Below are 56271 nucleotides of genomic sequence, written 5' to 3' on the forward strand. Positions count from 1 at the left end.
CGCCTCCGCGGCGCGGGACGCTGCCGCGTCCGATCGGCCCGAGGCGAGCAGGGCCCCCGCAAGGGTGTGCGAGACACGCATGACCAAGCCGGGCCGCGCCTCGGGGCCGATCAGGATCCGCACCCGCTCCAACGCCTCGACGCTCAGGGCCGCGCTGCGCTTCTGGGCGGAACCCTCCAGCGTCTCGATCTCGCTCATCAGGCCCGTGCCGATCCTGAAGAGCGTGTTGATGTCGTCGGCCGCGGCGCGGGTGACCAGATGCAGTCCGTAGTCGTACTCCGCCTCGCTGCCGGATTTGAGCTGCTTCAACTTGCCGAAGCCGTGGGTCCGTTCGAGAGCAGGTTCGGCCGCGAAGGCCACGTCGTAGGCCCGGATGGCCCCCTCCCTGTCGCCCGCTTCGAAACAGGCTTTGACGGCCCGCTCCAGGGCCCTCGCTTCGCGGACTTTGTCCTGCACGATTTGGCGCCGATGGGCTTCGGCCTCGGCCGGCAAATCCCAGCGTCCCTCAACCACCGCCGCGAGTGGCTCGTCGATTTCCAGCGGGTGACCGATCCAGGCGATCCGGCCCGCGCCATTGACGATGAAGGCGGCCGGCACGCCCGGCTGGTAGGAGGCATCGCACCACGCGGCCCGCATCCACGTCCGCTGCGTGCCCTCGGCCGGCGCCCGATCGACGGCGATCCGGTAGCCGATCGCCGCGCCCTGTTCATCGACGAAGGCCCGCACTTCCTCGAGATCCGTCCATCCCACGGCGACGCCGATGAACGGCACGGCCTCATAGCGCTTCTGGAGTTCGGTGAGGTGCGGGATGCTGGCCTTGCAGGGTCCGCACCACGTCGCCCAGAACTCGACGACATGGACTTTGCCCGGAGTGAACACCGTGATCGGCTCCCCCTTCAGGAAGGTTTCGATCTCGATCGCCGGGGCCGCGCCGCCGACCAGCAGTTCCGAATGGGACATGAGCGTGAACCTCTTGGGAGCCCGCGCCGGATTGCGGCGGGGCCGAACGAATGTCGGTTGGCCCCGGCGTCGGGGCGTGCGCATCCGGCCTGACAGCGGTGAAGTGACGGGGTCGATGGGTTACTTGCGCGGTCCGCGCACAGTCCGAGGCGGATTGGCCGGGACCGGTTCAGCCGGGACGGGTTCGGCAAGCACCGCCCCGCCCTCCGGGGCGAGGGGCGCGCCGTCCGGCCCCACTACCAGCGCGGCACCGTAGGGTCCGGTGAGGGGCTGGAACACCTCGTTGATCGGAGCGATGGCCGCGTCGAAGGCGTGGAGCCCCTCGGTGATCGGGGCGACGATCACCCCGATCGGCGCGAAGATCGCGGAGGCGATGTCCGGTCCGATCGCCTTCTCCGGCCGCGGGGGCCTCTGGCCCGGCGGAACGCCGTTGCCGGGCGCGAGGTCCGCCGGGGGCTTGGCTCCGGGCCCCATGAGGGCGCTGCGCGCCTCCGCCGACATCGGGCTCTCGGACGGCCGCCGCGGGTCGCCACCCTCCACCGGCATGCCGGGAGCGAGGGGAGCGCCCAATCCCTGCGGCGATCCCTGTGGTATTGGCTGCGCCAAGGCCGCGCCCGGAAGGGCGAGGATCAATCCCAGGCTCGTCACGACGATCGATCTCATATTCCGCCCCTCCCAGTGGTCTCGTTCGCGCCGGAGTCGGTCCCGAGTCGCGCGGTGTGCGCGTTGGGCCCAATCGCCCGGTCTTCGCCTAACAGTCCCGCCGGATCGCCGGCTGCCGCGACGAGCAGCTGGCCGTCGCCGAGAAGGCGTTCAGCGGCCCGTGCGGCATCCGCCGGCGTCACCACCGCGATCTGTCGGTTGCGTTCGTCGAGCCAGCTCGGCTCGCGGCCATCGAGTTGCAGCCCGAGCAGCACGGCGGCGAGCGCCGAAGAGGTGTCGAGGCGCAGCTTGTACGAGCCGAGCAGGTAGCCCTTGGCCCGGTCGACCTCCTCCGCAGCGAGTCCCTCGCGGGAGAGCCGGCGAATCTCGTCCTCGATCACGCCCAGGGCTTCGGCGGCGCGGTCGTTGCTCGTCGCGGTGGTGCCGACGAAGGTGCAGGCACCATCCGCGACTTGCAGCATCGAGCGGACCGAGTAGCAGAGGCCCCGCTTCTCCCGAACCTCGCGGAACAGCCGCGAAGACAGGTCGCCGCCACCGAGGCACTGGTTCACAACCATTGCGGCGGCGAAATCCGGGTCCGTGCGGGCGATGCCGGGCCGTCCGAACCGGATCGTGGATTGCGGCAGGCCGAGCCGCGTCACCACCCGCTGGCCGAGGCCGCCGAGGGTCGTGGCGGGTGTCGGTTCCACGGCCTCGGCCGGAAGCGCGGCGAAGGCGCGGTCGAGGACGGCACAGAGCGCCTCCGGCCCGATCGCGCCGACAACGGCGACGCGAAGGTTGCCGCGGGCCAGCATCCGCGCCTGCAGGGCGACCAGATCCGCGCGCTCGATGCATTCGAGACTGGCGAGGTCACCGCTGGCCGGGCGGGCGTAGGGATGTCCGGAAAAGCCGCGGGCGGCGAAGGCCCGGCCGACCGTAACATCGGGCCGGCCGAGACCGGCGCGCACCTCGGAGGCCATCGCTCCCCGGATGCGGGCCATGTCGTCCGGCGCCAGGAGCGGGGCCTGCACCGCGAGACCGAGGAGTTCGAAGGCCCGCTCGACGTTGCGCGACAGGGTCTTGAGCTCGCCCCGGAGGCTGTCGCTCCAGATCGAGAAGGACAGCCGGATCGCCTGATCGCCGAGCGCGCGCCGGAAGGCGCCGCCTTCGAGCGGACCGGCGCCTTCGCTCAGCAGGTCGGCGAGCATCTGTGCCGTGCCGGCCCGATCGGCCGGATCGAGGACGGGACCGCCGCGGAACCCGAACTGGGCCGACAGGATCGGCAGGGTGTGGTCCTCGATCAGCCAAGCCTCGATGCCGCCGGGGCTGCGCGGGTGCAGCACCCGGTCGGCGATGGCCGTGGCGGGAGGGGCAACATGGATCGTCATGACCGGCGCCTCCCTTCAGGCCGCTTCGGGGCGAACGAGGTGACCGGAGACCCCGCCCGGCCGATCCAACAGGGACAGGGCCGCGGCCAACGCCTCGGGCGTGACCGCTTCGATACGGGCCTGCCACGTCGCCAGTTGGTCGAGGCTCAGGCCGCAGCACAGCGCCATGCCGTACCAGTTGGCGAGACTGACTTGGCTGTCGCGGGTATAGAGCGCCTCGGCCACGAGCTGCGTCTTGGCGCGTTCGACGGCGCCGGCCTCGAAGCCGGTCCGGCGCAACTCGCCGAGCAGCGCATCGACGGCGCGGTCGAGATCCTCCGGCGTGGTGCCGGGGGTGGGAAGGCCGTGGATGTAGAAGCGCGAGCGGCCGGCGAAGTAGGAACTCCAGTAGGAGGCCTTCATCCCGATCGCGCAGGCCTGCTCGACCACGAGGCGCGTATGCAGAAGCGACGTGTCATCGCCGCCGAGCAGGAAGGCGAGCAGTTCCAGCGCCTCGGCCTCGCCGGCCGCCGCCGTGCGGGGCGAGGGCACGGTGTGCAGCCGCATCAGTTGCGGTTCGCTCACGGTCGCGTCCGCCAGCGTCACCTGCCGGTGCGCGCGGATCGGCGGGTCTTGGGGATGGCTCCGCGCCGGAGGCGAATCCGAGGCGGGAATCGACCCGTAGATCTTCGCTGCGAGGTCCAGCACCGCCTGCGGCTCGGCATCGCCCGCGACCAGGAGGATGGCGTTCTCGGGCGTGTAGAAACGCCGGTAATAGGCGAGGGCGTCCGCGCGGGTCAGGCCCTCGATCTCATGGCGCCAGCCGATGATGGGGCGGCCGGCGGGATGAGCGGGGATCGCGGCGGCCGTAAGGGCCTCGCCGAGCAGCCCGGACGGGTTGGCGTCGGCGACCATGGAGCGCTCTTCCAGCACGACCGCGCGCTCGGTCGCCACCACGGCCTCATCGAGCAGGAGGCCGCGCATCCGGTCGGCCTCGTAGGCCATGCAGGTGGCCAGGTGCTCTCTGGGCACGCGCTGGTGGTAGGCCGTGAAGTCCCAGCCCGTGAACGCGTTCTCTTCGCCGCCCACGGAGGCCAGGAGGGCGCTGAACGTACCGGCCGGATGCGCGTCCGTGCCCTTGAACATCAGGTGTTCGAGGAAGTGGGCGATGCCCGACTTGCCCGGCGGATCGTCGGCCGAACCGTTGCGGTACCACACCATATGCGTGACGATCGGGCTGCGGCGGTCCGGGATGACGACGACCTGCATCCCGTTATCGAGCCGGAAGCTCGAGGCGGGCACGGCCGCCACGGCGGCGGCGTGCAGGCTCGAAGGGGAGGACGAATTCGGAAGCATCGGTCTCGGTTTCTTGCCAGCTCGGTTTCTTGCCCGGACTCTTGCCGGTTGCCGCCCCCCGGCACCGGGAGGCTTTCGTGGTCTCAGCGCCGGTTGAAGTTCAGCGGGATGGTCTGCGTCAGCGGCTGGCCGCCGGGCGGCGGCGGGAAGGGGGCGGCCCGGTACATCACCGCGACCGCCTCGGCATCGAGGGCTGCGTTGCCGGACGAGGCGACGAGGCGCACGCCCGTCACGCTGCCGGTGCCCGTGAACGTCACGCTGACCACCGCTAGACCGGTCGAGCCCATTGCTCCGGGCGGAAACCGCTTGGAGCGCACGATGCGGGCCCGCATCTCGTTCTGCCAGGTTGCCCGAGAGGCCTGACTGACCGCCGAACCGGCGGCGGAGGCGGCGGTCCGATTCGCGGTCTGCTGGTCCGATCGTGGGCCGCCGCTGCGGGAGGCCGGCTTCGACCGCTCCTTCTTCGGGACGGTTTTCTCGGGCTTCTTCTTCTCGACCGGCTTCTTTTCCAGCTTCTTCTCGGGCGGCTTCTTGTCGGGCTTAGGTGGAGTCGGCGGCAGCACGGCCTGCGGCTTCACCTCGGGGGGCGGAGGCGGCGCTTCGACGACCGGCTCCACGTCCGGCGGCGGCGGGGCCTCATCGACCGGCTCCGATTCCGGCGTTTCTTCGAAATCCGCGGCCGGCGGTCCCTCCGCCGCGTTATCCGTCTCGGACTTCGCCACGGTGGGCTCGGGCGACATGTCGATCATCACCGCCGCCGGCATTTCCACGGGCGCGGGCGGCGTCTCGACCCGATGGGTCAGGGCGAGGTAGAGGCCGACATGCACGCCGAGCGTCAGCAGGCCCGCCGCCGCCCAGGCCAGGGTCCGGAGCGCCGTCGAGGATTCACGACTCTCCAGATGCGTGCGGCCCAGTTCGGTGGCCCGCACGAAGGCTTCGGGCGGCGGATGGATCACGGCTGACCTCCCCCGGATACGTCTTCGAGACCGACGAGACCGACCTTGAGGTAGCCGGCGTTGCGCAGCAGGTTCATCACCCCCATCAGCTCGCCGTAGGGCACGCCCTTGTCGGCACGCAGGAAAATGCGCTCGTCCTTGTTGCTCTTCGTGGCCGTGTCGAGGGCGGCTCCCAGGGCCGGCCGCGCCACCATGTCCTCACCCAGCGCGACGCCGAGATCGGCCTTCACGCTGACGAAGATCGGCTTTTCCGGGCGCGGCTGCTGCGGCGCGGCGGAGACCGGCAGTTCGACGGGCACGTCGACGGTCGAGAGGGGCGCGGCCACCATGAAGATGATCAGCAGCACCAGGATCACGTCGATGAACGGCGTGATGTTGATGTCGGCATTCTCCGTGAGATCGCCGCCGTCGCTGGATCCGAGATTGACCGCCATGTCCTTACTCCGCCGCGACGCGAATGCCGGACTTGGCGCCGTAGGTGGCGATCTCGCGTCGATCGAGGTCACGCGAGAGGTGGCGCATGATGAGCGCCACGGCATCGCCCGTCATGGCCCGGTAGCCGGTGATGGAGCGGGTCAGCGCGTTGTAGATCACCACGGCGGGGATCGCCGCCACGAGGCCGATGCCGGTGGCGAGCAGTGCCTCGGCGATGCCGGGGGCGACCACCGCGAGGTTGGTCGTGTTCGAGTTGGCGATGCCGATGAAGCTGCCCATGATGCCCCAGACCGTGCCGAACAGGCCGACGAAGGGGCCGATCGAGCCGATCGTCGCCAGGATGCCGGTGCCGGAGGCCATGCGCTTGCCGACCATCGTCTCGATCCGGCCCAGGGCGATCGCCGTCCGTTCCTTGACGCCCTCGCTCGGCAGGCCCCGGGACAGGGTGAGTTCCTCCTCGGCCTCGACCAGAAGCAGAGCGCCGACACCGCGGCGCACCCGCTGACCGGCTTCCGCCAAGGTCGCCGAGGACCGGATCTCCTTAAGGCTGTTCCGCATCCCCCGCTTGGCCATGGCGAGGCTCAGCATTTTCACCAGCAGGATGGTCCAGGTCACCACCGAGGCTGAGGCGAGGACGACCATCACGGCCTGCACCACCGGGCCGGCGGCCAGGAACATGCCCATCGGCGAAAGGTCGTGTGACGGGGCCGGCTTCTGCGGCGTGGCCGGAAGCTGTGCGGGCGCTGCGGCAACCGGAGCGGCTTCGGCGGCGGGCGCCGCCGGTTGCGTCTCCGTGGCCGCGGGGACCGGCGGCGCATCCTGCGCGACGGCGGGCGCCGCCACGGCGAGGCTGCCGAACAGGAGCGCGGCCGCTACGGTTCGAGCCAAGCGCCGCCCGAGACCCGGAACGGAGATCGACCCCTGCAAGTCTTTCGTTGCTGTCATCGCGCTTCCACCTTCATTGCGGTGACCGTCGGGTTTCGAAAGGTCTGTGCAACGAGGCCGGCAAACTGACACGGCATCGGCTCGCTTTTTTCGGATTACCGATCAGATCTCGGCTCTGTCTCACCTCCTGCCGGAAGCGCTTGAGGGGTGGAGCGCAGGTCGAATCGTGTCGCGCGGCATGGTCTGGAAGCATCCCGAAACGGTGATCCCGAACCGCGAAAACGAGCGCCCAGCGCCTCGCCCGGGATGTTGGTTCCGAGACGACGCGCCGGGCGCTCGTTGATGACATTGCTGAAAATCGGCGGCTTGCGCGCTGGGTGGAACGCGAGCCGCTACACCAGGGCGCTCAGGCGAAGCTGGTGTGCGCCGCGGCTTCGCCCCAAGCGCAATCGTCAGCCAGCGTCTGGACGAAGCGGGCATCGATCCGGGCGCGCTCGGCCTCGACCAGGGGGCCCTCGACGGCCACGGGCCGGCAGCGGCCCGAGAGGCCCGGAGGCACGAAGTCGGGGTTGTGCAGGGCGAAGTCGGAAGCGCCCTCGAAGAACGGCCGGCAGCCGAAATCGAGGAAGCTCTCGGCCGGAAGACCTTCGGCGAGCAGGATGTCGTGCGCATCCAGCTCGACGTGCCAGTAGACGACGCTGGCCGCATCGGTGCGGGCGACGGTGGTGCCGTTGATCAGGCACATGACCGGCACGAGCGCACCGCCCTGGCCGTCGGCATCGGCACCGACGAGGACCGGATGACCGGGCGACAGAGAGAGGTCGCGGGCGGGCAGGCCGTGCCCGAACGCCCCGGCGCGGATGCGGACGGGGGCCTGGTCGGCGGGCATCGGCTGGCTGTCGCTGCCGAGATGGCGCTGGCCGATCCATGTGATCGGGCGATGCNAACGCCCCGGCGCGGATGCGGACGGGGGCCTGGTCGGCGGGCATCGGCTGGCTGTCGCTGCCGAGATGGCGCTGGCCGATCCATGTGATCGGGCGATGCCGGCCGGAGGCAGTGACCGCGGTGTCGCCGATCTGCAGATCCTCCACGGCGATCGAACCGCGCGTCGTCAGGATCTGCGTGCCCGACACGAAACAGAGAGCGAAAGGCTCCGTCGAGAACGTGATCGGCGTGTTCGGTTCGAGAACTTGGTTCGAATACAAAAAGTATACGTACTCCCCACGCGCCGACGAGAAAGTTCTTGCTACGACGCCGCCATCATCCGCGAGCTTGCCGACATACTCCCTGTTGTTGAACGGCGTTTCCGTCCCGTCGATATTCTGAACAACACGCATATTGTCGTTCGGGGTATCGCCCAGGACATTGATGTCGTCGGATCCGGTCGCTGCCGGCAGATCCGATAGGGTGTAGATGCCTTGTCTTCCGCCGATCGGACTCGCGGAGATGACTTGGTCCGGACCAGATCCGCCTGACGGCGAACTCAAAGAGTAGAATCGAGAGAAGGACTGCGTCGGTGCCGGTGTCGATGCCATAGCTCGCCCCTTTTATCGGTTGGTACAATCGATACTGTCTTGCGTCGGCCTAGCGGCTGGGCCGACGCGCATCTGGAAACGGACCGGCTTCGCGAACTCGACTGCCGTCGGCCCTAAGCGGCGGCCAGGGCGACGTCGTCGGTCCAGGCGCAATCGTCGGCCAGCGTCTGGACGAAGAGGGCGTCGATCCGGGCGCGCTCGGCTTCGACGAGGGGACCCTCGACGGCCACGGGCCGGCAGCGGCCCGAGAGGCCCGGAGGCACGAAGTCGGGGTTGTGCAGGGCGAAGTCGGAGGCGCCTTCGAAGAACGGCCGGCAGCCGAAATCAAGGAAGCTCTCGGCCGGAAGGCCTTCGGCGAGCAGGATGTCGTGCGCATCCAGTTCGACGTGCCAGTAGACGACGCTGGCCGCATCGGTGCGGGCGATGGTGGTGCCGTTGATCAGGCACATGACCGGCACGAGCGCACCGCCCTGGCCGTCGGCATCGGCGCCCACGAGGACCGGATGGCCGGGCGACAGAGAGAGGTCGCGGGCGGGCAGGCCGTGCCCGAACGCCCCGGCGCGGATGCGGACGGGGGCCTGGTCGGCGGGCATCGGCTGGCTGTCNGCCGGGCGACAGAGAGAGGTCGCGGGCGGGCAGGCCGTGCCCGAACGCCCCGGCGCGGATGCGGACGGGGGCCTGGTCGGCGGGCATCGGCTGGCTGTCGCTGCCGAGATGGCGCTGGCCGATCCATGTGATCGGGCGATGGCGACCGGAGGCAGTGACCGCGGTGTCGCCGATTTGCAGATCCTCCACGGCGATCGAGCCGCGCGTCGTCAGGATCTGCGTACCCGACACGAAACAGAGAACGAGCGACTGCTGCGCAAAGCTGGAACTTGGGACGGTATCGAATTGTCTAAGGGTCGTTCCATTCGTGAACATGGCATAACTAAACCCGTCCGGTGTCCTGGTAGACGGAAATCGAAGAATTGCTCCGTCATCTGCGGATTTGCCCCAATAGGTGTAATCTCTCGGCGTGCTGAAGAAGTCTGGGGGATTAGACGTGATAGTCGCGAGTTCATTGGGCGTATCGCCCAAAACACCATTGCCGGCGCCATCTTCGGAGATCGAAAAGCTGAAATCTCGATTGATATTACCAACACGGAAGCTGCTGGCGGCAGCATCGGTAGGGTTCAGCTCGACGAAAGTGTTGTATGTAGCAGAAGGAGCGGATCCAGACGACATTTTTAAGCCTCCACTTGCACGGCATGACAGCATCTTATGCCGTCAAATTGGGTTAATTGGTTTTTTACTTATCAAAACAAGAAATAAATCCCGATTTAAAGGGTTATTTCGTTTGATTCAGCACATCGAATGTACGCAGACTTTCATTCGAGGTTGCGCTCGACGGCTCCCGGCCAATGGACTGAAGCTCTCGTTCGGCACAGGAACGTCGGCGCGTCGCGGCACTTCCCTTCTGCTAAGCTTCTGAAAGCCCTGTGTGGCGACCGAAAAAAGTTCACACGCGATTCCACGATTTTTTGAGCGCGGGTCTTCGCCGGGGCAGAGCGCTCCTCGATCCTTGGATCCGGTTCCGTGATTTAGGGGGCTCGACCAAGTTGGCTTGGCGATCCGGAAAGCGGAGTCGGGCGGAGGCTCTTGGTATGAGGCGAGATCAGATGCGGGACTTCGTAAAGTTCCGAGCGTGGCTGTCGCCTTCCCGTATCCCAGCGGAGTCTCTCGCGGGCGAGGCCGAAGAAGGTCGCGACGACACGGTTCGACTTGGAAGCGTGTACTCTCCCGAAACCTGCGAGCCCGCCGTTTGGAGTCAAACAACCTGGGGGTGGTGTCGGTCGCCCAGGGTGAACGCTACGCTTTGAGCTGCATTGATGTGCTGTCGCTCGAGGATGGTGCGGGGACGACGATGGGCCAGGGACAGATCACCGCCGACCTCCCCCATTTCGGCCTGCGGTCGTTCAATGGGCCGTCACAGGAGTGGGGCCGAGCCTCGCCACGTCGAAAACGAAGCTTGTGGTGGACTTGGCAAACAGGCGCTGCCAGTTTCCGGGCTGCGATCACCCTTTGACCGGTGGACCGTTCGGCAGGGCCTCGATGTCGGCAACGGGTTCCACGCGGTCATCCGCAGCGACGACATCACGATCCGGAACGGGGCGGTATGCCGAGATTCGTCGCCCGGATGACCGAACGACGATCGGTTGTTGGTGCTCAGTTCGGCATTCTCGCCATTAACTAAGACTTGAAATCTGAATTCGAAAATTTCGCCAACCTAGGCTATCGCAGAGTTCAATCTAACCAAGCTTCACGAACTTAGCTTTGCCCTGAAATGACCACGGCCCTTTCACGCCGAACTCGGCGCAGAAGGCGTCCACGGCGCGCGTCACGCCGGGAAAGCTGCCTCCGAGACGGTCGTAATCGTCGGCGATGAACAGGCCGCCGGGGCGCAAAACGGGCCACCAGGCCCGGAGGTCGGCGGCGACGGATGCTTCTTCGTGGCCGGCATCGAGATGGATCACGTCGGCGGTGACACCGCGCAAGCGCATCAGTTCGGCCGCGTTCACCGAGTCGAGCGGCAGCGGAACCACCCGATCGGCGAGGCCTTGGTGCAGAACATTGGCCAGGAAGGTGCGGTAGAGACTGGGAAAACCGTGCTCGGTGGCGAGTTCAGTGAAAAGGCTCTCGTCCATCCAGTGATCGACGGCGCCGAGCCACGTATCGACCGCGATGACGGTGCCGTCGATCCCGTGCTCGGCCATCGTGCGAGCGAGGTAGAGCGCGCTCGCGCCCTTCCAGGTTCCGATCTCGACGACCACACCGGGGCGGTGCTGGACCACCGCCTCCTCCAGATACGGGTGAACGCTGCGCCAGCCCTGCAGATCGAGGGGCCTGAGGGTATCCGGGGGATCGGCGAAGGGATCGCGGCCATGCCAGAGGGCGGCGATGATGTCCTGTCGGGTCATGTCTTCGGCTCGGAGAGGAGACGGGGATCGATGGCAAGCGGAGTCAGCCGGCACGGGCCCCTGCGTAGAGGGCCTCGCAGCGGTCGAGCCAAAGATCACGGGTGAACAAGCGGTGGACGCGTGCTTGCGGCACCGCGCGTGGAATCGTGAGCGCCGTTCCGATCGCCTGCGCGAGGGCCGCGTCGTCCCCCGGCGGAACGAGACAGCCGGCCTTACCGACGACCTCCGCCGCCGCGCCCATGGCGAAGCCGGCCACCGGAAGGCCGCAGGCCATGGCCTCGACGGCCACCAGCCCGAACGGCTCGTCCCAGCACGGCGTGAACAGGAAGACGGAGGCGCGGCCGATCTCCCGCGCCAACGCCGGGCCGCCGAGATGGCCGCCGTAACGGATCGGTCCGCCGATGAGCGGGGCGACCTGCGTCTCCCAATATTCACGCTCCTCGATCGGACCGAACAGGGTGAGGGGCAGGCCGGCCCGCCGCGCCGCGCGAATCGCGAGATGCGTGCCCTTGATCGGCGCGATGCGCCCGCACCAGACGGCGCTGCCGTCGCCGTGCGCCTGAAAGGGCCATGCGGCGGGATCGATCCCATTGTGCAGCACCGAGACTTCGGGCGGCGCCCCATCCGGCCACCACGCCTGCGCCTGCGCCCGCGACGTCACGGTGATGCGGTGGCGGGGGGTGACACTGGCGTGCACGCACCAGCGCAAGGCATCGTAGGGCGGTACGTGCAGCGAGGTCACCGTCGGCACGGCTTCCGTGCGGCGGCGCTCGAGCGGCAGACGGCTGAGGCTGTTGTTGTGTAGCACGTCGAAGCCGCCGGCCGCGATCCGGTCGCAGGCGGCGGCGTAGCCCGCATCGACATGCGCCTTCAGCCCCGGATCGCCCCGATGCTCCAGCCCCTGAAAGCTCCGCTCGTGATGGACCGGGATGACCGGATCGATCGAAAAGCGCGGGTCGCTGTCGCCGGCGGCGAAGAGCACGACCTCGTGGCCGCGCGCCATCAGCCCCTCGGCGAGGTGCCAGGTATAGGCTTCCAGCCCACCGGCGAAGGGCGGGGCGATCGGGTGGCGCAGATGGGCGAGGAGCGCGATCCTCACGCCGTCACCGGCACGGAGGCCGGTTGCATGCCCCGTTCGCGTGCGCGCGCTTCCAGATGCCGGATGACGGAAGCCGAGTTGGTGTAGGGCTGATGGCTCTGCTGCCCGGTCAGCGCGAGATCCTCGGCGTCGGGGCGGCGCAGGATGCGGATCGGCTGTTCCGGCGTGTCGTCGATCAGGCCCATCACTTTGAAGGCGTAGAGCCAGTGGCCCATGGTGCGGTAGCCCCATTTGGCCTCGAACAATTCGGCGTTGCGCACCACGCTGTCGAGGTGGTGGATCGGCGGCATGTGGTGCGGGTGGTACTGGTGATAGGCCAGCGCGCCCTTCATCCAGGCGATGGGCAGGCCGCACTCGTCGAGGATCTTGCCGAAATCGGTATCCTCGCCGCCATAGCCGGTATAGCGCTCGTCGAAGCCGCCGACCGCCTGGAATGTCGCCCGCCGGATCGCGAAATTGAGCGACCAGAAGCAGCGGTAATCGTTGCAGATCTCGATGCCCGCCGCCGGCGGACCGCGGCGGTCGGAATGCTTTTCCGCCACCGCTGCAAGGTCGTCATATCGCCAGTCGCCCGCGGTGGCGTGTTCGGGCAGGTGCAGCACCTCGCCCATCAGCAGACCATCGAGTTCGGACAGCGCCTGGGCGTAGTCGGCCACGAGGTCGGGCGCCGGGATGCAATCGACGTCGAGGAAAACGATGTTCTCGCCGCTTGCCGCGGCGACGCCGCGGTTGCGCGCGGCCGCGAGCGGCAGTTCGGTGCCCGATACCAGGATCTGGCGGACCGGGAAGGCGACCTCGGGCAGGTCGTAGGGCGCGTCCTGCATGACGGCGATGATGAATTCGGCCGGCGGCCGCGTCTGGCGTTCCAACCCGAGGAGGACGTTGCGCAGATGGGCGGGCCGTCCTTTGGCCAGCGTGACGACGGAAACGGTGGGCATGCGGGGGGACAGGCTCCGGCAATCGGGGACGAGGATCGAGACGGGTCGCTCAGCCGGCGACGACACGCAGCGGCGCGGCGTCGGGCTCGTGCGCGGCCGATCCGCCCTGCCAGAGCGCGTCGGTCAGCCCTTCAAGCCAGCCAGCCGCGCGCAGGGCTGCGTTCGGTGCGTAGAGGCTGTGCAGAATGGACCCGTCGAGGCGGCGGGCGCGGTCGAGGAGATCGCGCCAGCCCTGGAAGTCGCCGGGCCATTGGGGCGCCTGCACGGCGGCGCCGAGGCGGACCAGTGCCTCGGCTTTGCGGGTCTGCTCGCCGAAGTAGCGCCATTCCGGCATGACGATGAGGCGCCCGCCGACGCGGGCGACTTCGTGCACCGTGTTGTCGCCCGCCGAGGCGACCACGATGTCGGCCGCGGCGAGGTAGTCGGTGACCGACGGCACCCAGCCGAGTTCGCGCAGGTTGGCAAAGTCGGTCTCGTGGCCCTCGCGGTGCGTCGGCCCCAGCGTCAGCCAGAGTGCGTCGGGCGCGGCGCGGGCGGCGACCGTCAGCGGCGCGTAGGGCGTGCCGCTTCCCCCGCCGCCGGTGACCGCGACGACGATCTCGCGCTGCGGGTCGAGGCCGAGCCGGGCCCGCGCCTCGGCGCGGTCGGGCACGCAATCGACGCTGGTGCAGAGGCCGCCGCTGTAGAAGGTCTTTGCGCGCAGTTGCGCCGGGTAGTCGGCTTGCTCCAGCCGCTCGTCGAAGGGGGCGAGCATTCCGACGCAGGCCTCGTAGGCGCCGATATGGGCGATGTCGTTGCGGTCGCCATGCATGCGGATCTGGACGGCCGGGATGCTGGCGATGCGCGCGAGCAGCGCGATCTCCGCCGAGACATCGACCACGAACAGCCCGACGTCCCGCGCGTCGAGATGGTCGAGAATCTGGCGCATGGTGCAGCGCATTTCGGCGAGGCCCAACGGCACGCAATGCATCACCGGCGGGGTCGGCTCCGCGTAGAGGCGCGGGGTCGGCACCGCGGCGCCGATCATGTTCGGCAGCGTGACGATCTCGATGTCGCGGGAGAATCCGTCGAACAGGTGCGGGCCGGCGGTCAGCACCGAGACCGGACGGTCGCGGGCGAACTCGGCGGCCACCGCCATGGTGCGGTTGGCATGGCCCCGGCCCTGGTGATGGACAAAGAACGCGATGGGTTTCTTCATGAGGCGCGGTTTCGGGGCTCGGATCGGGAGGAGATCGGGAAGGCGTCGGGACGACTAGGAGAAGAGCGCTTGCGGCCGGAGGGCGGCGGCGATCTCGGGCGCGCTCGGCTGGCGCAGGACGCGGATGGCCGGTGCCTCGGCGTCCCACGCGATCAAGCCGGCCGCGCGGAACTGTTCGAGCCAGTAGGTCATGCACCAGCGCCCGTGCCGCGCGCGGAAGCGCGTCGCGTTGGCGAGGATCGGTACAAAGTGCTGGAGCGGCGGCACGTGGACGGCGTGGTGCTGGTGATAGGCCCGCGCGCCCGCGACCCAGAAGGTCGGCAGCCCGGACCCCGCGAGGCGGGCGGCGAGATCCGTCTCCTCGCCGCCATAGCCGACGTAAGACTCATCCATGCCGCCGACCGCGCGCCACGCTTCGACGGGCAGGGCGAAGGACAGGCCCCAGAGCTGCCCCGCATCGGGCTCACGCCGTAGCCCGGTCTCGGGCAGGGGAGGCCGGGCCGGGTGGACGCGGCCGAGCCGGTCGAGCGCGGCGGGATCGGGAGCGGTGCCGCCCGCAATCGCATCGGGGGGCAGGTAGAGAACCTCGCCGAGGAACAGTCCGCGCTCCGTGGCGGCCGCGTCCGCATAGGCGGCGACCAGGGTCGGCCCCGGGATGCAATCCACGTCCAGGAAGACGAGAAGGTCTCCGCTGGCCGCGGCCGCCGCCCGGTTGCGGGCGGCGGCGAGCGGCATCGGCTCGCCGGGCACGTGGAGGTGGCGCACCGGGCAGCCGGGATCGGGCAGGTCCGACTCCGGCTCCGGCTGCATCCAGGCGATCACCAGTTCGCGCGGGCGCAGGGTCTGGCGAGCGAGCCCGCGCATCAGGTTGCGCAGGCGGTCGGCCCGGCCGCGGACCAGGGTGAGCACGCTCGCCGGGGGAGGGGGAACTGCGATGCCGCTCACGGGGACGCGCCGAAGCGGGGCTTACGACGCATAGGCCAGGGCCCGGCGGAAATGTAGGACGCCCTCGATGATGCCGCGGGCATGCGAGCTGCGGGCGACGTAGGAGTGCTTGAGCGCGGCGTTGCTGGCGAGACCGTCCGAATAGTTGGCGACGATGATCGCCTGTGTCCGGGCGCGCAGCATCTCGACATCGTTGCCGGAATCGCCGGCCACGAACACCGCCTGCTCCGGCAGCCCGTAGAGGGCGCGGACGTGATCGACCGCCGTCCCCTTCGAGGCCGTCGCGGGCAGGACATCGAGGTAGCGGTCGTGGCTGTGGATCACGTTCGCCGGGAGGCCCGCCTGCACGAGACCATCGCGCACCCGATGCGCCGTCGCCTCGTCGCCAAAGAAGCTCAGCTTGTGCGACCGCTGCTCCAGGGGGCCCTGCGGGACGAGACCGTCGAGACGGCTCAGCGCCAGACTGACCGCCCCCCGGTCCCAGTCGTTCGAGACCGCTTCGCGCCACGCGGTGTCGGCCGTGTAGGTCACGCCGTTGGTATCGAGATGGTAGATCTCCGAGCCGACCGAGGTGATCATCACCTGCGGTCGCGGGCTCGCCTGCTGCTCCAGCACCGCCATCGCGCTGTGAAAGGAGCGGCCGGTGGCGACGCCGAAGGCCAGCCCCGTCTGCCGGCTGCGCCAGCGCCGGAACGTCGCCAGGGCGGATTCACATCCCACGAGCGTGTTGTCGATATCGCAGATCAGGAGCTGGCGCGGCGTCCGCAGGGGCGGATTCCGCGCGAGCAGCGCACCGAGCAGATCGTGATAGCGGGCGGCGTGCCGGTCCCAATCATAGGCGGCGGCCGCGCGGGCGCCGCCGGCGACGCAGCGGGCGCGGAACGCGGCATCCGTGAGAATGTGCAGGCAGGCGGCAGCGATCGTCGCGGGGGCACGCGGATCGACGAGCAGCCCGTTGCCGCAGGTCTCGACGATGTCGTTGGGGCCGCCGCTATCGGTGGCCACCAGCGGCAAGCCGGCGGCGGACGCTTCCAGAAGCGTCAGGCCGAACGGCTCGTTGAGCGCCGGATTGACGAAGACGCCGCCGCGCTCTCGCGCATAGGCATAGATCGCCGGCACGTCCTCCGGGCGATGCGTCTTCGGATAGGCGACGCGGCCATAGAGGTCGTAGCGGTCGATGAGCACGAGGAGGTCGCGCATGGTCGCGGCCATGTCGCCGTCGAGCCGGTCGATGTCGTCGCGGGTGCCGGCGACGATCACGAGGTTGGCGCAGGCCTGAAGCTCCGGGCTCTCGCCATAGGCCTGCACGAGGGCCGCCAGATTCTTGCGCGCCACCGGCCGGGCCAACGCCAGCACGGCCGGCTTGGCTGGATCGTGCAGGAACCGGTCGATCGCCGCGTCGATCCGGGGATGCGGGCGGCTCTGCGCGAAGCGGGCGAGATCGCTGCCCGGCGGCAGGACGCGGGCGCGACCGGGATCGTAGGCGGCATAGCCGGCATACTGCACCTCGGCCTCGTCGCGCGACGAGGCGATGACGAGGCTCGCCCGCGCCAGGGCCGTCTCCTCGGTCGCGATCCGGCGCGAGAGTTCGAGGTCGCGCTCGGCACCGCCGCCGACCATCGCCGCCTTCACCCGCCCGAGCGAATGGGCCGTGAACAGGAAGGGGATGCCGAGCCGGTCCTCGACGATCCCCGCAACCGCCGCCGCATCCGCGTAATGCGCATGGATGATGTCGGGCGCGCGGGGCTGCCGGCCGATCCAGGCGATGAGATTGTCGGCGTAGCTCTCGACCTCGCCGTGCATCGACTCCTTCGAGCGGTAGCCCGGCGACGCGCTCGCGAGCCGCACCAGCGCAACCTTGTCGGAGATCCGCTCTTCGGGCACGGCGTAATCCGGGCCGGGCGGACCTTCGAACCGACGCGTCGCCATCACGATCCGCGCGATACGGGGATCCTGAGCCGAGGCGCTGACGAGATCGAGCAGATATCGGATATGCCCGCCGGTGTCCGAGGTGAGGCCGTACACGACATCACGGCCGCGCAGGCAGCCTTGTAGAGCAATGTGCAGAACGAACATCAGGCGTTCGTCGTGACGCGACGATCCGGACCGGATGTATTGAGTAAGGTGCAACACGTGATCCGCGTCGCCCAAGTCGCTCCGAACATTTTCCCCGTTCCCCCCGAACACCATGGCGGCACCGAGAGGATCGTGCACGATCTGTCCGTGGCGCTGCGAAGCTTAGGTATAGACGTAACGCTGTTCGCCTCATCGGACAGTGCGACAGACTTGCCGCGCGTCGGCGATCATCCGAGCCTCGCGGCTCTGCAACATCGGAACCGGCAGGTCCCCCCCGGGGTTCCGGCGGCCCTCGATGCGTTGCAACTGGAAGCTTTGCGCCAGCGGCTCGACCGGTTCGATATCGTGCATTGCCATGGCGAGTTCGCCCATGCGGCGCTGCTGGGCCCGCGCCGGCGCCAGAGCCTGACGACGGTGCATTGGCGCGTGGACGAACTCGACCGGGCGCTGTTCTTCGCCGGCTTCCCCGATCTGCCGGTCGCGGCGATCTCGGCGGCGCAGGAAGCCGGCATTCCGGCCTCGAACCGGGCGGGTGTCGTGCATCACGGGATCGCCAGGGACCGCTACACGTTCCGGCCGGAGCCCGGCACGCATGTCGCCTTCGTCGGCCGGATGACCGACCAGAAACGCCCGGACACCGCGATCCGCGTCGCCCGCGCCGCCGGCCTGCCGATCCGGCTCGGCGGCACGATCGATGTCGGCAATCCGGACTATTTCGAGCGGCATGTGCGCCCCTTGCTCGGGCCCGATGCGACCTATCTCGGGCCCATTGATGATCGGGCGAAAGGCGAACTGCTCGGCGGCGCACAAGCGCTGCTGTTCCCGATCGATTGGCCCGAGCCCTTCGGCCTCGTGATGATCGAGGCCATGGCCTGCGGCACGCCGGTGATCGCCTGGAATCGCGGCTCGGTCCCCGAGATCGTCGAGGAGGGGGTAACGGGCTTCGTTGTCGCCTCGGAGGCCGAAGCCGTCGCGGCCCTGGCCCGGATCGGGCAGCTCGACCGCGCTCTGGTGCGCCGCCGGTTCGAGGAGCGGTTCACCGCCGAGCGCATGGCGCGCGACTACATCGCCCTCTATCGCCGCTTGCTCGCCGCCTGATGCGCACCGCGCTTTTGGCCTGGGACTACCCGCCGGCGCCGAGCGGCCTGTCGACGGCGGCGCGGGAGATCGCCGAGAGCCTCGCTGGGGCCGGCGCCGAGGTGACCGTCTTCACCCTCGACCGAACCGGCCGCGAGCGGGTCGGCCGCGTCAGGGTCGAAGGGCTCGCCCTGCCGCCCGGCGGTCGCTTGGCACGCCTGCGCCTATTGGGCTCGGCCGGGCATCTGGCCGCGCCGCTCGCGTTCCGGCGGGCGGTGCTGGCCGCCCATGCCCGCGCCCCCTTTGACGTGATCGAGGCGACGAACTGGTACGCGCCCGCCGTGCTGCTCGCCCGCCGTAGCGACCTGCCCCTGGTGACGCGCAGCTCGACCCCGGCCGCGTTCACCCGTGGGACCGGCGCCAGCCTGCGCGATCGCCTCGACGGCCGCACGGCCGATGCGCTGGAGCGTGCCCAGGCGCGGGGCAGCGCCGGCCTCATCGCCAACACGGCCGAGCACGGGGCGGTGATCGCGCGGGCCTACCGGCTTTCGGGGCGGCAACCCTCCGCCGTGATCGGCCTCAGCCTGCCGCCGGAGATTCTTTCGAGCGCCCGCACCGCCGCCTATCCGGAGACGGATGTGCCCGTGCGCTTGCTCTTCGTCGGGCGGGCGGAGGCGCGCAAAGGGTTCGACGCCCTGCTCGCCGCGGTCACGATCCTTGCCGCGGAGCAGGCGGCAGGCGCCCTGCCGCCCTTCCGGCTCGACCTCGTCGGGGTGCCGCCGGACGACCTGCCGCCGGATCTGCCCGACGCGGCGCAGCCCTACATCCGCGCCCGCGGCCGTGTCGATGCGGACGCGCTGGCGCGGGCCTATGCGGACGCCCATGCGGTGCTTGCACCGTCCCGCTACGAGAGCTTCGGCCTCGTCTACCAGGAGGCCATGGCCTATGGCCGGCCGGTGGTGGCCTGCGCGGAGGATGCAAGCGCCCGCGCCTTCGTCGGCGCCTCCGGGGCGGGCTCCCTGGCACAGGCGGCCACCGGGCCGGCGCTCGCGGATGCCCTGCGCCCGCTCCTCCGCGATCCCGGCCTGCGCCGCGCCTACCGTGCGCGGGCTCTGGCGGCGGCGGGGCGGTTCGACAGGGCGAGCCTCGGGCGCGAGACCCTGGCGCTCTACGAGGCGGCGGCCGCGGCGGCGCGACACGGGTGATCCGACGGTGACTGCGCCGACGAAATCTCAATCGCGGTACGGCAGCAGCAGCGCATCCTCCTCTTCCGGCCGGCCACGGCCGGGATCCAGCGCCTCGTAGCGGCGCGAGCGGGCCGCGACATGGGCACGGCTCAGGCGATGCTCGATCCCGCCGTGGAGGCTGATGAAGCTCTCGGGCCAGCCGCCCGCGAGCTGCGGCCGCTCATGCACCCGGCCGGCATAGCGGACGTCGCTGCGGTTCAACCGGTACTGGACGTCCGGGTAGACATCCGAGAGGACGCCATCGACGCGGTTGAACCGCGCCAGCCCGATCGAGCGGACGGCGCCCGCCTCGGCAAGGGCTGCGAGCGCGGGCAGAAGGCGACCGGTGGCCGGATCGAGCGTCTCGTCGGCGTCGAGCTGCACCATCCAGGCATGGCGAGCCAGCGCCTGGAGCGCGTTGCGTTGCGCGGCGAAGTCGCCAGCCAGCGGCCGGGCGACGACGCGCACCGCCCCTGCGGGAAACCCGGCGACCGCCACCGCACAGGGCGGGGTGATGTCGGCATCGAGCAGGATCGCGATGTCGTCGGTCCAGCTCGCCTGCGTCGGCAGGCTCGCGAGCACAGCATCGACCTCGGACGGACGGCAGAGCAGACCGAGCGAGACGGGGCGTTCCTCGCACGCCTCAAGGGCGAAGAGGTCGGCTCGCGCGGCGTGCTCGTCATGGGGATTGCGCAAAGCGGCGTGGCCCTCGGCGTCGAGCGGGCGGATGCCGCGTCCGAGCCGGGTGGCGGCAATGCGGAGGGTGTAGAGGTCGAGCCCGTAGGGCGCGTCGGGATCGGACGCGAAGATCGATCCAGCAAGAGCCTCGGCGAGTTGCGCGCGGCAGCGGGATGCGTCCGCTCCGCGTTCGAGCAGGACGCCGCATGAGGCGCAGGCGAGCGGAAACAACCGCCGATGTCCATCGGGGTAGGTCAGATGCCGCTCGCTCGGCGCGAGCATGTCGGCCGCGCAGACGAAGCATCGGCGCATGGTCATCACTCCGGCACCCTCGCATCCCGGCAAAGCTCTGGTTGCGGCGCGCCGGCGCCTTACCTTCGCTGTTCCGCACGCTTCAAACCCCGAGCCCCAGCCGCCAGTGCCCGCCGATTTCGATCTTCCCGAAACAGACCGCTTGGCTTTACCGCCCGCGGCGTCCCTGGCCATCGTCGGCAATGCGCCGGAAATCGGCGCTGCGGCGCGTGGGATCGATGAAGCGGATTGCGTGGTGCGCTTCAACAACGCGGCGGGCTTTGGTGGCCGCACCGGCGGGCGCGTCACGCATCTCGCGCTGGTAAACCGCGGCGGCCAGATGCGGGAATGGTTGGCGGACCCTCACTTTCTCGAGCGCCCGGTGATCCGGGCGGCGCAAGCCTTCATCCTGCCCTTCCCGATGCTGCCGGCGGAGGCGAACGGCCCCGAGCCGATCTGCTGGACCCGGGAAGCCTTGGCGCTGCTCCGCCCCACGGGCCGGCCGATCCACATCCTCTCCGAGGATCTTCACGACCAAGCGCGGGGCGTCCTCGCGCCCCGGACGGACGGGCGCCCGAACCCGAGCACCGGCTTCCTCGTCACGTTTGCGCTCCTCAACGACCGCCCCCGCAATGCCGATCCGGCGCAGGCCTACGGGTTCGGGTTTGACGGCTGGCCCGGACATCCCTGGGCCGCCGAGCGCGCGTGGTTCGCGGAAGCCCAGGCGGCCGGGCGCCTGCACCTGCACCCTCTCGAAGATTGATCCGCCCGACATGTCCACGCTGATCACCGTGCTGAAGAGCGGCGGGCGCTACGATGCGAGCTGGGTCGAGCGGCTGGCCCGCGGCCTGCGCCGCCATGCGCCGGCCTTCGAGCGGATCTTGTGCCTCACCGACCTGCCGCTCGTCGTCGAGGGCGTCGAGCGTGTGCCCCTGCGCCACGACTGGCCGGCTTGGTGGGCGAAGATGGAGGCGTTCCGCCCCGGTCTCACCGAGGGCACGACGTTGCTCTGCGACCTCGACACCGTCTTCACCGGCCCGGCCGATACCCTGGCCGAGCCCGGCCTCGCGGCAATGGAGGACTACTTTCACAAGGGCCGACTCTCCAGCGCCCTTCTGCGCTGGTCCGGAGACGAACTTGCCGGGCTCTACGAGCGCTTCGCGGCCGAGCCTGAGCGCTGGATGACGGCCGGATCCTGCGGCCCGGTCCCCAACGCCGTGCACGGCGATCAGGTCGTCATCGACCATCTGCTGCGCGCGGAGGGCGTGCGTCCGCGCTTCTTCCAAGACATCGCGCCGGACCTGCTCGACTTCTACGATCCCCGACGCGCCGCGCACGGCCCTGTCGTGATCTTCATCGGTGAGTCCAAGCCGGACACCGTCCGCGGACCGGTCCACGAGGCCTGGACCGGCGCTTGAGGCGCGCTGCTTGACCCGAACGGCGTTCCGACCGCGGATGGGCGTGAATCTGCCTTGCCGTGTTCATCGTCAGCGTCGTCGTTTCGCTTGTCCTGATTTTCGGGTGATCCCTTCCGCCGCGTGGGCGTTGACCGGTTCCTTGTGATGTGGCGGGAGGATACGAGCCATGACGAAGCTTTTCATCGCGCGGGTGCGCGGCACGGACGGCGAGCGCCCCCTTGTGACCGTGCGGGCGGCGGCCGAGGGGGAAGCGCGCCTGTTCGTCGAGGCGGCCTACCCCGAGGACGAGATCGTCGAGATCGCCGAGCCGGGCGAGTGGGTGAGCGACAGCGACACGGGAACGAAGAACGGCGATGTGCGCGAGCATCCGGGCACCGCGTGGCAAGCGCCGACGAGCCGGGCGTAGCGCGCGGCCATGTCCTGCCTGCCCGAGGATGTGCGCGCCCTCGCGCTGATGCTGCCGGAGGCGGTCGAGGGCGCGCATCAGGGCCATCCCGATTACCGAATCGGCGGGCGGATCTTCGCCACCCTCTGGACCGACGAGGCGCGGGTGGTCGTGCGGCTGACGCCCGAGGCGCAAGCCCTGTGGCTGGAGGCCGAGCCGGATGCGTGCGAGCCCGTGCCGGGCGCCTGGGGCGCGCGCGGCTGGACGAGCCTCGAACTCGACCTCGTCGAAGAGGAGACCTTGCGCGACGTGCTTCTGACCGCTTGGCGGATCGTCGCGCCGCCCGGTCTCGTCGCCCGCTACGAAGGTCTCGCGCTCGATCCGTGAGGGCGAGTCAGCTTCGCAGCCCCGGCGCTTCCTGCCCGGTGCTGGCCACATATTCCGAGTAGCCCCCGCCATACTGGCGGATGCCGTCCCCGGTGACTTCGAGCACCCGGTTCGACAGGGCGGCCAGGAAGTGCCGGTCGTGGCTCACGAACAGCATCGTGCCCTCGAAGCCTGTCAGGGCGTTGATCAGCATTTCCTTGGTGGCGATGTCGAGGTGGTTGGTCGGCTCGTCGAGGACGAGGAAGTTCGGCGGGTCGTAGAGCATCTTGGCCATCACCAGCCGGGCCTTCTCACCGCCGGACAGCACGCGGCAGGGCTTCTCCACGTCGTCCCCGGAGAAGCCGAAGCAGCCGGCGAGCGCCCGCAGCGAGCCCTGGCCGGCCTGCGGGAAGGTGCTTTCCAGATCCTCGAACACGGTCAGGTCGCCGTCGAGCAGGTCCATGGCGTGCTGGGCGAAGTAGCCGAGCTTGACGCTGCCGCCGACGGCCACCGTGCCGGCATCGGGCTCCGCCGTGCCGGTGATGAGCTTCAGCAGCGTCGATTTCCCGGCGCCGTTGATGCCCATGACGCACCAGCGCTCCTTGCGCCGGATCGAGAAGTCGAGCCCCTCGTAGATGATGCGGCTGCCGTAGCGCTTGTGCACGCCCTTGAGCATCGCGACGTCGTCACCCGAGCGCGGTGCCGGCTGGAATTCGAAGGCGACGGTCTGACGGCGGCGCGGCGGCTCGACCCGCTCGATCTTGTCGAGCTTCTTCACCCGGCTCTGGACCTGCGCGGCATGGCTGGCGCGGGCCTTGAAGCGCTCGATGAACTTGATCTCCTTGGCGAGCATCGCCTGCTGGCGCTCGAACTGCGCCTGCTGATGCTGCTCGTTCAGCGCCCGCTGCTGCTCGTAGAAGCCGTAATCACCGGAATAGGTGGTGAGCGTGCCGCCATCGATCTCGATGACCTTGGAGACGATGCGGTTCATGAACTCGCGGTCGTGCGAGGTCATCAGCAGCGCGCCGTCATAGCCCTTGAGGAAGGCTTCGAGCCAGATCAGGCTCTCCAGATCGAGGTGGTTGCTCGGCTCGTCGAGCAGCATCACGTCGGGGCGCATCAGCAGGATGCGGGCGAGCGCGACGCGCATCTTCCAGCCGCCCGAAAGCCGGCCGACATCGCCGTCCATCATCTCCTGCGAGAAGCCGAGACCGGCCAGAACCTCGTAGGCGCGGCCCTCGAGGGCGTAACCGTCGAGCTCCTCGAAGCGGGCCTGGACCTCGCCGTAGCGCTCGATCAGCGCCTCCATCTCGTCGACCCGGTCGGGATCGGCGAGACCGGCTTCCAGCTCCTTCAGCTCGGCCGCGACGACGCTGACCGGGCCGGCCCCGTCCATCACCTCGGCGACGACGGTGCGTCCGGCCATCTCGCCGACATCCTGGCTGAAATAGCCGATGGTGATGCCGCGCTCGGAGGAGACCTGCCCCTCGTCGGGCTGTTCCTGCCCGGTCATCATCCGGAAGAGCGTGGTCTTGCCGGCACCGTTCGGGCCGACGAGGCCGGCCTTCTCGCCCTTCTGAAGGGCGGCGGACGCCTCGATGAAGACGATCTGACGACCGTTCTGCTTGCCGATCTTGTCGAGGCGAATCATGCGTCCGCGAGGCCTGGTTGAGGGTCTGGGGGCGGTGTGCCGGGAAGGGAGCGCTCGCGCCTTACGCCAAGGGCGCCGCGAGCGGAAGCAGACCGGCTTCAGGGCAGGTCCGCTTCAGGCGAGCGGGAAGTTTTCGGCCGCCCGCGCCCGCCCCGTCATGACAGGCTAAAACGCGAACGCATTTTTCTCGGAGAAGCAAATCTGGTTCTGCCAGTGGCTATCGAACCGTCTGAGCCATGACAACATATGTAGTTATCAACCTCCGCTAACAATCGATCCTTCGAGTTGCCGATTCTTAACCCTGCATGCCTCACATCATTGTGATCCGAGGCGACCGGGGCCGCGCGCGGATACTCTTTGACGGTCCCCGCGACGCGAACAGATGCGCTGGTTCACAAATCTCAAGCTGATCGGAAAACTCGCCATTCCGGTGGCCTTGGTCGCGGTGGTCGCGGCCGGCATCGTCGGTCTGGCGCGGAATACGCTCGGCCAGTTGCAGCGCGGGACACAGGAGGTCGTCGATGTGCGCGCGGCACGGGTCATCACCGCCTTACAGACCGCCCTCGCCATCGACGAGGCCGTTATCAGCGAGAAGAACATCATCCTCGAGACCGACGCCGCGATCCTGTCGGCGCAGCACCAGCAGTTCGAGGAGGCGCGGGCGCGGGCGCTGAGCGGTGCCGACCACTTGATCGCCATCGCGGATACCGACGCGCGCCGGGCGATGCTGACCGAGGTCAAAGCGACGATCTCCGGCTTCTTCGCGACGGTCGAGCGTTCGATCGCCCTGGGTCTGAAGAACCAGAAGGAGCAGGCGTTCAAGGTTTCTGCGGATGAGGTACGCCCGGTCCGGACAAAGGCGATCGAGGCGATCCAGAAGCGCATCGCGGCCAATATCAGTGATCTCGAGGATGCCAAGCGGGAGGCCGCCGAAGTCGGCTCGTCCGCCGCTCTGGCGCTGACGGTCATCGCGGTCGCCGGCCTGTTGCTGGCTTTCGGGCTGCTCGGGGTGATCGTGATCGTCGGGGTCGTGCGCCCCATCGGCCGGCTCGTGCGCGTGCTTCAGCGGATGGCCGAAGGAGAGATCGAGACCGAGATCGCCGAGGCTCGCCGCGGCGACGAGATCGGCGCCGTCGCCCGCGCCGTCGAGGCGATCAAGACGCTCGTCGCGCGCAAAGCGGCCGAGCAGGCGGAACTCAAGCGCGTGGCGGACGAGGCCGCACTCATCGAGCGCCGCCGCACCATGATCGCGTTGGCCGATGGTTTCGAGCGTGCCGTCGGCGGTGTCGTCGGAATGGTGTCGTCCTCGGCGACCGAGCTGCAGGCGACCGCCCAGCAGATGACCGCGACTGCCACCGAAACCGCCAGCCAATCGACCACCGTCGCGGCGGCGGCGGAGGAGGCGGCGTCCAATGTCGGCACCGTCGCCGCCGCTGCGGAGGAACTCGGCGCCTCGGTCCACGAGATCGGCCGGCAGGTCGGCACTTCGGCGGAGATGGCCCAGCGCGCCGTCGGCGAGGCGGACCACAGCGCCGTCCTCATCCACGAATTGAGCCAGGCCGCCGCGCGGATCGGCGATGTCGTGAACCTCATCGCCACCATCGCCAGCCAGACCAACCTGCTCGCGCTCAACGCCACCATCGAGGCGGCACGGGCCGGGGAGGCCGGGCGCGGCTTTGCCGTGGTCGCGAGCGAGGTGAAGGAACTCGCGGCGCAGACATCGCGGGCGACGGAGGAGATTTCCGGGCAGATCGCGCAGATCCAGGGCGCCACCGGTCAGGCGGTGACGGCGATCGGCGGCATCACCGGCCGCATCCGCGAGATCAACGCGGTGGCCGCCACCATTGCCGCGGCCGTGGAAGAGCAGGGCGCCGCAACCCAGGAGATCGTGCGCAACGTCTCCCAGGCGGCCGTGGGCGCGGGCGAAGTGACCAGCAACATCGCAGGCGTGGCACAGGCCTCGGAGGAAACCGGAGCCGCCGCCACGCAGGTTCTGGCCTCGGCCTCGGAGCTGTCGCTGCAATCCGAGCATCTGCGGGCGGAAGTCGCGCATTTCCTCGCGACGGTGCGCGCGGCCTGAACGGCGGCCGCGCGAATTGAAAAGGGGACGCCGCATGGCGTCCCCTTTTTTCGTTCGTCGGGCAGGTTTCGAAGGGGATCGCTGAGCGCCGGCAACCCCGATCAGGACGACGCCTTAACCCGGCACCTTCTTATGGGTCACGGCAGCGGCCACTTCGTCGGGGCGTGGCTCGTCGCCGGCCACCGCGCCAGACAACGCCGCCGCGTGAAGGGCCAGTACGGGCACGAAGACGAGCGCCATCATGAGCGCCACCACGAGCACGACACTGCCGTTACGGCCGGACTTCGCCGCGCGAGCGCGCGCACGGCGGGAAATGACATTGGAGTCAGTCATGGCTCACCTCTTGTCGGACCAGCCGCCAAGGCCGGTCGCGGGTGAGCCGGATCAGACGATCAGGCGCAGAACACGCGGGTGGCCGAAGGCGGCGTGGTCGATCGACTACTGTCGTCGGGCATTGGGGTCGGAAGTTCCTGTGGGGCCGCGCATCGCGCGCACGGCGACGATAAGCGGACAACGCGCGCTTGCCGGATCAGTTCGATCCGGTCAAGTCCGAACGTCGTTGCGCGCTGTGAATGGCGGCGATCGTCGCGTTTCGGCATCATCGGCAATCGGCGGCGGACTGGCGCGAACGCGTACGGGGCCGTTCGCGTTGGGGCACCATGTCGAACGACACGATCATCTGGACGCAGGGCGGTATCTCCGAGGTGCCCCTGCAGCGCTTCACCGGCCGCGTCGGCGCGATCGAGGTCGCCACCGTCGAGTATGACGGGTCGAACCGGCTCTGGACGTGGTGGAGCCCGCTCGCCGAGGACATCTGGGGCCATGCGCAGGAGCCGGAGGCCGCCAAACAGGCCGCCGAACTCTGGCTGCGCAACTGGCTCGAGAATTTCCTGCCCTTCTTCGAGGCGGGCCGCTGAGGGGATCAGCCGGTGACGGGCACCGCGTCCCGGCTGCGCCACATGTAGCGGGCGAGGATCGAGCGATACGGCGCGAAGCGTGCGGCCACCGCGACACTGTCCTCGATCCCCGTGAGCCGCCGCAGGACGCCGACGGCGGCGACATCGCCGACAGGCCAGATGTCGGGATCGAGGAAGTGGAAGATGCCGGCCATGTCGGCGGTCCAGGGCCCGACGCCGCGGATGCGGCGCAGGACCGCCGAGCGCTCGGCATGCGGTAACGCCGCGAGATCCGCGCCAAGCAGACCGGCTTCCTCCGCCTCGCGGATCGCGTGGAGCGCCCGCACCTTGTTCGCCGAGACGCCGCAGCCACGCAGGAGCGCTTCGGTGCCCGGAACGAACAGATCGCGCGGCGTGCCGCTCTGCGCCGCGGCGGCGGCCTCGATCCGTGTCCAGATCGAGAGGGCGGCCTTCGTCGAGAGCTGCTGGTTGACGACCTCGACGAACAGACGCTCGGCAAGGCTGGCATGTGCGGGCGGCGCGATCTCGATCAGGCCGATTGCCGCGATGGTCGCTCGCAACGGCTCGGCGACCGTGGCGGCCGTGTCGAGCATCCGCTCGTAGATGTCTGCGTCGAGCATTCTTTTCCTGGGGCGACGATAGCCACGGCCGGGAAACGCCCGGCCTCGCCCACCGCTCCGCCTACTTGGAACCGCATCTTACCCGAAGCGGCGGCGCGGCCCCTTGCTCAGAAGCGCGTCGTGAGCGCCGTCAGCCAATCCGGCGAGGCGTCGACCAGCGCGGTTTCCAGCGCCCGATCATAGCCCGACAGGATCAGCACGCCGGTGGCGACGAGGATCACGCCGAGCGTGAGCTTGAGCCCCTTGCCGAGGCCCAGCATCCGCTCGCGCCAACGGATCAGCACCTCGCGTGACAGCATCCCGAGGGCGACGAGGGGGAGGGCGGCCCCGAGGCCGAACACCAGCATGGTAAGTGCGACGCCGCCGAGATCGCGCCCCTGAGCCGCGAGCAGGGAGGCCGCGCCGAGGGTCGGGCCGACGCAGGGGCTCCATACGGCGCCGAGGAGGAGGCCGACGGTGAACTGGCCCGCCAGCCCGGCGGTCGAAACCCCACCGAATCGCTGCTCCGCCCAGTTGCTCAACGGCCCGGCCGCGACGGCGAACCGGTTCTGCGCCGCCGGTACGATCAGGATGATCCCGAGCAGCAACAGCAGCACCGCCCCGACGGCGCGAAACCGGTCACCGTCGAGGCCGATAGCGAACCCGATCGTCGCGATGAACAGGCCGATCGCGACGAAGGAGAGCGCCAGACCGGCGGCGAGCGCCACGGGCCCGAGCCGGTGTTCCGCGACCGCCGCGCCCAGCACCAGCGGGAGCAGCGGCAGCACGCAAGGCGACAGCACCGAGAGGAGGCCGGCCAAGAAGGCAAAGCCGAGATGGCTGGCCATGGTGCGCCTCGAACCCCTTCTCCGAGACGCCCGGAGTCACTTGCCGGCCGGATGCGCCCGTCTCCCGGCTTTCTCTACAGGCGAACGCCGCGCCCTGCATCTACGGCCTGCATTCCCTTGGTGCCGCATCCCAGGGCGGCCCTCTTTCTCCGCTGCCTGCCGTCCAGCACGCCACGCCCTGCCATGTGACGCCGCTCAGCCATGCCCATGCGACGGCATGGACGCGTTCCCCCGGATCAGCTCCCGGCCGGCATAGATGCCGCCGACGACCTGCAGGTCGAGGCGCTCCGCGTCGCGGCGGCGGACCTCGGCCATGATCTCGCCCGCCGCGTCCGGATCGGCCCCGATCGTCACCAGCGCCTGCTCACCCAGGGCGAAGGCCGACTCGAGCGTCTCGCGCATCTGGAAGGCGACGCCGGCCTCGATCAGCTCCACCGCGTGCTCACGGTCACGGGCGCGCGCCAGAACCGGAACCAGCGGAAACTCCCCCTTGGCCAGCTCGGCGATGCGCTTGGCCATGGCGCGGTCGTCGATGCAGATCAGGATCGCCCGCGCCGTCGCGGCACCGGCCGCACGCAGGATGTCGAGCCGGGCGCCGTCGCCGTAATAGACCTTGAAGCCGAACCCCTCGGCGAGGCGGATGTTGTCGGCGTTGGTGTCGATGATCGAGACCGAGCATCCGCGCGAGATCAGCGGCTGGCTGACGATCTGCCCGAAGCGGCCGAACCCGATGATCAGGGCACTGCCGACGAGATCCTCCGGCGCCTCGACGCCGTCCGTGGACGCGGTGGCCTTCGGCCCGAAATGATCGAAGGCGATGACGGTCAGCGGCGTGATCGCCATCGACAGGATGACGGTGGCCGTGAGGATCGCGTTGGTCGTGCCGTCGATGATCCCGACACTCGCGGCGGCCGCGTAGAGCACGAACGCGAATTCGCCGCCCTGCGCCATCAGTGCCGTCCGCTCCAATGCCTCGGCATGTTTGGTCCGCAGGGCGCGGGCGACGCCGTAGATGACGAGGCTCTTCACCGCCATGTAGGCGGCCACGCTCATGAGGATCAGCCCCCAATTCGCGGCGATCACCGCCAGATCGAGGGACATCCCGACGCCGAGGAAGAACAGGCCGAGCAGGATACCGCGGAACGGCTCGACATCGGCCTCCAACTGGTGGCGGAAGCTCGATTCCGAGAGCAGCACGCCGGCAAGGAACGCTCCCATCGCCATGGAGAGACCGCCGAGCTGCATCGCCAAAGCCGAGCCGAGCACGACCAACAGCGCGGCCGCGGTCATCACCTCCCGCGCCTTGGCCGCGGCGAGCAAGCGGAACAAAGGGTTGAGCAGCCAGCGGCCCGCGGCCACGAGCGCGGCGATGGAAGCCAGGGCGATGGCGACGGCGATGACGCGCTCGGTCCCGCTCGTCTCGGCGCCACCGGGTGCCAGCAGCGCGACGGCGGCCAGCAGCGGCACGATGGCGAGATCCTCCAGCAGCAGGATGGCGACGATCCGCTGGCCCTTCGGCGTCGAGAGCGAGCCGCGCTCTTCGAGGAGCTGCATGACGATGGCGGTCGAGGTGAGCACGAAGCCGGTGCCGGCCACGAAGGCCACGACGACCGGAAACCCCATGGTGACGCCGACGAGCGTGAGCGCGGCGATGCAGGCGCCGACCTGAGCGAGGCCGAGACCGAAAATCTCACGGCGCATGCCCCAGAGCCGCGACGGCTCCATCTCCAATCCGATGATGAAGAGGAACATCACGACGCCGAGTTCGGCGACATGAAGGATCGCATGGGCGTCGGTGAAGAGGCCGACGCCGAACGGCCCGATGGCCAACCCCGCCACGAGGTAGCCGAGGACCGAGCCGAGCCCGAGCCGCTTGAACAGCGGAACGGCGACGACGCCCGCGGCAAGGAGGGAGACGACCTGAACGAGTTCGCTCGCGGCCCCGGATGCTTCGATAGCCATGGCGTGGTCGAACCTCTGGACGAGTTGGAAAGCGCCGGTGGGGCGCTGGCAGGTTGGAGCGTGTGGAGAGCAGCGCGCAGCCCTCAGCGAGCGGCGCGCCGTCGCTCACGGATAGCGGACGGCCGGGGGATCTTCGGGCAGGGGTATGAACTCGGCGTCGTTGGGCACCGTGTCGAAGCGGCCCTGGCGCCAATCTTCCTTGGCCTGGGCGATCCGCTCCGGCCGCGAGGACACGAAGTTCCACCAGAGGTGCCGCGGCCCGTCCATCGGCTCGCCGCCCAGAACCATGAACCGCGCCGCCTCCGTCGCCCGCACGCTGATGCGGTCGCCGGGGCGGAACACCAGGAGTTGGCCGGGGCCGAAGCCGTCGCCGGCAATCTCAATCGCACCCGAGACCGTGTAGATCGCGCGCTCGTCATAGGTCGGGTCGAGCGGCAGGACGGCGCCTGCGTCCAGCATCACATCGGCGTAAACCATCGGGCTCGAGGTGCGCACCGGCGAGCGGGCGCCGAAGGCTTCGCCAGCGATCAGACGCACAGTCTTGCCCTCGCCGGTGAGGACCGGAAGCGCCGCCGCATCGTAGTGCTCGAAAGCCGGGGCGCTCTCTTCCTCCTGGGCCGACAGGGCGACCCAACTCTGGATTCCGAACAGGCGCGAGCCGGTCTGGCGGAGGGTCGAGGCGGTGCGCTCCGAATGGGTGATGCCGCGCCCGGCCGTCATCCAATTCAGTTCGCCCGGCCGGATCGGCAACTCGGTGCCGAGGCTGTCGCGATGCATGATCTCACCGTCGAACAGGTAGGTGACGGTCGAGAGGCCGATATGCGGGTGCGGGCGGACGTCCATCCCCTGGCCGAGCAGGAACTCGGACGGTCCCATCTGATCGAAGAAGATGAACGGGCCGACCATCCGACACTCGGTCGAGGGGAGGGCGCGGCGCACGGCAAACGAGCCGAGATCGCGCGAGCGCGGCACGATCAGGGTCTGGATCGCGTCGCAACTGAAATGATCGCCCGGGACCGGATCATCCGCACTGTGCCAGCTCATCGCTCTTATCCCTCGTTGGCCGAAACCGGCAGCCGCGCACGCATCGAGAAGCGTATTCGGTGCCGCCTTGCCCGCTATCCTGTGACGGCCTGTCGCCGGAAACACTATGGGCTGGGCGAGCGAGAACGAAAATGGAAACCGACGAAACGTATCGTTTCGAGAAGTGCCCTCTGCGCTTACGCTGCCGTATCAGGCGGGCATTCGTCGAGCAGCATCGGTCCGGGCTTTTCCGGTGGATCGATCGGATCCGCTCGGCCGCGGGCGAGAATGAAGTCGTCTCGGGGGGGCGAGAAAGCATCTCACGCGCAAAGGCGTCGCCGCGCGCCGGGCCCGGCGCATCCGTCCGATGCGCGGAGTCTTTCAGCGATGCCGATCGGGCATTGTGAGCCGCGCATCGATGCCTGTGGGGCCTTCACAGCACCCGTCAGATCTGGAGGCATCGGCCGGATGCAAGGTTCCCCCCTTGCGGGGCGCCCGGAACAGCGTGGCTACTTCGGGAGGGTGCGATCCATGTTCCACAGGTTGAAGGCGCGCTCGCCGAGCAGGGTGTCGAGGCCCTCTTCCTGGATCTCTTCCGGCACCCGCAGCGTGCCGAAGTGATCCAGGCCCTTCAGGATCAGGAGGGTGATGAAGGAGGCGTAGGCGCCGACGATGGTGACAGCGAGAAGCTGGACGCCGAATTGCTGCAGGCTGGCCGAGACCTGATTGATGTGCGGACTGGCTAGGAGGCCGATGAGCAGGGCACCGGTGAGGCCGCCGACGCCGTGGGCGCGCCAGACTTCCAGCGTGTCGTCGATCTTCAGCCACTTCTGGACGTGTTTGGCGAAATAGCAGGCCGTCGCGCCGATGGCGCCGATCGCCAGGGCGGCAATGGGCTCGACATAGCCGGAGGCCGGGGTGATCGTCGCAAGCCCCGCCACCGCGCCGACGAGAACGCCGGAAAAGGACGGGTGCTTGGTCTCGCGCCATTCCCAGAACATCCACACCAGCATGGCGATGGAGCCGGCGAGCATGGTGTTGGTGAAGGCGTAGGCCGCCAGCGCATCGGCCGCATAGGCGCCGCCGGCGTTGAAGCCGAACCAGCCGAACCACAGCAGACCTGCGCCGAGGGCGACCAGGGGCAGGCTGGCGGGCGCGGATTCGGATTCGCCTGCCTGCACCCTCCGTTTGCCGAGAAACTTCGCCGTTGCCAGCGCCGAAAAGCCCGCGGAGGTGTGAATGACGATCCCGCCAGCGAAATCGACCACGCCGAGCTTGGCTAGGAAGCCGCCGCCCCAGACCCAGTGCGCGGCCGGCACATAGACGAGGACGGTCCAGGCCGTGATGAAGAACAGGTAGGCGCCGAACCGAAAGCGCCCAACGAAGGCGCCGGTCATCAGGGCCGGTGTGATGATGGCGAACATCATCTGGTAGGCAAAGACCATGATGAAGGGGATGCTTGGAGCATAGGTCTGATGCGGCTCGATGCCGACCTCATACATGCCGAAATAGTACCCGAAATCTCCGATCGCTCCGCCGATATCGGGGCCGAATGCGAGACTGAAGCCTCCGAACACCCAGATCACGCCGACCACACCGATGCAGACGAAATTCTGGATCATGACGGACAGCACGTCGCGCTGCCTGACGAGGCCTCCGTAGAAGAGCGCCAGAGCCGGCGTCATCATGAGAACCAGCGCGGTGCAGAGGAGGATGAAGGCCGTGTCGCCGGCATTAATGCCTTGCATCGCATGCTCCTTGATCTGGGCTTCTCGGAAGAGGAACGTGTCGGCGCTTGCGGTGCGCGGCAGCCTCGCTCGGGCGAGACGATGCGGACCGATCGAAACGGGATCGATGCCGTGCCTCTGCTCGGGGCGTCCGGCTGAGGGCGCCCCGGGGCGTCACCGTGCGGTCCCCGCTGCCTTGCCGGGGATCTTGCCTTGATCGTCGATCATCGGATCGGCGACGGGCCCGTGCGGATGGGGCGCCATCAGCTTTTTCGGCGCGATGAACAGGTACATCGTCAGGACGTAGGGGGCCGTGAAGGACGGGATGCCCGCCGGGGCTACCATGACGTCGAGGGCGCCCTGGACGAAGACGGTCATCACGGTCGCGAGCCCCGCATAGACGGCCACCCGCGGCGAGGGCGTCAGGAAGATGAGGCCGACGGCCATCGCCGTCAGGACCGGGCTGAAGCCGTAGAGGCCCTGGCTCACCGCCGAGGGATCGGCGCCCATCGCGATCGCGACGACCATGCTGACCAGCGACCCGGCGGCGGCGGCGATCCCCGCCGGGACCGAGGCGATCAGGATGCCGGCCAGGATGATGACGCCGCTGACGGCGCTACCCAGCAGGAAGACCTGCGCGATGTTGCGGAAAAAGATCGCGACGAGTTCCGTCGGCGCCGGAATGCCGATGCCGCTCTGAGCAAGGTCGCCCGCGAGCTTGGGGGCCTCGCCCGTCACGTGCAGCCGTCCGAAGGAATAGGCGGCGGCGACCATCAGCCACCCCGTCAGCACGAAGGGGCCGGTCGAGCCGGGAATGCCCCATTTGCCGGTGAGCGTCGCGCTGAAGGCGGCGGTGAAGACCGTGCTTGCCGCCGCGCCGATCACGATCGAGGCCCAGAGTTGGGGCGAGGCCGCGATGAAGGTCGGAAGCGCGGCGCCGACGAGAACGCCGTTGAATCCGTAGAGACCTGAGGCGACGGAGGTTTCGTCGCATTCCAGAAGTCGTGCGGTCAGCGTTGCGACGATGACGCCGAGTGCCGCCCCAATCGTGGTCGCCCAGATACCGCTGATCGAGGAGGCATAGGCCATCGCGGCGAAGAACAGCACGCCCGTCAGGGCATTCTCCATGAAGAAGACTTGGCTCGTCCCGCGCAGCGACTGGATGAGAAGGTTGGTCTTCGCGCGCGGCATGGGTCCGATCCTCGCTCAGCGCCAGTAGGGTTCGGCGGGAAGAGACCGGTCGCGCGCCTCCTCGCGCACGATGCGCCAGAACCGGCGAACCTCGTTGCGCACGTCGTAGGTCTCCACGCCGACCGCGCGTAGCATCAGCCCGGCGGCGTTGGGCAGGCGGCTCACGCCGGAGACCGCCCGCGGCGCCTCGAGAGGGAAATGCGTCTCGAACCGTTCCTTGATGCGCGCGGCCGTCTCCGGGGGCGTGACGCAGAGGATGTTGGCGAAGGCGTCGAAGCCGCGCATCACCGCCGCGAAGGCGATCGTCGGATCGCCCTTCTCGATCAGGATCTTTTCGGCGAACAGCCTGCGCCCGCCGGGCCGGTGCAGGTTCACATCCATCGACAGCAGGTCGAAGCCGAACCGCTCCTCGACATGATGATGTTTGCGGCCGGCGAGGACCATCTCGCCGTAGAGCAGGGTGGCGTCCGCCGCGACGACGAGGTCCGTGCGGGAGAGGAAGCGCGAGCCGCGATAGGGGATGGTGAAGTCCGGCAGGTATTCGAGGTAGCCGCCGGCCTCGACGGTCACGCTCTGGTGCTGCGCGGCGTAATTCGCGTCCATGCAGTGGATGCGGTTGGCGCCCTGGGTGGAGACGTGCGCGCAGGCGCCTTCGCCCACGGCGATATCGATCGTGTAGCGGTCGCCCTGCAGGATGCCGCCGCCGACCGAGATGATCGGGCAGACCGGCAGTTCCGGCATCGCCTCATCCCAATAGAGCGCCTGTTGCACGAGCAGCGGCGCGACCCGGTAGAGATCGTGGAGGACGGAGCGACCGTCGCGCAGCGAGAAACCGAGACGCAAGCGGCCGACCTTACCGGGCGCGCCCGACCGCATCTGTGCCGGCTCGGTCTGGAAACCGCGCAATTCGCGCGCCTTGTCGATGAGGCCGAGTGGCTCGTGCAGCGCCATGGTCTCACGCGCTCGCCGCGAGCGGAGGATGCGTCTTCACATCGAACAGCGCCATGTCGAGAATGAGCTGAAGGAGGTCGTCGACGCCCTCGCCGGTCTTGCAGTTGGTGAAGAGGAACGGCTTCTTGCCGCGCATGATCTTGGAATCGCGTGCCATGACCTCGAGGCTCGCGCCGACATAGGGGGCGAGATCCTTCTTGTTGATGACGAGGATGTCCGACTGGCAGACCCCGGCGCCGTTCTTGCGCGGGATCTTGTCGCCGGCGGCAACGTCGATCACGTAGATGTAGAAGTCCGCCAGTGCCGGGCTGAAGGTCAGCGTGAGATTATCGCCGCCGGACTCGATCAGGATCACGTCGCTATCGGGATACTTGTCTTCGAGTTCCTCGACCGCGGCGATGTTCATCGAGGGATCTTCGCGCACGGCGGTGTGCGGGCAGGCCCCGGTCTCGACGCCGACGATCTTCTCTTCGATCAGCACACCGTTGAGGGTCCGGCGCACCTGCTTGGCATCCTCGGTCGTCACGACGTCGTTGGTGATGATCAGCGGCTTGATGCCCAGCGCGATCAGGCGCGGCGTAATGGTCTCGATAACAGCCGTCTTGCCCGAGCCGACCGGGCCACCGATGCCGATACGGGTGATCTTCTTCATCGCTGTTTCCTTTGCCGCATTCAGTTCATGAACAGGCGGACATGGACCGTGGTGTGATGGGCGACGAGGACGTCGAAGACCGGCGCGAAGGCGGCCATCTCGTCGAGGGCGAGATCGTGCACGGCGAGGTAATCGTCCTCGACGCGGCCCTGGGCGGCGAACAGGATGCGCTGGGTCTCGAAATGATCGATCCGCATCAGCCGCAGCGCGGCGCTCAGGATCATCGAGGCCACACCGTATTGGTGGACGATGAAGGCCTCGGTCTCGTCCGCCCCGAGATGGGCGAGCGTGACCGCTTGGCCGATCGGCAGGCAGCCGGGGGTGGCGTCCAACCGGATGTCGGCGAGCCAACGCTCCAGCATCGGCGACGGGCTGCTTTTCAGCGCCAGTTCGGCGAGCTTCCTGCCCATCCGCGTCAGCATCGCCTGCTGCTCTTCCCCGACACGGCGACAGATCAGTTCCCGGTCGGCCACAACGACGCCGTCGTAATCGTCCGCCAGGGCCGCGCGATGGGCGTGCAGCAGCGCGACGCCGTCCACCCGGGCGGTCTGATGCAGGACGAGGCTGACGAATTGCAGCAGGCTGCTCGCGTCGGCGACGATCCCTGTCTGCAGCGCGGATTCGAGACCGTTGGAGAAGGCGAAGGACCCGATCGGCAGGGTCGAGTCCGCGAATTGCAGCAGGCGCGCGAGATGCGTCATGCCGTGCGGTGCGAGACGGGCCCTCGGTTCCCCGTGCCGCATCACGTCACCGGATCGTGGTGGTGATGGGCGTGCGGCTGACCATGATCGTGCGCGTGATCAGGGTGGTCCTGTGCCGCGTCGTGACCGGCATGATGGTGATGCGGGGTGGCGTCGGCACCGGCGAACAGCAGCCGGACCTCCTTCGCGTCGAGCTTGGCCGCCACCTCCTCGCCCGGAGCGAAGCGGGTCTTCACATGGGCGAAGGCATGCGTGCGCATGACCGAGGCCATCACCTTCTGATCGACAGAGAGCGGCACGTAGACCGTCGAGCCCTTGATCACGGCGGGCCAGTGCTGGTTGCCGAGGCCGTGCCCGAGTTCGAAACAGGCGCGCAGGATCTCGTTCGGGGGGAGGCTCTCCAGCCCCTCCAGCTCGATGACCAGCACCTCCTTGAGGGAGATCCGGGCGACGACGATGAGATTCCGGTCCGCGTCGTAGTGGAGCACGTCGCCGTCATGCAGATGCTCGGAGCGGGGCAGTGAAACCGCCAGCTCGATCCCGCCTTCGCTCGCCTTGCGCAGGCGGCTCTTGGGCGTCTCCCATTGCTCCAGCACCAGCGGGTCGATCCGCGCCTGCCTCGCGCGCTCCCCCCAGACCGGATCGCCGAGATGTCCGAGTTTGTGTTCGACGAGGATCATTCGTCTCTCCCAACGGAGCGCGCTCAGGCGCGTCGCAGGCGTTTCCCGGATGCGATACCGAGCCAGATCGCGGCATAGCCGACGATGAGGCTGGACAAGGCGTAGAAGACCGCAAGACCGGCCTGGCCCGGCGACGAAGCTTCGGAGGTGATGCCGTAGACGAAGCTCGAGAACGTCGACATTCCGCCGGCGAAGCCCGTGCCGATCAGGAGCAAGTACGCGTCCGAGACTTGCTTCAAGCGATTAAGTTCGAAGGCGGCGCCGAGGCAGAACGAGGCGACGACGTTGGCGGTGAAGATGTCGAGCGGAAAGGCGCCGTTCTGCTGAGGGATCAGCAGCATGAGGAGTTCGCGCGTGATGGCGCCGAACCCGCCACCGATGAAGACGAAGACGGCCCGCGCGCCCATCACGGGACCCCTACGATCTGGCGAGGGCGACGCCCGCCGCCGCGGCGCAGAGGCCGACGCCGACGGACGAGAGGAGGTACAGAGCGGCCAGCCCGTGGCGATGCTCCATCGCCATCTGCGCCGTATCGAGCTGCATGGAGCTGAACGTGGTGTAGCCGCCGAGGAAGCCCGTCAGCACCAGGGACGACACCATCTCCCCGTGGCGTTGCTGCCAGCCGAGGGCGAGCGCGGCGGAGAGATAGGCGATGGCGAAGGCGCCGGTGACGTTGACGAGGAAGGTGCCGAACCTGAAGCGCGCGGGGATCGCGCGGTCGATGAAGCCGCCGAGCTGCCAGCGCAGCAGAGAGCCGGCACCGCCGCCGAGACACACCCATAGGACGTCGATCGGTCTCATCAATGCGGCACCGGGCTGCGAACCGGCGGCGGAAGGGGCCTTCCGTCGCAGAGCAACGTGAGGGTCAGCTGAAGAAGTGGAGCTGCGCGAGCGGAAGATGCGTGGCGGGCTCGATCGTGGCGTGCTTGCCGTCGACCATCACCGCGAAGGTTTCCGGGTTGACCTCGATGATCGGAAGCCGATCGTTTCGAACCATCGACTTCTTGGTGATGGTGCGCGTGCCGTAGACCGGCACGACTTTCGACGTCAGCGCGTAGCGATCCACGATTCCGTCCTCGTAGGCAGAATGCGAGGTGAAGGTCACGCGCGTCTTGGCCACCGCCGGTCCGAGAGCGCCGAACATCGGCCGATAGACGACCGGCTGCGGTGTCGGCAGCGAGGCGTTGGGATCTCCCATGATCGCCCAGGAGATCATGCCGCCCTTGATGACCATCTTCGGCTTGGCGCCGAAGAAGGCCGGTTCCCACAGGACGAGATCGGCCATCTTGCCGACCTCGACCGATCCGATCACGTGCGAGACCCCCGCGACGATGGCGGGATTGATCGTCACCTTGGCGACGAAGCGCAGCACGCGCTGATTGTCGTTGCCGGAGGCGTCCCCCGGATAGGCACCGAGCCGCGCCTTCATCAAATGGGCCGTCTGCATGGTGCGCGCCCAGTTCTCGCCGACGCGGCCCATGGCCTGGCTGTCGCTCGACAGGATCGAGATCGCGCCAAGATCGTGCAGGACGTTTTCCGCCGCGATGGTCTCGGCGCGCACGCGGCTTTCCGCGAAGGCGACATCCGTCGGGATCTTCGGGCTGAGATTGTGGCAGACCATCACCATGTCGAACAATTCGGCCTGGGAATTGATGCCGTAGGGCATGGTCGGATTAGTCGAACTGGGGATGACGTTGGGAATGCCCGCAACCCGGATGATGTCCGGGGCGTGCCCGCCGCCCGCGCCCTCCGTGTGATAGGTATGGATCGTGCGCCCCTCAAAAGCGGCGATGGTGCTCTCGACGAACCCGGCCTCGTTCAAAGTGTCCGTGTGGATGCAGACTTGGACGTCCTGATCATCCGCCACGGTCAGGGCCATGCGGATCGCTTCCGGCGTGCTGCCCCAGTCTTCGTGAACCTTCAAACCCATGGCACCGGCCCGGATCTGCTCCTCGATCGGGAGGGCCGCCGAGCAATTGCCCTTGCCGTGAACGCCCGCATTGATCGGCCAGGCATCGAAGGAGCGGAGCATCATCTCGATGTTCCACGTACCCGGCGTGATGGTCGTGCCGTTGGTGCCGTCGGATGGGCCGATGCCGCCGCCGAACAGCGTCGTCACGCCGTTGCTGAGCGCGGCCTGGGCCTGTTGCGGCGAGATGAAGTGGACATGTGCGTCGATGCCGCCGGCGGTCAGAATGAGGTGCTCGCCGGAAATGGCGTCGGTGCCCGGTCCGAGCGTGAGCCCCCGTGTCACCCCCGACATCGTCGAGGGATTGCCGGCCTTTCCGATCCCGACGATCGCGCCGTTCTTGATGCCGACATCGGCCTTGATGACACCCTGGACCGCGTCGAGGATCGTGACATTGGTGATGACGAGATCCGGTGCGCCCGCGGCACTGGTCAATTCACTGTCGTAACCCATGCCGTCCCGAAGCGTCTTGCCGCCGCCATAGACGGCCTCCTCGCCGTAGACGCGAAGATCCTTCTCGATCTCGATGTAGAGGTCCGTATCGCCCAGCCTGATCTTGTCGCCCGTCGTGGGCCCGTATAAATCCGAGTATTGCCGCCGTGAGATCTTGCTCATCCCAGCGCTCCAGATTCGACTGTCGAAGGGGGCAGGTTACGGCTTGTTCTTGAACCCATAGCGGTTCACCCGATCCAGCGCGTCCATCAAGCGCGGGCGGTAATCGTCGTAGGTTTCATCACCGACCCAGCCGTTGACGAGGCCATTGAAGCCGAGCACCCGCTGCTTGCCCTGATAGGGAACGAGCGAGACCTCCTTCTCGTCTCCGGGCTCGAACCGCAGAGCGGTCGTGGCCGGGATGTTGAGCCGCTTGCCGAAGGCTTGCTCGCGATCGAACTCAAGCGAGGCATTCACTTCGAAGAAATGGTAGTGCGACCCAACTTGGATCGGGCGGTCGCCCGTATTCCGGACCTTGATCGCTGTCGTCGGATATCCGGCATTGATCTCGATATCCCCTGACCCGAAAATGATTCCGCCAACGGGTGTCTTCTTCTGGGAAGGACTCATCGCGTCACCTCCTGGCATCTCGATCTACTTGATGGGCGCATGCACGGTGATGAGGCGCGAGCCGTCCGTGAACACCGCTTCGACCTGAACGTAGGGAATCATCTCCGCAACACCGTCCATGACGTCGCCGCGGGTGATGGTTTTGCCCGCAAGCTCCATCACTTCTTCCACCGTCTTGCCGGCACGGGCGCCTTCCAGAGCGGCGACGGAGATCAGGGAAACGGTTTCCGGGTGGTTGAGCTTGAGCCCCTGGTCCCGACGGCGCTGTGCGACCTGGGCCAGCATGTAGATCAGCAGCTTGTCCGTTTCACGCTGAGTAAAGTGCATAGGCAGCTTCCCGAGCGAATCCGGCCAGCCTTGGCAGCCGATTTACTGGCACCCAGAGAATATCTTGTTTTCAACCTATAACAGCAACTTTGTGAGCATGGATAGCCTTGTTTGAATACGCAGTATTACTTAAAGAAATGATCAATTTCGCTTATAAGTTGTTGTGGCCATGGAACATTCGCGTTGGCCCTGGCAGCGCGTTGCGCTCCCGGCCGCGGCGCCGAATGATGTCCCCTTCCGGTGTGAAAGGGGTGTCAGGTCGCGACGCTAGAGTTGTAAGGATCGTTCCGCTCCGCATCGGGATACTCGATTTTGGGCCGATTCTCCGGCTACGGTCACTTTCGGTCGTCATATGATGGGAAGCTCAGAAGCCGTTGGCCTCGAAGATTTTTCGCGGCCAACGGGTCAAAGACTTGGTGACCGGCAGGACAAGCCATGCAGTATCGACGGCGATGCCAGAGCTAAGGCAGTTTCATCGAGGCGGTCGTTATGAAAATCTTCTGAAGCCCAGACGGCGAGGCCTGAAAAAGGCTGCAACGCATGACCGAGATGCGCGAATACGAAAAATTCCTATCTTGTGCCTGCCTATAATTTGCAGTTTAGTGACACAGGGATCACTGAGTGCCTAGGTTGCACGATGTCGCCGTTTCTGACGCGCCTGTTCGCATCGGCCAGCGCTCTCGGCGTGAGCACGCTTCCGGGCCATGCGCTCGATCCGACCGTGGTCGAGCTGGAGGAATTGCAGGTCACGGCGCAGGGTGGTTCGGCAAATCCCGTTGCGGCGGTCGCGGGGCCGGCATCGAACCTGAAAACCCGGATCTCATCGTCGGTCCTGGCCCTCCCGGGCAACAGCACGGTGATCGATGCCGCGGAGATCGCTCGCCTGCCGGTGCAAAGCTACGGCGACCTCTTCCGCCCCGTGGCAGGCTTCGATGTCTCGAATTACGGCCAGGGCAGTGTGGGATACGGCATCGCCCTGCGCGGCTTCAGCGATGCCGAGCACGGCCGTGACATCGCCGTCTTCATCGACGGGGTGCCGATCAACGAGGTCTCCTCGATCCACACCCCGAACTATGTCGATCTCAATCCGCTGATTCCGGAGACCATCCGCTCCATCAGCATCGTGCGCGGCCCGTTCTCGGTCGAAGCGGGCGACGCCAATCTCGGCGGCTCGATCTTCATCGACAGCAAGCGGGCCGAGCCTGTCTCGACCGTCGGCGCGTCGGGCGGCTCCTTCGGCACGGGGCGCGGCCTTGCCACCTTCAGCCAGGTCGGCCCGGGGATCCAGCCCTTCCTCGCCTATGAGGGCTACGGCACCGGGGGCTATCGCGAGAACGGCGATCTCGGGCGCTACAACGCCTTCAACAAGGTCACGATCCCCCTCGATCTCGGCTCCAGCCTGTCGCTGCGGGTGCAGATATACGGCACGGGCTTCGGGCAGCCGGGCTACCTGGCGCGCGACCTCGTGCGCGCCGGTCGCGTCTCACCGCGGGCCGCCACCAACATCACCGATGGCGGCGGCAAGACCCTGCAGACCTTCGTGGCCAACTACGTCAACGGTGGGCCGGACGACGAGGTGTCGGCGCTTCTCTATGCCAGCCACGACGTGTTCAGCCGCTTCTCGGATTTCGGCGCCGGCCAGCGCGGACAGGTCGAGGAACGGGAGACCGCGGGCGGCCGCATCCGCCAGATCTGGACGACGAGCCTGTTCGACGCGCTGCCGACCCAGTTCCTCGTCGGCGGCGATTGGCGCAGCGATGCGCTCGACGTGAACACCGGCCCCTCGATCGCGCGCAGCTTCACCGCACGGACCCTCGATCTCGACCTCTCGCAGCACAACCTCGCGGCCTACGCGCAGGTGCAGGTCAGGCCGGCGCCCTGGCTGAAGCTGACCGGCGGCGCCCGCTTTGACCAGTTCTTCTACGACATGCGCAACAACCTCGACCCGGCCCTGTCGCCCAAGGTCAGCCCGAACGTGGCCTCCCCCAAGGGCGGCGCCGCGCTCACGCCTTTCGACTGGCTGGAGCTGTTCGCCAATTACGGCCAGGGCTTCCGCAGCCCCTCCGCTTCGAGCGAATTGACGGGCAATCCCCGCCTCACCCCGCTGACCGTCGAGAGTACGGAAGGCGGCGGCCGCCTCGTGTTCGACCGGATCAGCCTCCTCGGCACGGTGTTCTTCACCGACATCGCCAACGAGGTCTTCCAGCCCGCGCCCGGCCTGCCCGTGCAGAATCTCGGCAAGTCCCGCCGCGACGGCTTCGAAATCGAGGCGAAGGTGCTGGCCTATCGTGACGGCCTCGACCGCGTGGCGTTGTTCGCCAACTATTCGGGCGTCTCCGCCCGATTGCTCAACGGCGCGCCATCCGTCTTCATCCCCAACGTGCCGGCGTCTCTGGCAACCCTCGGCGCCGAATTCGACATCGCCGCACCGGCCGCCCTGTTGCCCACCGGACGCCTGACCGGTGCTGCCTACCTGTCCTACATCGGCGCCAAGCCGTTGACCGAAGACGGCTTGTTGCGCTCCTCGCCCTATCCGCGCGTCAGCGGCCGGCTCGCCTACCTCCACGCGAGCGGCTGGACGACCTACGGGCAGGCGACTTGGTATCCCGGCGACCGCACGAGCGAGAGCATCTTCAACTTCGGCTCGTCGGTCTCTGCCTCGGCCGCCGAAATCTTCACCAGTCCGCAGCCGCGCCTGACGCTGTTGGCCGGGATCACCTCCAGCTTTGCAACAGGAGCACCTCTTCGATGAGACGGATCGCCATCCTCGCCGCGCTGCTCGCCCTCACCACACCGGCGGCCGCCCACGACCTCTGGCTGGACCCCGCCGGCAATGGCGTGCAGGTCCTCTACGGGCATCCCCACGAGCCGGAACTGCCGAGTGCCGGCAAGCTGATGAGCCTGACCGCCTACGAGCCTTCGGGCGCGGTGACGCTGGCCGCCAAGCGGGAGACCGGCCCCGTGCCCGCGCTCAGAGCCACACATCAGGGCGACGCGCTGTACGCCGCGGCCTACGACAACGGCTACTGGGTGCGCCTGCCCGACGGCAGCTACCGCAACGCCAGCAAGCGGATGCTTCCGCAGGCCGACAAGAGCCTGTGGTCGGTGAAGTTCGCCAAGGCCGCGTCCGGCCCGACGGCCCCGTGGGACAGAATCGTCGGCCAACCGCTGGAGATCGTCCCACTGGAGGATCCCGCCGCGGCCTCGGGCCAGATCCGGGTGCGGGTGCTGTTCGAGGGCCGTCCGCTCGACGGCGCCAGCGTGGTCGCCACCGACGGCGTGNCTGGAGGATCCCGCCGCGGCCTCGGGCCAGATCCGGGTGCGGGTGCTGTTCGAGGGCCGTCCGCTCGACGGCGCCAGCGTGGTCGCCACCGACGGCGTGAACTTCAAGAGCGAGGCGGACCAGGCCCGCGCCACGACGGATGCGCAGGGCGTCGCGGTGGTCTCGCTGCGCAGCGCCGGCCCGCAGGTCCTCGCCGTGGCCCACCGCGTGACCCCCTCGCAGACACCGACGCTGGCCGATGCAGACAGCTACGGCGCAACCTTCGCCTTCACGCTCACTGACCCGAAATCCAACTGAGCGCGAGGCTGGATGGAGCGCATGCGGCATCGGCTCTCAAAGCCTTCGCCGCCTCGATCAAGCCTCCCGACGCCGAACGGCAACGCTTTCTCGCCCGACGGTGCGACGGGCTTACATCCTCGGTGCCGATGAGGGCGCACCACGAGCTGCGATGAGAGGCGGGACGCTTTACGGCGTCCGCCGAGCGCGCGGATGAACTCATGGCAGCGCAGCGCAGTGCGCTGTCGTCACACGGGCACACGGGAATGTGCACGTACCTGTCGGAGAGCCCCGCTAAGCAAGCGGGGCTCGCGACCCCTCCACGATCCGCTGTCGGGCCGGCGGAGCGCTTGGCAGGCTCGCGAGTGCTGGAAGTCGGTTGGGACGTTTGAGTAGCCGTAACCGCGGTCCGGATCGTCACCCGCCTGAACCGTGGGCCGAGGATCAAGCTCTGACGCGACGTCCTTCGGTCTAGGAGACCGGATCGAGCCGCATCGCCGTATCCGGCGTTCGCAGCCCTAATGCCGAAATGGCGCGCCCTGCGGGAATCGAACCCGCCTTTTCAGCGTGAAAGGCTGACGTCCTAACCGATAGACGAAGGGCGCTGTCTGACGGCGACCGGTCTATAGTCGGGTTCGCCGCCGACGGCAACGGCTTTGCCGCATGATTCCGCGACTTGACGCGGAGCGATCGCATCGGCTTCTCGGTCATCCGATACGCCACGCCCATTTCTCTGCCCTGAAAGACCCGCCCATGACCCCGCCGCGCGACCGCCCGGCCAAGCCGTACGGCTTCCGGCCCCGCCCGCGAACGCAGCCCCCGGGACCGGCGGCGCGTGAGGGGAGAGACCATGTCGTGCTCTATGGCTGGCATCCCGTCTCGCAGGCCCTGGCCAATGCGGGCCGCCACTTCCATCGGCTGCTCGCCACCGAGAACGCGCTGGCACGCCTCAAGGAGGCCGGGATCGAGCTGCCGATCGAACCGGAGATGGTCCGCCCCAGCGCGATCGACCGGCTGCTCGGCCCCGACGCGGTGCATCAGGGCCTCTATGCCGAGGCCGAGCCGCTGGCCGCCCCGGCCCTCGACGCAATGCCGGACGACGCGCTGCTGCTCGCCCTCGATCAGATCACCGATCCGCACAATGTCGGCGCCATCGTCCGGACGGCGGCTGCGTTCGGCGTCACCGCCATCATCACCACCGCGCGCCACTCGCCGAATGCCACCGGCGTGCTGGCGAAATCCGCCTCCGGCGGCCTGGAGCACGTGCCGCTGGTCATCGTGCGCAACCTAGCCGAGGCGCTGATCACGCTCGGCGAGCGCGGTTTCACCCGGATCGGACTCGATTCGGATGCCGGCACAACCCTCGATGCCGTCGGCCCGCGCCGTCCGGCGGTGCTCGTGCTCGGGGCCGAGGGGAAGGGCCTGCGTCAGCGCACCACCGAATGCTGCGACGTCTTGGTGCGCATCGACGCGACCGGCGCAATCCGCAGCCTCAACGTCTCGAATGCGGCGGCAATCACCCTCTACGCGCTGACGCGTTCGACCGAAACGCCAGCCTAAAACCCGATCCCGGCGCCGGATGGCGCCGGGTCTCGTCCGCAGACCGATACGCTCCGGTTCGGCAGCGACAAGATCCCGGACGAATCAGATCCGTCCGAACTCAGCTCTCGCGGCAGCGTTCGCGTCGGAGACTCCGGCATTCCAAGACGTTGCAAGACGTTGCGTCGCGCACGCGGATCCGGTATCGCTCGCACCGATTTCCTCATCGATACCGTCAGGATCCAGGCTTTCGTGCCCGGCGGACGCATCGCCGGGGGATCGAGCCCTCGACCATCGCTTTCAGCATGCGTCGGCCCTCCGAAAGGAGGCGAGCCCGACCGGATCGTCCATCCGGCGGGCGGCGGTGACGGGGGTCCTTTGCAACACGAGCCGCCGACGCAGGCCTCACGAAATGGGGCCATTCAGGAGAAAGAATGTCAGCTGGTCTGAACGTAAGCTCTTCGGCCCGCGAGGATTTCGCGGCCCTGCTCGAGGAATCCTTCCTCCAGCATGAGATCACCGAAGGTTCGGTCGTCAAGGGCACCGTCGTCGGCATCGAGAAAGATGTCGCCGTCATCGATATCGGTGCCAAGACCGAGGGGCGCGTCCCCCTCAAGGAATTTACCGGCCCGGGCCGCGAGGGCGAGCTCAAGGTTGGCGACGAGGTCGAGGTTTACGTCGACCGCATCGAGAACGCGCTGGGCGAGGCCGTCATCTCGCGCGACAAGGCGCGCCGCGAGGAATCGTGGGTCAAGCTCGAGAAGGCCTTCGAGGCCAACGAGCGCGTCACCGGCACGATCTTCAACCAGGTCAAGGGTGGCTACACCGTCGATCTCGACGGCGCCGTGGCGTTCCTGCCGCGCTCGCAGGTCGATATCCGCCCGGTGCGCGACGTGACCCCGCTCCTCGGCACGCCCCAGCCGTTCCAGATCCTCAAGATGGATCGCCGCCGCGGCAACATCGTCGTGTCGCGCCGCACCGTGCTCGAAGAGAGCCGCGCCGAGCAGCGCTCGGAGCTGGTGGCCAACCTTGAGGAAGGTCAGGTCATCGACGGCGTCGTCAAGAACATCACCGAGTACGGCGCCTTCGTCGATCTCGGCGGCATCGACGGCCTGCTGCACGTCACCGACATGGCGTGGCGCCGCGTGAACCACCCGTCGGAGGTCGTGACCATCGGCCAGACGGTCAAGGTCAAGATCATCAAGATCAACCACGAGACGCACCGCATCTCGCTCGGCATCAAGCAGCTCCTGGCCGATCCGTGGGAGGGCATCGCCGCCCGTTACCCCGAGGAAGCCAAGCTCAAGGGCCGCGTGACCAACATCACCGATTACGGCGCCTTCGTGGAGCTGGAGCCGGGGATCGAGGGCCTGATCCACGTCTCCGAGATGAGCTGGACCAAGAAGAACGTCCATCCGGGCAAGATCGTCTCCACCTCTCAGGAGGTCGAGGTGCAGATCCTGGAAGTCGATTCGGTCAAGCGCCGCATCTCGCTCGGCCTCAAGCAGACCCTGCAGAACCCGTGGGATGCCTTCGCCGAGAAGCACCCGGTCGGTTCCGAGGTCGAGGGCGAGGTCAAGAACAAGACCGAGTTCGGCCTGTTCATCGGCCTCGAAGGCGATGTCGACGGCATGGTCCACCTGTCGGATCTCGACTGGAACCGTCCCGGCGAGCAGGTCATCGAGGAGTTCAAGAAGGGCGACATGGTCCGCGCCCAGGTTCTCGACGTCGATGTCGAGAAGGAGCGCATCTCGCTCGGCGTGAAGCAGCTCGGCGGCGATCCCTTCGCCGAAGCCGGCGAGGTCAAGAAGGGCCAGATCGTCACCTGCGAGGTCGTCGAGGTGAAGGATTCGGGCCTGGAGGTGAAGCTCGTCGACACCGACATGCAGACCTTCATCCGCCGCGCCGAACTCGCCCGTGACCGTGGTGACCAGCGTCCCGAGCGTTTCGCCGCCGGCGAGAAGTTCGACGCCCGCGTCATCCAGTTCGATCGCAAGGCCCGCCGCGTGCAGGTCTCGATCAAGGCGCTGGAAGTCGCTGAGGAGAAGGAGGCGATGGCCCAGTTCGGCTCCGCCGATTCGGGTGCCTCGCTCGGCGACATACTCGGTGCCGCCTTCAACAAGAAGAAGGGTGGCGACGAGGAGTAAGCCTCGCTGCCTTCCCATTCTGCCTCGGGGCCGGCTCTGCCGGCCCCGAACTTTTTCTGGTCCTGTTTTCGAAACGTCCCGAAGCGAGCGCGATGGCAAACCGCCTCTCGAGCTTAGGCGCCAGCCTGAGATGGTTGAGGGGCAGGCGCCCCGGACACCGCTCCGATCCGCTCCCGTCCCAATTCGAGTCCGAGCGCTATCTCGACCTCAACGCCGATGTGGCGATGGCGGTCGAAGCCGGTCTCATCGCCTCGGCGGAAGAGCATTACCGCGTCTTCGGTCACCGCGAGGGGCGTCCGTTCCAGGTTCCGTCCGCGACGGCCGAACTCGGCGGCGGCATCGCCGGGCCTTGGACCTACCGCTACCCCTACCGCGCCTGGCCCGAGCTGCCGGCCATCGCCTTCGCCGCGCCGCGCCCCGGCCCCGAGGACGACGCCATCGCGCGACGCCTCATCGCCGCTTGGCAATCCGGCGCCGGACGCGCGCCGATCCAGGCCGACAGCGAGGGCATGTGGGCGGCCCGCACCCAGGGCTTTCCCGATTTCCACCGCGCCCTTCAGGGCGGGGATGCCGGCGCGCTCGCCGGCCTGCTGAACAACCTGTTCCAGTCCCATCTCGCGCACGGCATCGCCATGGGGCGCACGATGGCGACGCTGGCCCGCCACGCGCCCACACCGTTCGCCGCAAGCTGGTGCGACCGGCTGCTGCGGCTCTCGGAGGCGGTCGGCCTCGCGCCGACCCGTTCACCCGAGCAGGGCGATTACGCGGCCGCGCTTGCCGGCCCCCTTGCCCGGCATGTCGAGCCGGCGCGCCTTGAAGCCGAACTCGGCTTCCCCCTGGCGTTCCCCGAGGTCGGCGCCCCGTTCGGTGTGCGTTACGGCGCCGGCATCCTGCCAGAGCATGCCTTGACCCACGCCTACGCCGCTTGGCGGGTCGGACAACTCGGCCGCTTCGACCGCGTGGTCGAGATCGGCGGCGGTTTCGGCGGGCTGGCTTGGTTCCTTCGCCGACCCGACCGGCACTATACGATCCTCGATCTACCCTTCACCAACGTGCTCCAGGGCTGGTTCCTGCTGAAAGCGGGCCTCGACGTGTCCCTGGCCGGCGAGCCGGATGCCACGATCCGGGTCCTGCCGTGGTGGGAGATCGAGCGGAACGAGGGCTACGATCTGGCGATCAACCAGGATTCGCTTCCGGAAATGCCGCCGGAGACGGCCGCCATGTATATCGCGCGGATCCGCGCCATCGCGCCGCTGTTCTACTCGATCAATCAGGAGGCGGCGGCCCCGAACACCGACGCTTTCCGGCAGGCCATCGTCGCCGATCTGGTCGCGCGGGACGGCGGCTACCGGAGGCTGAGCCGGCATCTGTTCTGGATGCGGGACGGCTACGTGGAAGAGATCTACGCTCGACGCTGAACGGGTTACCCCTCGTGGACCTGGCGTCGGACGACGACCGGCGCGGGTTGTACCGGCCGGGTCGGAACGGGCTCTTGCCCGCGCGCCTCGGCCGGCGCTAAACACGAGCGCAGCAACCGAACCCAAGTTCATCAAGGGTTTGGCCGGAATCCGGATCGGACAGGGCCGTGCTCCCGCAGGGCACGGCGTGAACGGTCCCAAAGAAACGACGGCTGCACCGCGCCGCTTGGAGAGGAGTACATCGTCGGATGGCTGCAGACGCCGAGTTTCTCATCGATCGCCGCCGTCTGCGCCGCAAGCTCACGCTGTGGCGGATGCTCGGCATCGGTGCCGCCATCATCGCCGTCGGTGCGTTGGGCTACCGCGCGCGGGTCGGCGAGGGCCGGCTGTTCCCGGCCACCGAGAACCAGATCGCCCGGATCTCGATCGGCGGGTTCATCGCCGGCAGTGAATCGACCCGCAAGCTGATCGAGCGGGTCGGCGAGTCGAACGCGGTCAAGGGCGTGGTGATCTCGATCTCGTCCCCCGGCGGCACGACGACCGGCTCGGAGGAACTCTACCGCAACCTGCGCGCGCTGGCGGCGAAGAAGCCGATGGTCGCCTTCGTCGATGGCACGGCCGCCTCGGGCGCCTACATCACCGCGATCGCCGCCGATCACATCGTCGCCCGCGAGACTGCGCTCGTCGGCTCGATCGGTGTGCTGTTCCAGTATCCGGACGTCTCCGGCCTGCTCGACAAGGTCGGCGTGAAAGTCGAATCGGTCAAATCCTCGCCGCTCAAGGCGGAGCCCTCGGGCTTCAGCCCGACTTCGCCGGAGGCGCGCGCGGCCCTGGCAGCGATCGTTCTCGACACCTACGGCTGGTTCAAGGGTCTGGTGGCGGAGCGCCGCGGCATGAACGACAGCCAGATTGCCGCCGTCGCCGACGGCCGCGTGTTCAGCGGCCGCCAGAGCCTGCCCCTCAAGCTCGTCGACGAACTCGGCGGTGAGCGCCAGGCGGTGGCATGGCTGGAGAAGGAGAAGAAGGTTCCCGAGAAGCTTCCGGTGAAGGATTGGAAGCCGAAGGCCGATGGCGGGTTCAAGCTCTGGTCGGCTCTGGGGCTCGGCGCCGATCTTCTCGGTCTCGAAAGCCTCGCCAGCCGTCTCCGTGCGGTCGAGGACGAAGCCGCCGGGCTCACCGGCGGGCTCCTGGCCGTCTGGCGGCCGGCCCCCTGAGGTCTCGCGCCGCGCCAGCCCCGCATTCGGAAGAGAGCCGCATGATCAAGTCGGAACTCGTGCTCAAGATTGCTGAGCAGAACCCCCATCTCTACCAGCGCGACGTCGAGACCCTGGTGAACGCGATCCTCGATACGATCGCCGACGCCCTGGCTCAGGGCGATCGGGTGGAGCTGCGCGGCTTCGGCGCCTTCTCGGTCAAGCGCCGCGAGGCCCGCCGCGGGCGCAACCCGCGCACGGGCGAATCCGTGGCGGTGTCGGAGAAGGCGATTCCCGTCTTCAAGACCGGCAAGGAGATGCGCCTGCGCCTCAACCGCGCCGGCATCGGCGACGAGCAGCCGAGCGCCTGACCGCACCCGCGCCGAACGCCGTGACAGGCGTGACTCACGGCGCGGTTTCGACATCGCGGTTCGCCGCGCCCTTTTCGATGCGCCTTGCGCCGAACCGGCATCCCCTTCGGCGTGAAACGCTCTAGTTCTGCGGTCTGAGCCTCGAAACGCCCTCGCTCGAACGCCCTTAGCGGCACCGGTGAGCCCGTGAGGGCCCACGCCGTCCGTCGGAGACCTCTTGCATGATTCGATTTCTGAAGGCGCTGATTCTGCTGCCGATCGCGGTGGTGGTGGTCCTGCTTGCCGTCGCCAATCGCGAAGCCGTGACCCTCTCCTTCGATCCCTTCTCGCCTGAGCCCGTGTTCAGCCTCATCCTGCCGCTTTACGCAGTGGTGTTCGGCTCGGTGGCGCTCGGCATCCTGGTCGGCGGGATTGGAAGCTGGCTCGGGCAGAGCGGGACGCGCCAGCGGGCGCGCTATCACCGCCGTGAGGCCGACCGTCTCGCCAAGGAGGCCGCCGAGCTCAAGACCTTCGGCACGCCGGGCGCGGAGCCGGGCTACGCTGCTGCCGGCACCTACACCGCCCTGCCGGCCCCGGCAGCGGCGCGCTGAGGGCGTCGTTCCGCCCATGGCAGACATCTGCGTCAAGATCTGCGGCCTGAGCACCGAGACGACGCTCGACGCGGCCCTCGACGCGGGCGCCGACCTCGTCGGCTTCGTCCACTTCCCCAAGAGCCCACGCCACGTCACCCTGGAACAGGGCCGAGGCCTCGCGCAGCGGGCGCGGGGGAGGGCGCAGCGGGTCGTGCTGCTGGTCGATCCGGACGACGCCATGCTCGCCGCCGCCATCGAGGCGCTCGATCCCGACATGATCCAGCTTCACGGCCATGAGACGCCGCAGCGTGTCGCAGAGATCCGGGCAAGGATCGGCCGGCCGGTCATGAAGGCCGTCGGCATTGCCGCAATCGCCGATCTTCGCGCGCTCCCGGCCTATGCCGTCGTCGCCGACCGGCTTCTGCTCGACGCAAAGCCTCCCCCCGGCGCGGACCTGCCGGGCGGAAACGGCCGTAGCTTCGACTGGGACATCCTCAACGGGGCGGAACTGCCGGCCGGCACGATGCTGTCGGGCGGCCTCGATGCCGGCAATGTCGGCACGGCGCTGGTGCGAACGCGGCTGGCCGCCGTCGATGTCTCGTCGGGTGTCGAGATCCGGCCGGGCGAGAAGGATCCGGACCGAATCGCGGCCTTTATCGCCGCCGCCCGCCGCGGAGCCTGACCGTCGCAAGTGGCATCCGGCGGTTGCTTCCGCGCGTTTGTCCGGCTGTGCCGCATTGCGGCGACCCGCGCATGGGTCTAGCACGCGAGCTAACCCTCTGATCTTCGCGAAGGACCGTCCCCGTGACGCTGAACCCCGCTCCCAATTCCTTCCGCACCGGGCCGGACGAGCGCGGACGCTTCGGCATCTTCGGCGGCCGTTTCGTGGCCGAGACGCTGATGCCGCTGATTCTCGACCTCGAGAAGGCCTATGCCGACGCCAAGGCCGACCCGTCGTTCAAGGCGGATATGGAATCCTACGGCACCCACTATATCGGCCGGCCGAGCCCGCTCTACTACGCCGAGCGCCTCACCGAGCATCTGCGCGCCCAGGCCCCGGCGGGGCAGGGGGCGAAGATCTTCTTCAAGCGTGAGGAGCTGAACCATACCGGCTCGCACAAGGTGAACAACGTCCTCGGCCAGATCCTGCTCGCCCGCCGCATGGGCAAGCCGCGGATCATCGCCGAGACCGGCGCGGGCCAGCACGGCGTCGCGACGGCGACGCTCTGCGCCCGCTTCGGCCTGAAATGCGTCGTCTACATGGGCGCCGTCGATGTCGAGCGGCAGGCCCCGAACGTGTTCCGCATGAAGATGCTGGGCGCCGAGGTGATCCCGGTCCAGTCCGGCACGCGCACGCTCAAGGACGCGATGAACGAGGCCCTGCGCGACTGGGTCACCAACGTCTCCGACACCTTCTACTGCATCGGCACCGTGGCCGGCCCCCATCCCTACCCGGCGATGGTGCGCGATTTCCAATCGGTGATCGGCATCGAGACGAAGCAGCAGATGCTGGAGATGGAGGGCCGCCTGCCGGACTCGCTCATCGCCTGCATCGGCGGCGGCTCGAACGCCATGGGCCTGTTCCACCCCTTCCTCGATGACCGCGAGGTCGAAATCTACGGCGTCGAGGCGGCCGGACACGGCGTGCAGAGCGGCCTCCACGCCGCCTCGCTCACGGGCGGCCGCCCGGGCGTGCTCCACGGCAACCGCACCTTCCTGCTAATGAACGAAGACGGCCAGATCGCCGACGCCCACTCGATCTCGGCGGGCCTCGATTACCCCGGGATCGGCCCCGAACACGCATGGCTGCACGAGATGGGCCGGGTGACCTACCTCTCGGCGACCGATACGGAGACGCTGGAGGCGTTCAAGCTCTGCTCGATGCTGGAAGGCATCATCCCGGCTCTGGAGCCCGCGCACGCGCTGGCGAAGGTGGCGGAGCTCGCGCCGACCAAGCCGGCGGAGCACCTGATGGTGCTGAACCTCTCCGGCCGCGGCGACAAGGATATCCCGCAGGTGGCGCAGATCTTCGGCCAGACGCTCTGAGGGGGAGAACCTGCGCGAGGGCCGCAACAGACCGTTGACACCCTCGCGCGCTTCTCCCTATATCCCGCCCATCGGACGCCGCGTCAGCGCCGTCCGAGACAGTGGCGGGGTAGCTCAGCTGGTTAGAGCAGAGGAATCATAATCCTTGTGTCGGGGGTTCAAATCCCTCCCTCGCTACCAAATCATCCTTGAGTAGAACGTCGAGACGCCGAGCCCTGGACATCCGTCCGGGGCTTTTTGTTGTTGTGGGTTACCCTCTCGGGATTGAGCTGCTTGGGCCGGGCGAGGAACGCGCCGTCACCTCGCCTCAGTTCCGAAGCGCCGGCTCCAGCGGGAGCGGTCGTAGCGTGACCGGCTGGCCCATGAACGTGGCGGTGAACGGGCGGCCGTTCTGGTCGAGCGTGACGCTGTCGGGGGCGATGGCGGTGATGCGCCAGTTGTCGCGTCCTTCGCCGCGGACGAGCCAGCTCTCGTCGCCACTGCCGTCGTCGATCAACACGCGGGCCTTGCCGCCATCGACGACGATCCCGCGCACGGTCAGCACCGGGCGGCGCGGCTCGCCTTCGAGGATCGCGGCCCGACTTCCCCGCGCGGTCCAATCCCGCCGGCTGGGATCGAACAGGGGCCGGCGAACTGCCGCGCCGCTTGAAGCGGCACTGGGTTGCGGATCGAGAGGCCCTGCGGGGGCCTCGGGCGCCGGCTCCACTCCGAAGGGCCAAATGAAAGCGGCGAGGGCTGCGGCACAGGCAAGCCCGAAAACGGCACGCGGCACGGGGCCGGTCGCGAGGAGGGCACGCCGGATTCCGGTCACGGCGCTGCGCCCGGTGCCGGTGGCGGGATCAGGACGCCGCGGGCGGTCAGGCTTGCCCGCATCACCGTTGGCCGGCCGGTCTCGCGATCCGCCGCGCGCTCGATGCCGAGTTCGGCCTCCTCGAAAGCGATGAAGGCCGCTTCCGTCTCCAGGGCTTGCAACAGCCCATGCAGCCCCTCCGCCGTACCGCGGATCGAGGCGCGCAGGCGCGGCAGGGTGGGGCGGTCGGGATCGGCTTCGAGGTCGGCGCGCTCGACCACCGCTGCCCGAGTGCCCGCCAGGCTTTCGAGACGCGCGCGGAAGACCGCGAGCAGTTCCTCTTCACTTGACCCGGCAAGCGGTATCGGCATCGGCGGACGCGCCGAGGCGGCGCGCGCGCGGGCGAGCCGCTCGCGGCCCACCTCGATCTGCGCGGCGGCCTCGACCGCCTCGCCGACCGGGCCGGCGACGAGCGCAAGGATCAGGCCCATAGCGAACGCGCCGAACAGGATCGGCCGGGCTGGCCCTTCCACGAAAGGCATCCTCACGGCCGGGTTCCCCGGCCGGCGCGGGGCAGCTCGATGAGGAGCCGCAGCCGCCCATCCGCATCGGGTTGGGACAGGCGCAAGGTTGGCGCCGCGAAGCCCGGGAGATGCGCCAACGCGGCGATCGGGGTGGTCTCGTCCAGGGCCGTCAGGGTGAGGTGGACGCCCTCGGCGTCGAGGCGCAGCGACACTGCCGCGACCGTATCGGGAAGGGCTTGCGCCACCGCGTCCCACGTCTCGGCGACCGGCGGTGCGCGTCCGGCCAGGATCGCGGCGGCACCCGCCCGGAGCGGCGCCTGAACCGCCGGACCGGAGGCCCGCCGCGCCTCGGCGAAGGCGGTGTCGAGGGCTGCGAGCGTCGCCTCCTGATGGCGGCGATAGCCCCAGAAGGCGCCGAGCAGCAGCAGGAGCGCAGCGGCGATCAGCGCGAGGTCGCCGCCGCGGCCGCCGCCCGTCAAACTCTGGAGCGCCCGGTGTCCCCCGGTGAGGAGATCGAGCGGCAGACTCCGCGCCTCGTCCGCGCCGACCGTGACGGGACCGGCGGCGATGCCGGCCTGCGCCAGGGCGGCGAGGAGCGGATCGAGCCGCGTCCGCTTGAGCACGACGTGACGCACGCGGATCGTGCGCGCCGGCGCATCCTCGCCCTCGACATACCAATCGCTGTGCACGCTCTCCGCACGGAACGGTGTCGCCGCCTCCAATTCCTGCGCCAGCACCGCGCGCATCCGCGGCAGCACGGCGCTCGGAAGGTTCAGGGTGCGCACGAAGCAATGCGCCGGATCGACGAGAATCTTGGCCCGCACCCCGGCCTGCCCACCGCGGATCGCCGCCAATTGTTCGCCGAAATCATCGGCCGCCGGGTCGAGCCGGAGGGTGCGGGCCTCCCCAGCGCGGCGGTCGGTGAGGATCAGCCCGGTTTCAGTCGGTGCACCGAGGCGGATCGTCAGGAGAGCAGGGGCGC

The 56271-nt window shown here is 68.3% G+C and carries 54 protein-coding genes, 2 tRNA genes and 3 pseudogenes (2 of these 59 running past the window's edge); 20 read left to right on the forward strand and 39 right to left on the reverse strand.

Annotated features, from left to right (window positions below):
- From ASF53_RS08415 to ASF53_RS08485, 17 genes and pseudogenes are all read right to left on the reverse strand, one after another.
- Nucleotides 1–960 carry the 5' portion of a TlpA family protein disulfide reductase gene (locus ASF53_RS08415; protein ID WP_082482588.1) on the reverse strand. It extends 159 nt beyond the left edge of the window, so the window shows 960 of its 1119 coding nt (coding positions 1–960); it begins with the start codon at nt 958–960; its stop codon lies beyond the left edge, outside the window.
- A 120-nt stretch (nt 961–1080) separates the two neighbouring features.
- Nucleotides 1081–1623: a hypothetical protein gene (locus ASF53_RS08420; protein ID WP_156635439.1), complete on the reverse strand. Its 543-nt coding sequence runs from the start codon at nt 1621–1623 to the stop codon at nt 1081–1083.
- Complete coding sequence (locus tag ASF53_RS08425; protein ID WP_082482590.1) at nt 1620–2990, reverse strand: M16 family metallopeptidase; 1371 nt, start codon at nt 2988–2990, stop codon at nt 1620–1622. Before ASF53_RS08425 ends, ASF53_RS08420 begins: the two co-directional genes overlap by 4 nt.
- Before the next feature lie 15 nt (nt 2991–3005).
- Nucleotides 3006–4325, reverse strand: coding sequence for a M16 family metallopeptidase (locus ASF53_RS08430; protein WP_056196909.1), 1320 nt, complete (start codon nt 4323–4325; stop codon nt 3006–3008).
- Nucleotides 4326–4408: 83 nt separating this feature from the next.
- Nucleotides 4409–5281: an energy transducer TonB family protein gene (locus ASF53_RS08435; protein WP_056196911.1), complete on the reverse strand. Its 873-nt coding sequence runs from the start codon at nt 5279–5281 to the stop codon at nt 4409–4411.
- Complete coding sequence (gene exbD, locus ASF53_RS08440; RefSeq protein ID WP_056196913.1) at nt 5278–5715, reverse strand: TonB system transport protein ExbD; 438 nt, start codon at nt 5713–5715, stop codon at nt 5278–5280. The genes ASF53_RS08435 and exbD overlap by 4 nt, the downstream gene beginning before the upstream one ends.
- Before the next feature lie 4 nt (nt 5716–5719).
- Nucleotides 5720–6661: a tonB-system energizer ExbB gene (gene exbB, locus ASF53_RS08445; protein WP_056196916.1), complete on the reverse strand. Its 942-nt coding sequence runs from the start codon at nt 6659–6661 to the stop codon at nt 5720–5722.
- Nucleotides 6662–7007: 346 nt separating this feature from the next.
- Complete coding sequence (locus ASF53_RS26265) at nt 7008–7490, reverse strand: Hint domain-containing protein (RefSeq protein WP_286134257.1); 483 nt, start codon at nt 7488–7490, stop codon at nt 7008–7010.
- A gap of 56 nt (nt 7491–7546) precedes the next feature.
- Nucleotides 7547–8136 (reverse strand): annotated as a pseudogene (locus tag ASF53_RS26405) (Hint domain-containing protein); the annotation flags it as partial.
- Nucleotides 8137–8249: 113 nt separating this feature from the next.
- Nucleotides 8250–8741, reverse strand: a 492-nt coding sequence (locus ASF53_RS26575) for a Hint domain-containing protein (protein WP_286134233.1), incomplete at its 5' end; no start/stop codon positions are given.
- A gap of 1 nt (nt 8742) precedes the next feature.
- A pseudogene (locus ASF53_RS26975) lies at nt 8743–9393 on the reverse strand (Hint domain-containing protein); the annotation flags it as partial.
- 1031 nt (nt 9394–10424) lie between these two features.
- On the reverse strand, nt 10425–11093 hold the full coding sequence (locus ASF53_RS08460) for a class I SAM-dependent methyltransferase (protein WP_056196919.1): 669 nt from the start codon (nt 11091–11093) through the stop codon (nt 10425–10427).
- A 43-nt stretch (nt 11094–11136) separates the two neighbouring features.
- The gene (locus ASF53_RS08465; protein WP_056196925.1) at nt 11137–12192 is read right to left on the reverse strand and encodes a glycosyltransferase family 4 protein; all 1056 of its coding nucleotides are present in this window, start codon (nt 12190–12192) and stop codon (nt 11137–11139) included.
- Nucleotides 12189–13130, reverse strand: coding sequence for a glycosyltransferase family 2 protein (locus tag ASF53_RS08470; protein ID WP_056196927.1), 942 nt, complete (start codon nt 13128–13130; stop codon nt 12189–12191). Before ASF53_RS08470 ends, ASF53_RS08465 begins: the two co-directional genes overlap by 4 nt.
- Before the next feature lie 49 nt (nt 13131–13179).
- On the reverse strand, nt 13180–14328 hold the full coding sequence (locus tag ASF53_RS08475; protein ID WP_056196930.1) for a glycosyltransferase: 1149 nt from the start codon (nt 14326–14328) through the stop codon (nt 13180–13182).
- A 54-nt stretch (nt 14329–14382) separates the two neighbouring features.
- On the reverse strand, nt 14383–15273 hold the full coding sequence (locus ASF53_RS08480) for a glycosyltransferase family 2 protein (protein WP_200943184.1): 891 nt from the start codon (nt 15271–15273) through the stop codon (nt 14383–14385).
- Nucleotides 15274–15294: 21 nt separating this feature from the next.
- Nucleotides 15295–17349, reverse strand: a complete 2055-nt coding sequence (locus tag ASF53_RS08485; protein ID WP_056196934.1) for an HAD-IIB family hydrolase — start codon at nt 17347–17349, stop codon at nt 15295–15297.
- Nucleotides 17350–17406: 57 nt separating this feature from the next.
- Here ASF53_RS08485 and ASF53_RS08490 point away from each other — a divergent pair, with 57 nt between their 5' ends.
- Nucleotides 17407–18447, forward strand: coding sequence for a glycosyltransferase family 4 protein (locus tag ASF53_RS08490; protein WP_056196936.1), 1041 nt, complete (start codon nt 17407–17409; stop codon nt 18445–18447).
- Nucleotides 18447–19631 carry a glycosyltransferase family 4 protein gene (locus ASF53_RS08495; RefSeq protein ID WP_056196938.1) on the forward strand — a complete coding sequence of 395 codons (1185 nt, stop codon included), beginning with the start codon at nt 18447–18449 and terminating at the stop codon, nt 19629–19631. The genes ASF53_RS08490 and ASF53_RS08495 overlap by 1 nt, the downstream gene beginning before the upstream one ends.
- 27 nt (nt 19632–19658) lie before the next feature.
- Here the strand turns inward: ASF53_RS08495 and ASF53_RS08500 are convergent, their stop codons facing one another.
- Nucleotides 19659–20642 carry a glycosyltransferase family protein gene (locus tag ASF53_RS08500; RefSeq protein WP_200943185.1) on the reverse strand — a complete coding sequence of 328 codons (984 nt, stop codon included), beginning with the start codon at nt 20640–20642 and terminating at the stop codon, nt 19659–19661.
- A gap of 106 nt (nt 20643–20748) precedes the next feature.
- Between ASF53_RS08500 and ASF53_RS08505 the strand changes: the two genes are divergently transcribed.
- From ASF53_RS08505 to ASF53_RS08520, 4 genes are all read left to right on the forward strand, one after another.
- Nucleotides 20749–21384, forward strand: a complete 636-nt coding sequence (locus ASF53_RS08505) for a glycosyltransferase family 29 protein (protein ID WP_056196943.1) — start codon at nt 20749–20751, stop codon at nt 21382–21384.
- A gap of 10 nt (nt 21385–21394) precedes the next feature.
- The gene (locus tag ASF53_RS08510) at nt 21395–22039 is read left to right on the forward strand and encodes a hypothetical protein (RefSeq protein WP_056196945.1); all 645 of its coding nucleotides are present in this window, start codon (nt 21395–21397) and stop codon (nt 22037–22039) included.
- Between the two features lie 166 nt (nt 22040–22205).
- Nucleotides 22206–22445: a hypothetical protein gene (locus ASF53_RS08515; RefSeq protein WP_056196948.1), complete on the forward strand. Its 240-nt coding sequence runs from the start codon at nt 22206–22208 to the stop codon at nt 22443–22445.
- Nucleotides 22446–22454: 9 nt separating this feature from the next.
- A complete protein-coding gene (locus ASF53_RS08520) occupies nt 22455–22811 on the forward strand; it encodes an MmcQ/YjbR family DNA-binding protein (RefSeq protein ID WP_056196950.1) in 357 nt (118 codons plus the stop codon).
- Between the two features lie 7 nt (nt 22812–22818).
- On the opposite strand, the gene ASF53_RS08525 is transcribed toward ASF53_RS08520, so the two are convergent.
- Entirely contained in the window at nt 22819–24441 is a 1623-nt protein-coding gene (locus ASF53_RS08525; protein WP_056196952.1) for an ABC-F family ATP-binding cassette domain-containing protein, read from the reverse strand.
- A gap of 382 nt (nt 24442–24823) precedes the next feature.
- Between ASF53_RS08525 and ASF53_RS08530 the strand changes: the two genes are divergently transcribed.
- Nucleotides 24824–26521, forward strand: coding sequence for a methyl-accepting chemotaxis protein (locus tag ASF53_RS08530; RefSeq protein ID WP_056196953.1), 1698 nt, complete (start codon nt 24824–24826; stop codon nt 26519–26521).
- A gap of 114 nt (nt 26522–26635) precedes the next feature.
- Here ASF53_RS08530 and ASF53_RS08535 read toward each other — a convergent pair whose 3' ends face one another.
- Nucleotides 26636–26854 (reverse strand): hypothetical protein, encoded by a 219-nt coding sequence (locus ASF53_RS08535; protein ID WP_056196955.1) that lies wholly within the window; start codon nt 26852–26854, stop codon nt 26636–26638.
- A gap of 326 nt (nt 26855–27180) precedes the next feature.
- Here ASF53_RS08535 and ASF53_RS08540 point away from each other — a divergent pair, with 326 nt between their 5' ends.
- The gene (locus tag ASF53_RS08540; protein WP_056197131.1) at nt 27181–27438 is read left to right on the forward strand and encodes a hypothetical protein; all 258 of its coding nucleotides are present in this window, start codon (nt 27181–27183) and stop codon (nt 27436–27438) included.
- Nucleotides 27439–27443: 5 nt separating this feature from the next.
- Here ASF53_RS08540 and ASF53_RS08545 read toward each other — a convergent pair whose 3' ends face one another.
- The 15 genes from ASF53_RS08545 to ASF53_RS08615 all read right to left on the reverse strand — a co-directional run bounded on the left by ASF53_RS08545 (nt 27444) and on the right by ASF53_RS08615 (nt 41130).
- Nucleotides 27444–28058 (reverse strand): DNA-3-methyladenine glycosylase family protein, encoded by a 615-nt coding sequence (locus ASF53_RS08545; protein WP_056196957.1) that lies wholly within the window; start codon nt 28056–28058, stop codon nt 27444–27446.
- Nucleotides 28059–28165: 107 nt separating this feature from the next.
- On the reverse strand, nt 28166–28885 hold the full coding sequence (locus tag ASF53_RS08550) for a cytochrome c biogenesis CcdA family protein (RefSeq protein ID WP_056196959.1): 720 nt from the start codon (nt 28883–28885) through the stop codon (nt 28166–28168).
- A 195-nt stretch (nt 28886–29080) separates the two neighbouring features.
- Nucleotides 29081–30847: a monovalent cation:proton antiporter-2 (CPA2) family protein gene (locus ASF53_RS08555; RefSeq protein WP_056196961.1), complete on the reverse strand. Its 1767-nt coding sequence runs from the start codon at nt 30845–30847 to the stop codon at nt 29081–29083.
- Between the two features lie 105 nt (nt 30848–30952).
- Nucleotides 30953–31891, reverse strand: coding sequence for a pirin family protein (locus ASF53_RS08560; protein ID WP_056196963.1), 939 nt, complete (start codon nt 31889–31891; stop codon nt 30953–30955).
- Nucleotides 31892–32379: 488 nt separating this feature from the next.
- Nucleotides 32380–33618: an ammonium transporter gene (locus ASF53_RS08565; protein WP_056196965.1), complete on the reverse strand. Its 1239-nt coding sequence runs from the start codon at nt 33616–33618 to the stop codon at nt 32380–32382.
- 153 nt (nt 33619–33771) lie between these two features.
- On the reverse strand, nt 33772–34788 hold the full coding sequence (yut, locus tag ASF53_RS08570; RefSeq protein WP_056196967.1) for an urea transporter: 1017 nt from the start codon (nt 34786–34788) through the stop codon (nt 33772–33774).
- 15 nt (nt 34789–34803) lie between these two features.
- Entirely contained in the window at nt 34804–35739 is a 936-nt protein-coding gene (locus ASF53_RS08575; protein ID WP_056196969.1) for an urease accessory protein UreD, read from the reverse strand.
- Nucleotides 35740–35743: 4 nt separating this feature from the next.
- The gene (ureG, locus tag ASF53_RS08580; protein ID WP_056196971.1) at nt 35744–36391 is read right to left on the reverse strand and encodes an urease accessory protein UreG; all 648 of its coding nucleotides are present in this window, start codon (nt 36389–36391) and stop codon (nt 35744–35746) included.
- Nucleotides 36392–36411: 20 nt separating this feature from the next.
- Nucleotides 36412–37092, reverse strand: a complete 681-nt coding sequence (locus ASF53_RS08585) for an urease accessory protein UreF (RefSeq protein ID WP_082482592.1) — start codon at nt 37090–37092, stop codon at nt 36412–36414.
- Between the two features lie 41 nt (nt 37093–37133).
- Nucleotides 37134–37772 (reverse strand): urease accessory protein UreE, encoded by a 639-nt coding sequence (locus ASF53_RS08590; RefSeq protein WP_056196975.1) that lies wholly within the window; start codon nt 37770–37772, stop codon nt 37134–37136.
- A 23-nt stretch (nt 37773–37795) separates the two neighbouring features.
- On the reverse strand, nt 37796–38179 hold the full coding sequence (gene crcB / locus ASF53_RS08595; protein WP_056196977.1) for a fluoride efflux transporter CrcB: 384 nt from the start codon (nt 38177–38179) through the stop codon (nt 37796–37798).
- 10 nt (nt 38180–38189) lie between these two features.
- On the reverse strand, nt 38190–38573 hold the full coding sequence (locus tag ASF53_RS08600) for a fluoride efflux transporter FluC (protein WP_056197134.1): 384 nt from the start codon (nt 38571–38573) through the stop codon (nt 38190–38192).
- A 64-nt stretch (nt 38574–38637) separates the two neighbouring features.
- Nucleotides 38638–40356, reverse strand: a complete 1719-nt coding sequence (locus ASF53_RS08605) for an urease subunit alpha (RefSeq protein ID WP_056196979.1) — start codon at nt 40354–40356, stop codon at nt 38638–38640.
- A gap of 36 nt (nt 40357–40392) precedes the next feature.
- Nucleotides 40393–40803 carry an urease subunit beta gene (locus ASF53_RS08610; protein ID WP_082482594.1) on the reverse strand — a complete coding sequence of 137 codons (411 nt, stop codon included), beginning with the start codon at nt 40801–40803 and terminating at the stop codon, nt 40393–40395.
- Nucleotides 40804–40827: 24 nt separating this feature from the next.
- On the reverse strand, nt 40828–41130 hold the full coding sequence (locus tag ASF53_RS08615) for an urease subunit gamma (RefSeq protein ID WP_056196983.1): 303 nt from the start codon (nt 41128–41130) through the stop codon (nt 40828–40830).
- Nucleotides 41131–41767: 637 nt separating this feature from the next.
- On the opposite strand from ASF53_RS08615, the gene ASF53_RS08620 reads away from it, so the two are divergent.
- The 3 genes and pseudogenes from ASF53_RS08620 to ASF53_RS25625 form a co-directional block, all read left to right on the forward strand.
- On the forward strand, nt 41768–43882 hold the full coding sequence (locus ASF53_RS08620; RefSeq protein ID WP_056196985.1) for a TonB-dependent receptor: 2115 nt from the start codon (nt 41768–41770) through the stop codon (nt 43880–43882).
- A partial coding sequence (locus ASF53_RS25620) for a DUF4198 domain-containing protein (RefSeq protein WP_156635451.1) occupies nt 43879–44412 on the forward strand: 534 nt, incomplete at its 3' end. The genes ASF53_RS08620 and ASF53_RS25620, both read left to right, overlap by 4 nt.
- A 1-nt stretch (nt 44413) precedes the next feature.
- Nucleotides 44414–44710 (forward strand): annotated as a pseudogene (locus ASF53_RS25625) (DUF4198 domain-containing protein); the annotation flags it as partial.
- Between the two features lie 509 nt (nt 44711–45219).
- Here the strand turns inward: ASF53_RS25625 and ASF53_RS08630 are convergent.
- Nucleotides 45220–45294 (reverse strand) — tRNA-Glu (locus ASF53_RS08630).
- A gap of 148 nt (nt 45295–45442) precedes the next feature.
- Here ASF53_RS08630 and rlmB point away from each other — a divergent pair.
- The 9 genes from rlmB (at nt 45443) to ASF53_RS08675 (ending at nt 54155) form a co-directional block, all read left to right on the forward strand.
- Nucleotides 45443–46249: a 23S rRNA (guanosine(2251)-2'-O)-methyltransferase RlmB gene (gene rlmB / locus ASF53_RS08635; RefSeq protein ID WP_056196988.1), complete on the forward strand. Its 807-nt coding sequence runs from the start codon at nt 45443–45445 to the stop codon at nt 46247–46249.
- 413 nt (nt 46250–46662) lie between these two features.
- Nucleotides 46663–48375 carry a 30S ribosomal protein S1 gene (gene rpsA, locus ASF53_RS08640; RefSeq protein WP_003600675.1) on the forward strand — a complete coding sequence of 571 codons (1713 nt, stop codon included), beginning with the start codon at nt 46663–46665 and terminating at the stop codon, nt 48373–48375.
- Nucleotides 48376–48509: 134 nt separating this feature from the next.
- Entirely contained in the window at nt 48510–49793 is a 1284-nt protein-coding gene (locus ASF53_RS08645; protein ID WP_286134241.1) for a putative sugar O-methyltransferase, read from the forward strand.
- 248 nt (nt 49794–50041) lie between these two features.
- Nucleotides 50042–51007 (forward strand): signal peptide peptidase SppA, encoded by a 966-nt coding sequence (sppA, locus tag ASF53_RS08650; protein WP_056196992.1) that lies wholly within the window; start codon nt 50042–50044, stop codon nt 51005–51007.
- Between the two features lie 41 nt (nt 51008–51048).
- Complete coding sequence (ihfB, locus tag ASF53_RS08655) at nt 51049–51357, forward strand: integration host factor subunit beta (RefSeq protein WP_003600667.1); 309 nt, start codon at nt 51049–51051, stop codon at nt 51355–51357.
- A 221-nt stretch (nt 51358–51578) separates the two neighbouring features.
- Nucleotides 51579–51947, forward strand: coding sequence for a LapA family protein (locus ASF53_RS08660; RefSeq protein ID WP_056196994.1), 369 nt, complete (start codon nt 51579–51581; stop codon nt 51945–51947).
- A 16-nt stretch (nt 51948–51963) separates the two neighbouring features.
- Nucleotides 51964–52611 (forward strand): phosphoribosylanthranilate isomerase, encoded by a 648-nt coding sequence (locus tag ASF53_RS08665; RefSeq protein ID WP_056196996.1) that lies wholly within the window; start codon nt 51964–51966, stop codon nt 52609–52611.
- A gap of 122 nt (nt 52612–52733) precedes the next feature.
- Complete coding sequence (trpB, locus tag ASF53_RS08670; RefSeq protein ID WP_056196998.1) at nt 52734–53975, forward strand: tryptophan synthase subunit beta; 1242 nt, start codon at nt 52734–52736, stop codon at nt 53973–53975.
- A 103-nt stretch (nt 53976–54078) separates the two neighbouring features.
- A tRNA-Met gene (locus ASF53_RS08675) sits at nt 54079–54155 on the forward strand.
- 127 nt (nt 54156–54282) lie between these two features.
- Here the strand turns inward: ASF53_RS08675 and ASF53_RS25630 are convergent.
- The 3 genes from ASF53_RS25630 to ASF53_RS08690 form a co-directional block, all read right to left on the reverse strand.
- Complete coding sequence (locus ASF53_RS25630; RefSeq protein WP_156635441.1) at nt 54283–54519, reverse strand: hypothetical protein; 237 nt, start codon at nt 54517–54519, stop codon at nt 54283–54285.
- A 263-nt stretch (nt 54520–54782) separates the two neighbouring features.
- Nucleotides 54783–55298 carry a hypothetical protein gene (locus ASF53_RS08685; protein WP_156635443.1) on the reverse strand — a complete coding sequence of 172 codons (516 nt, stop codon included), beginning with the start codon at nt 55296–55298 and terminating at the stop codon, nt 54783–54785.
- A gap of 11 nt (nt 55299–55309) precedes the next feature.
- Nucleotides 55310–56271, reverse strand: partial view of a hypothetical protein gene (locus ASF53_RS08690; RefSeq protein ID WP_056197005.1) — the 3' portion only. It continues 130 nt past the right edge of the window; only the last 962 of its 1092 coding nucleotides appear in the window; its start codon lies off the right edge, out of view — the gene reads right to left on this strand; the stop codon is at nt 55310–55312.

This window comes from Methylobacterium sp. Leaf123 (assembly GCF_001423405.1).
Classification (GTDB): domain Bacteria; phylum Pseudomonadota; class Alphaproteobacteria; order Rhizobiales; family Beijerinckiaceae; genus Methylobacterium.

Bases quoted from the DNA above. Each gene is read 5' to 3' on its own strand.
- ASF53_RS08430 (WP_056196909.1), bottom strand. From the start codon at position 4,325: ATGCTTCCGAATTCGTCCTCCCCTTCGAGCCTGCACGCCGCCGCCGTG.
- ASF53_RS08535 (WP_056196955.1), bottom strand. From the start codon at position 26,854: ATGACTGACTCCAATGTCATTTCCCGCCGTGCGCGCGCTCGCGCGGCG.
- ASF53_RS08485 (WP_056196934.1), bottom strand. From the start codon at position 17,349: ATGTTCGTTCTGCACATTGCTCTACAAGGCTGCCTGCGCGGCCGTGAT.
- ASF53_RS08600 (WP_056197134.1), bottom strand. From the start codon at position 38,573: ATGAGACCGATCGACGTCCTATGGGTGTGTCTCGGCGGCGGTGCCGGC.
- ASF53_RS26265 (WP_286134257.1), bottom strand. From the start codon at position 7,490: ATGCCCGCCGACCAGGCCCCCGTCCGCATCCGCGCCGGGGCGTTCGGG.
- ASF53_RS08585 (WP_082482592.1), bottom strand. From the start codon at position 37,092: ATGACGCATCTCGCGCGCCTGCTGCAATTCGCGGACTCGACCCTGCCG.
- ASF53_RS08495 (WP_056196938.1), top strand. From the start codon at position 18,447: ATGCGCACCGCGCTTTTGGCCTGGGACTACCCGCCGGCGCCGAGCGGC.
- ASF53_RS08470 (WP_056196927.1), bottom strand. From the start codon at position 13,130: ATGCCCACCGTTTCCGTCGTCACGCTGGCCAAAGGACGGCCCGCCCAT.
- rpsA (WP_003600675.1), top strand. From the start codon at position 46,663: ATGTCAGCTGGTCTGAACGTAAGCTCTTCGGCCCGCGAGGATTTCGCG.
- ASF53_RS08460 (WP_056196919.1), bottom strand. From the start codon at position 11,093: ATGACCCGACAGGACATCATCGCCGCCCTCTGGCATGGCCGCGATCCC.
- ihfB (WP_003600667.1), top strand. From the start codon at position 51,049: ATGATCAAGTCGGAACTCGTGCTCAAGATTGCTGAGCAGAACCCCCAT.
- ASF53_RS08565 (WP_056196965.1), bottom strand. From the start codon at position 33,618: ATGCAAGGCATTAATGCCGGCGACACGGCCTTCATCCTCCTCTGCACC.
- ASF53_RS08425 (WP_082482590.1), bottom strand. From the start codon at position 2,990: ATGACGATCCATGTTGCCCCTCCCGCCACGGCCATCGCCGACCGGGTG.
- ASF53_RS08420 (WP_156635439.1), bottom strand. From the start codon at position 1,623: ATGAGATCGATCGTCGTGACGAGCCTGGGATTGATCCTCGCCCTTCCG.
- ASF53_RS08510 (WP_056196945.1), top strand. From the start codon at position 21,395: ATGTCCACGCTGATCACCGTGCTGAAGAGCGGCGGGCGCTACGATGCG.
- rlmB (WP_056196988.1), top strand. From the start codon at position 45,443: ATGACCCCGCCGCGCGACCGCCCGGCCAAGCCGTACGGCTTCCGGCCC.
- ASF53_RS08610 (WP_082482594.1), bottom strand. From the start codon at position 40,803: ATGAGTCCTTCCCAGAAGAAGACACCCGTTGGCGGAATCATTTTCGGG.
- ASF53_RS08540 (WP_056197131.1), top strand. From the start codon at position 27,181: ATGTCGAACGACACGATCATCTGGACGCAGGGCGGTATCTCCGAGGTG.
- ASF53_RS08525 (WP_056196952.1), bottom strand. From the start codon at position 24,441: ATGATTCGCCTCGACAAGATCGGCAAGCAGAACGGTCGTCAGATCGTC.
- yut (WP_056196967.1), bottom strand. From the start codon at position 34,788: ATGCCGCGCGCGAAGACCAACCTTCTCATCCAGTCGCTGCGCGGGACG.
- ASF53_RS08620 (WP_056196985.1), top strand. From the start codon at position 41,768: ATGTCGCCGTTTCTGACGCGCCTGTTCGCATCGGCCAGCGCTCTCGGC.
- exbD (WP_056196913.1), bottom strand. From the start codon at position 5,715: ATGGCGGTCAATCTCGGATCCAGCGACGGCGGCGATCTCACGGAGAAT.
- ASF53_RS08475 (WP_056196930.1), bottom strand. From the start codon at position 14,328: ATGAAGAAACCCATCGCGTTCTTTGTCCATCACCAGGGCCGGGGCCAT.
- ASF53_RS08560 (WP_056196963.1), bottom strand. From the start codon at position 31,891: ATGAGCTGGCACAGTGCGGATGATCCGGTCCCGGGCGATCATTTCAGT.
- ASF53_RS08515 (WP_056196948.1), top strand. From the start codon at position 22,206: ATGACGAAGCTTTTCATCGCGCGGGTGCGCGGCACGGACGGCGAGCGC.
- ASF53_RS08545 (WP_056196957.1), bottom strand. From the start codon at position 28,058: ATGCTCGACGCAGACATCTACGAGCGGATGCTCGACACGGCCGCCACG.
- ASF53_RS08590 (WP_056196975.1), bottom strand. From the start codon at position 37,772: ATGATCCTCGTCGAACACAAACTCGGACATCTCGGCGATCCGGTCTGG.
- ASF53_RS08615 (WP_056196983.1), bottom strand. From the start codon at position 41,130: ATGCACTTTACTCAGCGTGAAACGGACAAGCTGCTGATCTACATGCTG.
- exbB (WP_056196916.1), bottom strand. From the start codon at position 6,661: ATGACAGCAACGAAAGACTTGCAGGGGTCGATCTCCGTTCCGGGTCTC.
- ASF53_RS08500 (WP_200943185.1), bottom strand. From the start codon at position 20,642: ATGCGCCGATGCTTCGTCTGCGCGGCCGACATGCTCGCGCCGAGCGAG.
- ureG (WP_056196971.1), bottom strand. From the start codon at position 36,391: ATGAAGAAGATCACCCGTATCGGCATCGGTGGCCCGGTCGGCTCGGGC.
- ASF53_RS08530 (WP_056196953.1), top strand. From the start codon at position 24,824: ATGCGCTGGTTCACAAATCTCAAGCTGATCGGAAAACTCGCCATTCCG.
- ASF53_RS08550 (WP_056196959.1), bottom strand. From the start codon at position 28,885: ATGGCCAGCCATCTCGGCTTTGCCTTCTTGGCCGGCCTCCTCTCGGTG.
- ASF53_RS08660 (WP_056196994.1), top strand. From the start codon at position 51,579: ATGATTCGATTTCTGAAGGCGCTGATTCTGCTGCCGATCGCGGTGGTG.
- ASF53_RS08605 (WP_056196979.1), bottom strand. From the start codon at position 40,356: ATGAGCAAGATCTCACGGCGGCAATACTCGGATTTATACGGGCCCACG.
- ASF53_RS08665 (WP_056196996.1), top strand. From the start codon at position 51,964: ATGGCAGACATCTGCGTCAAGATCTGCGGCCTGAGCACCGAGACGACG.
- crcB (WP_056196977.1), bottom strand. From the start codon at position 38,179: ATGGGCGCGCGGGCCGTCTTCGTCTTCATCGGTGGCGGGTTCGGCGCC.
- ASF53_RS08575 (WP_056196969.1), bottom strand. From the start codon at position 35,739: ATGGCGCTGCACGAGCCACTCGGCCTCATCGACAAGGCGCGCGAATTG.
- ASF53_RS08520 (WP_056196950.1), top strand. From the start codon at position 22,455: ATGTCCTGCCTGCCCGAGGATGTGCGCGCCCTCGCGCTGATGCTGCCG.
- sppA (WP_056196992.1), top strand. From the start codon at position 50,042: ATGGCTGCAGACGCCGAGTTTCTCATCGATCGCCGCCGTCTGCGCCGC.
- ASF53_RS08555 (WP_056196961.1), bottom strand. From the start codon at position 30,847: ATGGCTATCGAAGCATCCGGGGCCGCGAGCGAACTCGTTCAGGTCGTC.